The organism is Vibrio sp. KUL70, from assembly GCF_059725515.1.
Genome location: NZ_AP045835.1, coordinates 691380 through 749050, shown reverse-complemented (window position 1 = coordinate 749050; position 57671 = coordinate 691380). Strand labels below are relative to the sequence as shown.

At 45.1% G+C, this 57671-nt stretch carries 49 protein-coding genes (2 of these 49 cut by a window edge); 26 read left to right on the top strand and 23 right to left on the bottom strand.

Annotation, left to right across the window (positions count from 1 at the left end):
* Positions 1 to 357: the start of an arginine deiminase-related protein gene (locus AC6I7V_RS17405; protein ID WP_255232252.1), read on the bottom strand. The gene continues 618 nt to the left of window position 1, outside the view; 357 of the gene's 975 nt are visible here — the first part of the coding sequence; it begins with the start codon at positions 355 to 357; its stop codon lies beyond the left edge, outside the window.
* A 433-nt stretch (positions 358 to 790) separates the two neighbouring features.
* On the opposite strand from AC6I7V_RS17405, the gene AC6I7V_RS17400 reads away from it, so the two are divergent.
* Entirely contained in the window at positions 791 to 2641 is a 1851-nt protein-coding gene (locus AC6I7V_RS17400; RefSeq protein ID WP_255232253.1) for an ABC transporter ATP-binding protein, read from the top strand.
* A 206-nt stretch (positions 2642 to 2847) separates the two neighbouring features.
* On the opposite strand, the gene AC6I7V_RS17395 is transcribed toward AC6I7V_RS17400, so the two are convergent.
* Together AC6I7V_RS17395 and dmeF are read right to left on the bottom strand one after the other, a co-directional pair.
* Positions 2848 to 3264: a MarR family winged helix-turn-helix transcriptional regulator gene (locus tag AC6I7V_RS17395; RefSeq protein WP_498011719.1), complete on the bottom strand. Its 417-nt coding sequence runs from the start codon at positions 3262 to 3264 to the stop codon at positions 2848 to 2850.
* A 9-nt stretch (positions 3265 to 3273) separates the two neighbouring features.
* The gene (gene dmeF / locus AC6I7V_RS17390; RefSeq protein ID WP_498011718.1) at positions 3274 to 4188 is read right to left on the bottom strand and encodes a CDF family Co(II)/Ni(II) efflux transporter DmeF; all 915 of its coding nucleotides are present in this window, start codon (positions 4186 to 4188) and stop codon (positions 3274 to 3276) included.
* 221 nt (positions 4189 to 4409) lie between these two features.
* Here dmeF and AC6I7V_RS17385 point away from each other — a divergent pair, with 221 nt between their 5' ends.
* Positions 4410 to 5117: a DUF445 domain-containing protein gene (locus AC6I7V_RS17385; protein ID WP_498011717.1), complete on the top strand. Its 708-nt coding sequence runs from the start codon at positions 4410 to 4412 to the stop codon at positions 5115 to 5117.
* An 84-nt stretch (positions 5118 to 5201) separates the two neighbouring features.
* On the opposite strand, the gene AC6I7V_RS17380 is transcribed toward AC6I7V_RS17385, so the two are convergent.
* Positions 5202 to 5690: an Lrp/AsnC family transcriptional regulator gene (locus AC6I7V_RS17380; RefSeq protein ID WP_255232257.1), complete on the bottom strand. Its 489-nt coding sequence runs from the start codon at positions 5688 to 5690 to the stop codon at positions 5202 to 5204.
* A 282-nt stretch (positions 5691 to 5972) separates the two neighbouring features.
* On the opposite strand from AC6I7V_RS17380, the gene AC6I7V_RS17375 reads away from it, so the two are divergent.
* Positions 5973 to 6143 carry a hypothetical protein gene (locus AC6I7V_RS17375; protein WP_255232258.1) on the top strand — a complete coding sequence of 57 codons (171 nt, stop codon included), beginning with the start codon at positions 5973 to 5975 and terminating at the stop codon, positions 6141 to 6143.
* A gap of 97 nt (positions 6144 to 6240) precedes the next feature.
* Here AC6I7V_RS17375 and AC6I7V_RS17370 read toward each other — a convergent pair whose 3' ends face one another.
* The 5 genes from AC6I7V_RS17370 to AC6I7V_RS17350 all read right to left on the bottom strand — a co-directional run bounded on the left by AC6I7V_RS17370 (position 6241) and on the right by AC6I7V_RS17350 (position 13447).
* Entirely contained in the window at positions 6241 to 6483 is a 243-nt protein-coding gene (locus AC6I7V_RS17370) for a hypothetical protein (protein WP_498011716.1), read from the bottom strand.
* Between the two features lie 451 nt (positions 6484 to 6934).
* A complete protein-coding gene (gene putP / locus AC6I7V_RS17365) occupies positions 6935 to 8425 on the bottom strand; it encodes a sodium/proline symporter PutP (RefSeq protein ID WP_498012362.1) in 1491 nt (496 codons plus the stop codon).
* 145 nt (positions 8426 to 8570) lie between these two features.
* The gene (locus tag AC6I7V_RS17360; protein WP_255232259.1) at positions 8571 to 9275 is read right to left on the bottom strand and encodes a 1-pyrroline-5-carboxylate dehydrogenase; all 705 of its coding nucleotides are present in this window, start codon (positions 9273 to 9275) and stop codon (positions 8571 to 8573) included.
* Positions 9276 to 9286: 11 nt separating this feature from the next.
* Positions 9287 to 12436, bottom strand: a complete 3150-nt coding sequence (gene putA / locus AC6I7V_RS17355) for a bifunctional proline dehydrogenase/L-glutamate gamma-semialdehyde dehydrogenase PutA (protein WP_498011715.1) — start codon at positions 12434 to 12436, stop codon at positions 9287 to 9289.
* Positions 12437 to 12622: 186 nt separating this feature from the next.
* A complete protein-coding gene (locus AC6I7V_RS17350) occupies positions 12623 to 13447 on the bottom strand; it encodes an AraC family transcriptional regulator (protein ID WP_255232261.1) in 825 nt (274 codons plus the stop codon).
* 625 nt (positions 13448 to 14072) lie between these two features.
* On the opposite strand from AC6I7V_RS17350, the gene AC6I7V_RS17345 reads away from it, so the two are divergent.
* Positions 14073 to 14807, top strand: coding sequence for a PAS domain-containing protein (locus tag AC6I7V_RS17345; protein WP_261883309.1), 735 nt, complete (start codon positions 14073 to 14075; stop codon positions 14805 to 14807).
* Between the two features lie 125 nt (positions 14808 to 14932).
* On the opposite strand, the gene pdxH is transcribed toward AC6I7V_RS17345, so the two are convergent.
* Positions 14933 to 15568, bottom strand: coding sequence for a pyridoxamine 5'-phosphate oxidase (gene pdxH, locus AC6I7V_RS17340; RefSeq protein ID WP_498011714.1), 636 nt, complete (start codon positions 15566 to 15568; stop codon positions 14933 to 14935).
* Positions 15569 to 15735: 167 nt separating this feature from the next.
* On the opposite strand from pdxH, the gene AC6I7V_RS17335 reads away from it, so the two are divergent.
* The 6 genes from AC6I7V_RS17335 (at position 15736) to AC6I7V_RS17310 (ending at position 25171) form a co-directional block, all read left to right on the top strand.
* Positions 15736 to 17553, top strand: coding sequence for a sensor histidine kinase (locus AC6I7V_RS17335; RefSeq protein ID WP_261883308.1), 1818 nt, complete (start codon positions 15736 to 15738; stop codon positions 17551 to 17553).
* 47 nt (positions 17554 to 17600) lie between these two features.
* Positions 17601 to 18890: a sigma-54-dependent transcriptional regulator gene (locus tag AC6I7V_RS17330; protein WP_255232813.1), complete on the top strand. Its 1290-nt coding sequence runs from the start codon at positions 17601 to 17603 to the stop codon at positions 18888 to 18890.
* Between the two features lie 111 nt (positions 18891 to 19001).
* A complete protein-coding gene (locus AC6I7V_RS17325; RefSeq protein WP_498011713.1) occupies positions 19002 to 20393 on the top strand; it encodes an HlyD family type I secretion periplasmic adaptor subunit in 1392 nt (463 codons plus the stop codon).
* A 60-nt stretch (positions 20394 to 20453) separates the two neighbouring features.
* The gene (locus AC6I7V_RS17320; protein ID WP_498011712.1) at positions 20454 to 21125 is read left to right on the top strand and encodes a transglutaminase-like cysteine peptidase; all 672 of its coding nucleotides are present in this window, start codon (positions 20454 to 20456) and stop codon (positions 21123 to 21125) included.
* A gap of 5 nt (positions 21126 to 21130) precedes the next feature.
* A complete protein-coding gene (locus AC6I7V_RS17315) occupies positions 21131 to 23041 on the top strand; it encodes a bifunctional diguanylate cyclase/phosphodiesterase (RefSeq protein ID WP_498011711.1) in 1911 nt (636 codons plus the stop codon).
* 15 nt (positions 23042 to 23056) lie between these two features.
* Positions 23057 to 25171, top strand: coding sequence for a type I secretion system permease/ATPase (locus AC6I7V_RS17310; RefSeq protein WP_498011710.1), 2115 nt, complete (start codon positions 23057 to 23059; stop codon positions 25169 to 25171).
* A 100-nt stretch (positions 25172 to 25271) separates the two neighbouring features.
* Here AC6I7V_RS17310 and AC6I7V_RS17305 read toward each other — a convergent pair whose 3' ends face one another.
* From AC6I7V_RS17305 to AC6I7V_RS17290, 4 genes are all read right to left on the bottom strand, one after another.
* Positions 25272 to 26948 carry a flagellar assembly protein A gene (locus AC6I7V_RS17305; protein WP_498011709.1) on the bottom strand — a complete coding sequence of 559 codons (1677 nt, stop codon included), beginning with the start codon at positions 26946 to 26948 and terminating at the stop codon, positions 25272 to 25274.
* 401 nt (positions 26949 to 27349) lie between these two features.
* Positions 27350 to 29398 (bottom strand): tRNA(Met) cytidine acetyltransferase TmcA, encoded by a 2049-nt coding sequence (locus tag AC6I7V_RS17300; RefSeq protein ID WP_498011708.1) that lies wholly within the window; start codon positions 29396 to 29398, stop codon positions 27350 to 27352.
* An 87-nt stretch (positions 29399 to 29485) separates the two neighbouring features.
* Positions 29486 to 30460, bottom strand: a complete 975-nt coding sequence (locus AC6I7V_RS17295; protein ID WP_498011707.1) for a ParB/RepB/Spo0J family partition protein — start codon at positions 30458 to 30460, stop codon at positions 29486 to 29488.
* A gap of 5 nt (positions 30461 to 30465) precedes the next feature.
* On the bottom strand, positions 30466 to 31683 hold the full coding sequence (locus tag AC6I7V_RS17290; protein WP_498011706.1) for a ParA family protein: 1218 nt from the start codon (positions 31681 to 31683) through the stop codon (positions 30466 to 30468).
* Positions 31684 to 32932: 1249 nt separating this feature from the next.
* Here AC6I7V_RS17290 and AC6I7V_RS17285 point away from each other — a divergent pair.
* A complete protein-coding gene (locus AC6I7V_RS17285; protein WP_255232272.1) occupies positions 32933 to 34906 on the top strand; it encodes a replication initiator protein RctB domain-containing protein in 1974 nt (657 codons plus the stop codon).
* 382 nt (positions 34907 to 35288) lie between these two features.
* Here AC6I7V_RS17285 and AC6I7V_RS17280 read toward each other — a convergent pair whose 3' ends face one another.
* From AC6I7V_RS17280 to AC6I7V_RS17265, 4 genes are all read right to left on the bottom strand, one after another.
* Positions 35289 to 35765, bottom strand: coding sequence for a transcriptional regulator (locus tag AC6I7V_RS17280; RefSeq protein ID WP_498011705.1), 477 nt, complete (start codon positions 35763 to 35765; stop codon positions 35289 to 35291).
* On the bottom strand, positions 35762 to 36694 hold the full coding sequence (locus AC6I7V_RS17275; RefSeq protein ID WP_498011704.1) for an ATP-binding cassette domain-containing protein: 933 nt from the start codon (positions 36692 to 36694) through the stop codon (positions 35762 to 35764). The genes AC6I7V_RS17280 and AC6I7V_RS17275 overlap by 4 nt, the downstream gene beginning before the upstream one ends.
* Before the next feature lie 9 nt (positions 36695 to 36703).
* Positions 36704 to 37528 (bottom strand): ABC transporter ATP-binding protein, encoded by an 825-nt coding sequence (locus AC6I7V_RS17270; protein ID WP_255232274.1) that lies wholly within the window; start codon positions 37526 to 37528, stop codon positions 36704 to 36706.
* Positions 37529 to 37671: 143 nt separating this feature from the next.
* Positions 37672 to 38865, bottom strand: a complete 1194-nt coding sequence (locus AC6I7V_RS17265; protein ID WP_255229689.1) for an ISL3 family transposase — start codon at positions 38863 to 38865, stop codon at positions 37672 to 37674.
* 327 nt (positions 38866 to 39192) lie between these two features.
* On the opposite strand from AC6I7V_RS17265, the gene AC6I7V_RS17260 reads away from it, so the two are divergent.
* Positions 39193 to 39390, top strand: a complete 198-nt coding sequence (locus AC6I7V_RS17260; protein WP_261883300.1) for a PA3496 family putative envelope integrity protein — start codon at positions 39193 to 39195, stop codon at positions 39388 to 39390.
* A gap of 204 nt (positions 39391 to 39594) precedes the next feature.
* A complete protein-coding gene (gene ybiA, locus AC6I7V_RS17255) occupies positions 39595 to 40143 on the top strand; it encodes a riboflavin biosynthesis intermediates N-glycosidase (RefSeq protein ID WP_498011703.1) in 549 nt (182 codons plus the stop codon).
* Positions 40144 to 40212: 69 nt separating this feature from the next.
* Here the strand turns inward: ybiA and AC6I7V_RS17250 are convergent, their stop codons facing one another.
* The gene (locus AC6I7V_RS17250; protein ID WP_255232277.1) at positions 40213 to 40971 is read right to left on the bottom strand and encodes a substrate-binding periplasmic protein; all 759 of its coding nucleotides are present in this window, start codon (positions 40969 to 40971) and stop codon (positions 40213 to 40215) included.
* A gap of 86 nt (positions 40972 to 41057) precedes the next feature.
* Between AC6I7V_RS17250 and AC6I7V_RS17245 the strand changes: the two genes are divergently transcribed.
* From AC6I7V_RS17245 to maiA, 5 genes are all read left to right on the top strand, one after another.
* Positions 41058 to 43451: a response regulator gene (locus AC6I7V_RS17245; protein WP_498011702.1), complete on the top strand. Its 2394-nt coding sequence runs from the start codon at positions 41058 to 41060 to the stop codon at positions 43449 to 43451.
* Between the two features lie 337 nt (positions 43452 to 43788).
* Positions 43789 to 44862 (top strand): 4-hydroxyphenylpyruvate dioxygenase, encoded by a 1074-nt coding sequence (gene hppD / locus AC6I7V_RS17240; RefSeq protein WP_498011701.1) that lies wholly within the window; start codon positions 43789 to 43791, stop codon positions 44860 to 44862.
* On the top strand, positions 44855 to 45985 hold the full coding sequence (locus AC6I7V_RS17235; protein ID WP_255232280.1) for a homogentisate 1,2-dioxygenase: 1131 nt from the start codon (positions 44855 to 44857) through the stop codon (positions 45983 to 45985). The genes hppD and AC6I7V_RS17235 overlap by 8 nt, the downstream gene beginning before the upstream one ends.
* Before the next feature lie 9 nt (positions 45986 to 45994).
* Positions 45995 to 47032, top strand: coding sequence for a fumarylacetoacetate hydrolase family protein (locus AC6I7V_RS17230; protein ID WP_498011700.1), 1038 nt, complete (start codon positions 45995 to 45997; stop codon positions 47030 to 47032).
* Positions 47033 to 47046: 14 nt separating this feature from the next.
* Positions 47047 to 47715 (top strand): maleylacetoacetate isomerase, encoded by a 669-nt coding sequence (maiA, locus tag AC6I7V_RS17225; protein ID WP_498011699.1) that lies wholly within the window; start codon positions 47047 to 47049, stop codon positions 47713 to 47715.
* A 51-nt stretch (positions 47716 to 47766) separates the two neighbouring features.
* Here maiA and AC6I7V_RS17220 read toward each other — a convergent pair whose 3' ends face one another.
* Positions 47767 to 49743, bottom strand: coding sequence for an acetoacetate--CoA ligase (locus tag AC6I7V_RS17220; protein ID WP_498011698.1), 1977 nt, complete (start codon positions 49741 to 49743; stop codon positions 47767 to 47769).
* Between the two features lie 282 nt (positions 49744 to 50025).
* On the opposite strand from AC6I7V_RS17220, the gene phhA reads away from it, so the two are divergent.
* The 4 genes from phhA to AC6I7V_RS17200 all read left to right on the top strand — a co-directional run bounded on the left by phhA (position 50026) and on the right by AC6I7V_RS17200 (position 52374).
* The gene (gene phhA / locus AC6I7V_RS17215) at positions 50026 to 50820 is read left to right on the top strand and encodes a phenylalanine 4-monooxygenase (RefSeq protein ID WP_255232297.1); all 795 of its coding nucleotides are present in this window, start codon (positions 50026 to 50028) and stop codon (positions 50818 to 50820) included.
* The gene (locus tag AC6I7V_RS17210) at positions 50810 to 51148 is read left to right on the top strand and encodes a 4a-hydroxytetrahydrobiopterin dehydratase (RefSeq protein ID WP_498011697.1); all 339 of its coding nucleotides are present in this window, start codon (positions 50810 to 50812) and stop codon (positions 51146 to 51148) included. Before phhA ends, AC6I7V_RS17210 begins: the two co-directional genes overlap by 11 nt.
* Positions 51149 to 51350: 202 nt before the next feature.
* Positions 51351 to 51560, top strand: coding sequence for a DUF3283 family protein (locus tag AC6I7V_RS17205; RefSeq protein ID WP_255232282.1), 210 nt, complete (start codon positions 51351 to 51353; stop codon positions 51558 to 51560).
* A 97-nt stretch (positions 51561 to 51657) separates the two neighbouring features.
* The gene (locus AC6I7V_RS17200; RefSeq protein WP_032553717.1) at positions 51658 to 52374 is read left to right on the top strand and encodes a YebC/PmpR family DNA-binding transcriptional regulator; all 717 of its coding nucleotides are present in this window, start codon (positions 51658 to 51660) and stop codon (positions 52372 to 52374) included.
* Between the two features lie 169 nt (positions 52375 to 52543).
* Here the strand turns inward: AC6I7V_RS17200 and AC6I7V_RS17195 are convergent, their stop codons facing one another.
* Positions 52544 to 52801, bottom strand: coding sequence for a DUF2798 domain-containing protein (locus tag AC6I7V_RS17195; RefSeq protein WP_498011696.1), 258 nt, complete (start codon positions 52799 to 52801; stop codon positions 52544 to 52546).
* A gap of 82 nt (positions 52802 to 52883) precedes the next feature.
* On the opposite strand from AC6I7V_RS17195, the gene AC6I7V_RS17190 reads away from it, so the two are divergent.
* Both AC6I7V_RS17190 and AC6I7V_RS17185 read left to right on the top strand, forming a co-directional pair.
* Positions 52884 to 53786, top strand: a complete 903-nt coding sequence (locus AC6I7V_RS17190) for a LysR family transcriptional regulator (RefSeq protein ID WP_261883290.1) — start codon at positions 52884 to 52886, stop codon at positions 53784 to 53786.
* Positions 53787 to 53799: 13 nt separating this feature from the next.
* Positions 53800 to 54675, top strand: a complete 876-nt coding sequence (locus AC6I7V_RS17185; protein WP_498011695.1) for an NAD(P)-dependent oxidoreductase — start codon at positions 53800 to 53802, stop codon at positions 54673 to 54675.
* Positions 54676 to 54904: 229 nt separating this feature from the next.
* On the opposite strand, the gene AC6I7V_RS17180 is transcribed toward AC6I7V_RS17185, so the two are convergent.
* Positions 54905 to 55444: a hypothetical protein gene (locus tag AC6I7V_RS17180; protein ID WP_498011694.1), complete on the bottom strand. Its 540-nt coding sequence runs from the start codon at positions 55442 to 55444 to the stop codon at positions 54905 to 54907.
* Positions 55445 to 55557: 113 nt separating this feature from the next.
* The gene (locus tag AC6I7V_RS17175; RefSeq protein ID WP_498011693.1) at positions 55558 to 56361 is read right to left on the bottom strand and encodes a hypothetical protein; all 804 of its coding nucleotides are present in this window, start codon (positions 56359 to 56361) and stop codon (positions 55558 to 55560) included.
* Between the two features lie 525 nt (positions 56362 to 56886).
* Here AC6I7V_RS17175 and AC6I7V_RS17170 point away from each other — a divergent pair.
* Together AC6I7V_RS17170 and AC6I7V_RS17165 are read left to right on the top strand one after the other, a co-directional pair.
* Complete coding sequence (locus tag AC6I7V_RS17170; protein ID WP_498011692.1) at positions 56887 to 57570, top strand: hypothetical protein; 684 nt, start codon at positions 56887 to 56889, stop codon at positions 57568 to 57570.
* A gap of 28 nt (positions 57571 to 57598) precedes the next feature.
* Positions 57599 to 57671, top strand: partial view of an ABC transporter ATP-binding protein gene (locus AC6I7V_RS17165; RefSeq protein WP_498011691.1) — the 5' portion only. The gene runs 626 nt beyond the window's last position; 73 of the gene's 699 nt are visible here — the first part of the coding sequence; it begins with the start codon at positions 57599 to 57601; the stop codon falls past the right edge of the window.

Here is a 57671-nt window from a genome sequence, read left to right as displayed (position 1 = left end):
AGGCTTCACTTCATGTTGACGATTTTCACACGCCATTGGGAAAGTATATAAGCTGCCATCGCTAACAGTACTAAACCAGTTATTTGGGAAAACCGCATCCGGTGTTTCAACACCAAGTTCAGGATAATCAAACTCGACTACTTGTACGCCTTCTTTGCGAAGTACCTTCACCATTTCCTTAAACTCAGTCATGGTTTGCGATTTTACTTCTTCTTGAGTCAAGTTAACGCGCTGCTGAAATTCATTGTCACGCGCGGTCTCTTCGTTAAAACGAAACTCTTTAGGTGGCACCATCACTACACAGTTTGCATTTTGTACATTGGTTGTCTGCAGTGATTTTTCATGTAGGTTTAACATCTCAACTGTCCCTATCTGGAATTTACCCGCCAATTGTAAACAGGTTGTTACGAGAAAAATCACTGAATTATTGATAATTTCATTACCTAACCTCAATAATTCCTGCGAAATAGCCGATCTTCCCTAGTTTTTACTGCGCAACTCTCAACACAAACATCTGTCCATTTACCGTACTATATTCATACATCAATATTACGCTAAGTGTCAGTTTTGGTTACAATTTAACCCAATTAGCGTTAGGATAACCCTGTTGCATAACACGTTGATCCCGCGGCAGTCAGTCAACGTCTCTTATCACATCAACCCTAACTCATTAAAAAATAACTGTGATTTCGCTTTGTGCGTTGCCATAGACTTGTTTTACTCGTGACCTAAAATCACCACAATAATTACAACTTTGCACACAGATGCTGAGGTTGACTAAGGGAAACCTATGTATAAGAAATTTGAAGGCTTTACCCAAGCCTTTCCAAAAGACGAACCCATACAGCCCCCAAGTGGCATATTGGCTTTTTGTCGACATTACACACGTGGCTTTGAAAAGCCGTTACTGCTTCTTGGCTTAATGAGCATGACTATTGCAATCATCGAGGTTGCGTTATTTGGTTATATGGGTCAGCTCGTGGATTGGTTATCGACCAGTGACAAAGAGACCTTCCTTGCTGATAACCAATCAACCTTGATTGGTTTAGGGGTTCTGTTGTTGGTCATCATGCCAGTCATGATCGCGGTATATTCTCTCTTGCTTCATCAAACTTTGCTGGGCAACTACCCGATGTCGATTCGTTGGCTTGCTCACCGCTACCTTCTTAAGCAGAGCCTCTCTTTCTATCAAGATGACTTTGCTGGACGTGTCGCAACTAAGGTGATGCAAACATCTTTGGCCGTTCGCGAAACCGTGACCAAGATGGTCGATGTATTCGTCTATGTGACGGTCTACTTTACGGCAATGCTGTTCATGTTGGCCGAATCCGATTGGCGCTTAATGGCTCCTATGCTTATCTGGCTATTCGTCTACGTCGGTATTCAGCTGCATTTTGTACCTAAGCTAAAAGATGTCTCTTCTGAACAAGCCGATGCGCGTTCACTGATGACTGGTCGCATTGTCGACAGCTACACCAATATCTCCACAGTTAAACTGTTTTCACACAGCAAGCGTGAAACGGAATATGCAGAAGAGGGAATGGAAGGCTTCCTCGACACGGTTTACCGTCAAATGCGTTTAGTGACAGGCTTTAACGTATGGGTTGAGTTTGCTAACTACCTTCTGGTTTTCAGTATTGCTGGTATCTCTATTTATCTATGGTTAGAAGACGCGATCACCGTTGGTGCAATCGCTATTGCGGTCAGTTTAGCACTGCGTATCAATGGTATGTCTAAGTGGATCATGTGGGAAATCGGTGGTCTATTTGAAAACTTGGGCACCGTCATCGATGGCATAAAAACGCTAGCAAAGCCAATTGCTATTGAAGACAAACCGAATGCAGAACCACTGCAAGTACCACAAGGTGGCATCCACTTTGATAACGTGAGTTTCAACTATGGTGAAAATAAAGGGGTCATTAATAATCTTAATCTCAATATCAAGCCAGGTGAAAAGGTGGGGCTAGTAGGACGCTCCGGTGCGGGTAAATCAACACTGGTCAACTTGCTGCTTCGCTTCCATGACGTTGAAAAAGGTCAAATTTTGATTGATGGGCAAGGGATCACTGACGTCACACAAGACTCGCTGCGCAGCAACATAGGTATGGTGACGCAAGACACCTCACTGCTACACCGCTCTATCAAAGACAACATCCTTTACGGTCGCCCTGAAGCAACCGACGAAGAGTTATATGCAGCCACTAAGCAGGCTCACGCACATGAGTTTATCGAAACCCTCACCGACCCGTTCGGCAACTTAGGTTACGACGCTCAAGTGGGTGAACGAGGTGTGAAACTGTCAGGGGGTCAGCGTCAACGTATCGCAATCTCTCGTGTCCTACTAAAGAATGCACCGCTATTGGTACTGGATGAAGCGACATCTGCACTCGACTCTGAGGTTGAAGCTGCAATCCAAGAGAGCTTGATTGAACTGATGGAAGGTAAAACGGTAATTGCAATAGCGCACCGCTTGTCGACTATCGCAGCAATGGATCGCTTGATCGTACTCGACCAAGGCAACATCGTTGAAGAAGGCACACATCAAGAGCTCATCGCACAAGATGGCATCTATGCTCAACTGTGGAATCATCAAACGGGTGGCTTCATCGGAGATGATTTGGAACTGACGCCCAATGCCTAATTTGTATGCAGTTTTAAATATGCGGGACGATTCACACTAATTTGTTAGATAGTCGTAAATTGAACGTGGCAGAATGTTATGTCGTAATTATATAATATGACTAACAGACAAAGACGCTTCGCTTGCGCGTTCTGGAATAAGGCTAGACTTCGGGGGGAGGCTAGCCTTTTTTATCGGCTAGCTTTTACTAACTGGATTTTTATTGACTAAAACTTGCGATTCATTTTCTCTAAGCATACCGTCAGAATCTGAGTCTCTTTGGAAGAGATGCCACTGGTTAAGTCATTCACAAGGTCGAGGTGCAACTGGTTGTGCTGGGTATGAATCGCTTGCCCTGCTGGCGTTAAGTCAACCACGATGGCGCGTCTGTCTGTAGGATGCTCGCAGCGCTTCACTAACTCCGCTTTGACCAACTTTTCAATCTGAACCGTCAGCGTTCCTGTCGTGATTCCAAGTTTTTCAGAGAGCTCTTTCATACGCAGAGCACCATGAACACCCAGTACTTCGATAGTGTGTACCTGAGCTAATGAATAGCCCGTCTCTTTCACAACCGATTGCTCCCAAGAAGACATCTTGTCGTAAAATTCGGTAATAAGCTGGCTTAGGTGTTCAAGGTTTTGCATGACAAATGACTAATTTAATTCCAGAGTAAGATGATTAATCTTATCAAACTTCTCCAGTCGTTGCCTAAAGTCATTCACACTCAAATCACCATCAGATTGCAGCGCAATCGCTGCCGAATAGTGATGACCACTGATTCTCCATATATGCAGATCGATCACCTCAGCATCTGGGGCAAGCTCCTCAATAATCTGCCGGCGATAGTTTAAGTCAATGCTCTCATCAAGCAGGATCGGACTCGTCTGTTTAAGTAGGTTCATTGTCCACTTTAAGATGACGGCAGCACCGACCATACCCATAACTGCATCTAACCAATTCCAGCCGTAGAATTTGCCAAATAACAACGCGACGATCGCCAACAATGAGGTGAGCGCATCGGCCAACACATGCATGTAAGCCGCTCTTAAGTTGTGATCATGATGATGGTGGCTGTGGTCATGGTCGTGATGGTCGTGATGGTCGTGATGGTCGTGATGGTCGTGATGATGATCGCCCAATAGGAACATGCTCGCCACATTCACAGCCAAACCAATGCAAGCCACGACTATCGCTTCATTGAACTGAATAGACTGAGGATTCAGCAGGCGGTGCACCGATTCGGTAAACATCAACAAGGCAACAATACCCAACGCAATGGCACTAGTATAACCACCTAATACGCTCACTTTTCCCGTACCAAATGAAAATCGGTCACTGTTTTCATGCTTCTTCGCATAACGATAAGCAAACAGCGTGATACAAAATGCGGCAGCGTGAGTCCCCATATGCCAACCATCGGCCAACAGTGCCATGGAGCCATATACTGTCCCTGCCCCAATCTCCACCACCATAGTGACTACGGTTAATAACAAGACATAAAAAGTCCTTCTTTCACCCGCTTGGTTACGCGCAGAAAAGTGGTGTGAATGCTTAACTTGAGGATTCATTATTATTCCATTTTAATTTGACTATCAAAATACTTGCCTATCAATGTAGTTTGACTATCAAACAAAGTCAACGATCAAGATATAATCCACAGTAAGATATAATCCATAGCAAGCTAAATTCCAGGATTAACCTAAATCGATGAACAAGCTCGCCGCTTTCTATTTGTTTCTTGCCTAATTTTTTTTAAAATGCGCGCAAGACTTAATTCTAGAGAAAAACTATGAACAAGAGTGTTATCACTAACGCGGTGGCTTTAGCTCTGCTGGCTGCGGGTTACTTCACCGCTAGCCAATACTTACTTTACGCTGGCCTATTCGCATTTTCTGGCGCGATTACCAACTGGCTTGCCATTCACATGCTGTTTGAAAAAGTACCGGGATTGTATGGCTCTGGTGTGATTCCAGCTCGTTTTGAACAGTTTAAAGCGGCAATCAAGCAGTTGATGATGGAGCAGTTCTTTACCGAAAGTAACATAGACCGCTTCTTAAGCAGTGAAATGGCAAGCGGCCAATCACTGAACTTAGAACCAGTGATCAAGAAGATTGACCTTAACCCTGCGTTCGATTCCTTAGTCGAAGTGATCGCCAACTCTCAATTTGGTGGAATGCTCGCCATGCTTGGCGGCACAGAAGCACTTCAACCGCTGAAAGAGCCATTTGTCGAGAAGATGCAGGCTTCCATCATTGAGATTGGCCAAAGTGACACTGTGAAAAATGCCCTCAAAGACCAGTTTGAGTCTCCGGCAATGATGGACGAAATCAAAGAGAACATCGAAGCGATCATCGATCAGCGCTTGAGCGAACTGACACCTAAACTAGTAAAAGAGATGGTGCAGAAAATGATCAAAGAGCACCTTGGCTGGCTTGTCGTATGGGGTGGTGTTTTTGGTGGCGTCATCGGCGTTATCTCGGCAGCTATTACTCTCTAAACAATAAAACGTCTGCTTTAAAACGTAAAATGGAAGCCATATAGCTTCCATTTTTTACATTTCAAAATCAGGACGAACAAAGAACTAGCTCAAGGTAGAGAGTAACTCAGGGTTCACGCCAAAGCCCTTTTTATGCTCTTCGATAACCACTTCACTTCTCGTCTGTATGACGCCCGGTAGCGTACCAAGCTTCGTCGACATAAACGACTGATACGCCTTCATATCTTTAACTCGTACTTTGATCATGGTGTCGAAATCCCCAGAGAGCGAATAGCACTCTTCAATTTCAGGCATCATCTCTACGGCCTGTGCAAACTTATCGAAAATCGAAAAGCTGGTTTGGTCCAAACGGATATGAATGAACACCTGCACATCAAGTCCAAGTTTCTCTGAACATAACTCGGCATGATAACCAGTAATGTAGCCCTCTTTCTCGAGACGCTTTAAACGATCCGAACATGGAGAAGTGGTGAGGTTTACCTGCTTAGCCAGTTCAACAACTGGCAGTCGACCCTTCATGTGCAAGATTCGTAGTATCTCTTTGTCAATACGATCCAATTGGTGTTGAGGCATAACATCTCTATAAACAGTCTCAATATAGGGTGAGTATATTCCATGCTTGACCAAAACCTGCAGAGCACGGCTCACAGAATTTAAAAACAGCTCCGCAACACTGCATTCACAGCAAAGATGTAAAGATAATCGAATATACTAGTGAATTATAAATTCAAATTCAGACCGTTAATATAGCGTTATAAAATTGACCTATTTAACAAATAAGTTGAGCTATAGAGAAAAGTATCTTTGGGAGGCAATGTGAATAATAGATTGCACTAAGAGAAAGGATGGCTCTATATGGAAACACAAGAAATCGAATACAAACCTTACGGCATTGGCTTATGGGTCCGCGCGACCGTATCTAAAGAGGTCGCGCAAGCACTCGCATACGAATATTCTAGCTATGGCTGGGAAGTAAAGTTAGACGGCTTTCTCGTTGCACCACAGAGCCTCAAGCAAGCCACTTAAACACATCAACCTCCCTCGTGGAGGTTTTTATCACTAAGATCAACACTCTATCCGTCTTTAGCGAGATGTAATCCAGTCAAAGAGTTGCAGTAAAAGACTAAGCTAACCCGACTTGCGGAGCGACACTTTCGCTCTCTTTCTTAGGAAACTCTTCTGCTCGGCTGTTGCACGTTCTGCAAAAGTGTTGAACTTCCATATCATAGTACTGAGTGCCACTGAACAGTTTTGAGGTAAGCAATAACATGCGACCCGATAAGGTTTCCGGTGCGATCTCACAACGCTTCATGATCGACTTGTGGTGAGTGGTTTTCTTACATGTTTTGCAATATAGATCTGGCATACCTTTATCCTATCCGGCTTGTCCTCATTACTGACAATTGACACATCATGTCCAATTCAGTTCAAACATTCACCGTATGATTTACAAAAATGAGCGCCAAGTTCAAAAAAACACCATAACGGTAAACGGTTTTTTGAAGCAAGGCGGGCTTAGTCTTGACTCAATCCGATGAAAAACTCCATCACAAAGCAGCGATAATTTACAATGTAAACTTGCTCAGAAAGTCATCGCAAAGACAATTCTAATTCTTCATTCTGTTAGTTTGAGGCATCGACCAAGCATTTGGCCTCAAAGCTATGGAGAAATACACTGCGCCAAAAGGTGAGAAGCTAGGCACATGCTTACAAACTTGCCGCTTAGTCAACAAGATTGCGGTGTGACAAAAATGTTCAGACATAAAAAAAGAGCCACCGAAGTGACTCTTTGTTTCAATAGATTGGCGTATGAAAAATTAGTCTAGCTCAACTAATTGCTTTTCAAATTTCTCGTGTTGCTTCTTAACAGACTCTTCTGGTTCACCAGTAATTAGGCTCACAACGACGATAGAGGTTACTGAGAAGATGATGCCCGGTACGATTTCGTACACATCGAACCAACCACCTGTGAGCTGCTTCCACATTACGATAGTCACACCACCCACAACGATACCCGCTAGAGCGCCGTTACGGTTCATACGAGACCAGTACAGGCTAAGCACGATAGCTGGACCAAATGCAGCACCAAAGCCTGCCCATGCGTAAGAGACAAGACCAAGTACAGAGCTGTCTGGTGTCATCGCTAGGAACAGTGCGATAAGTGAGATAATCACAACCGCAAAACGACCGACACGTACGATATCTTCAGATGTCGCGTCTTTCTTCAGTATTTGCTTGTACAAATCTTCTGCCATTGCAGACGAAGATACAAGAAGCTGTGAATCCGCAGTACTCATAATTGCCGCTAGGATAGCTGCTAGTAGAATACCTGCGATAACAGGGTGGAACATTGCGTTCACAAGAAGCATGAAGATCTTCTCGCCATCATCCAATTTAGGTGCGCCAGAGTTGGTGACGTACACTAGACCAACTAGACCAACTAACATCGCACCAGCCATAGACAGTGCAGTCCATACCACTGCGATACGACGCGCTGTACCTAAGTCTTTGTTAGTACGTGTTGCTTTGAAACGCGCTAGGATGTGTGGCTGACCGAAGTAACCTAGGCCCCATGCAGCAAGAGAGATGATTGCAATCGCTGAAAGAGGCTCACCTTTCGCATCATTCCATAGCGTTAGCAGCTCTGGGTTGATGTTGTGTAGGTCGCTAGACAGTTGACCAAGACCACCGTTCATCGCTGCGATAGGCACGATAAGTAGCGCTGCAGACATCAATAGGCCCTGAACAAGGTCAGTCCAAGATACCGCAAGGAAGCCCCCAAATAGCGTGTAAGATACAACACATACAGTGCCGATGATCACCGCAGTTGTGTAGTCTAAACCAAATACGGTTTCAAACAGCTTACCGCCCGCTACCAAGCCTGAGCTCGTGTAGAAAAGGAAGAAAAGAAGAATGAAGAAAGCAGAAATTGTTTGGATCAGCTTAGACGTATCATTGAAACGACGAGATAGGAACTCAGGCAGAGTCAATGCATCTGTTGTAATGCTGTAAGTACGTAGACGCTTAGCACTGATTAACCAGTTAGCCCAAGTACCCACTAGTAGGCCACCAGCCAACCAGAAAGCTTCGAAACCTGCTGCATACGCGTAGCCAGGCAAACCTAATAGTAGCCAACCACTCATATCCGACGCACCAGCAGACAGTGCTGCAGGCCAAGGGCCTAGTGCACGACCACCAAGAAAGTAGTCAGTTGAGTTAGATGTACGTTTGTAAGCAATAACCCCGATTGCTAGCATCATAATTAGATACGCAATGAACGTTGACGTTATTGCAAAACTGTTTTCTATCATTTGATAGTCCTCATTTAGAAAAATCCTTCCATGCCTAGCCAATAAAACTTAGCCAACACAATGTTGGCCAAGTTTAGTCAGATAGGGTTCCTGATATCACGGCGCAACCAAAGCTGCCTCCACTTATCAGTAATATTGAAGGTTAGTGGGCTTCACTCCCAAGCTCGAGCAAGGTCGCATTACCACCCACGGCTGTTATATTTATGGTTCGTGTACGCTCTGTAATAAAGCGCAACGATAGGTGTGGATCGTGAGCAACATGCATTGCTGTTAGATCCGTTTCAGACACTAAACCGACGATTGCGCCGTCTCGCTTAGCAAGTTGTAAATTAATCGCTTGTTCAGTTTGTGGATTGCCCACATACGCCACACTTCGAACATCACAAGAAAGCAGCTGTTGAGACGCATCGAATGATGTCGTTTGAACAAGGTTTGATGGCAGATTTGCTTGTTTTGCCGCATCCGCAATCAGAGTATTGAACTGAGTGTCGTCACTACACACAATCACGCTGTTACCCGCAATCAGCGCAGCCGTCAGCATTGCCGTTGCGGTTTGCAGTTTTGGTAGTGAATCTTGAGCATCATCGACGATAACCAAAGCCACACCACGACCCGCAGCGTATAACTCATTAGTTTCGCCCGTAGGCCCAACGAGCAAATGCTCTTCTGCTAACAGAGAAGAAGCCTGCTCGATGTGATAACCCGCAACCACCGCAAGTGGCGCTGATTGACTCTCGATCTCAGATTTTAATGCCAGAATTTGAGCACTCTTGTGATCAAAATCGGTTAGGTTCCACTGTTCCCACGCTTGAAATGCATCGGAAAAACCTGTCACTTGATGAACCATGATATCGCTCCTTATGCCTGCGCTTGAGAAAAGTGAACATCGGTAAAGCGGTATAGGTAGTGTGGTCCACCCGCTTTCGGCCCTGTTCCTGATAAACCTTGACCCCCGAATGGTTGAACACCTACCACCGCACCCACTTGGTCGCGGTTGATGTAGCAGTTACCCACGCGAACGTGTTTTTCAATCCAACGGTAAGTGGTTTCGTTACGGCTATGAATGCCCATAGTCAGCCCGAAGCCTGTTTGGTTTATCTGTTCAACCACCTGCGCCAACTCGCTCGCCTTGTAACGAACAATGTGCAGCACAGGGCCAAACTGCTCTTCAGTTAGGCAGCTAATATCGTTGATCTCAAAAGCGCTTGGTGGCACGAAATCACCATGATCGCACGCATCACTTAGAGTTAACTGAGCAACACGCTTCTGCGTTTTGGTCATGTTCTCAAGGTGAGCCATTAGTTTCTGTTTCGCATTGCTGTCGATAACAGGGCCAACGTCAGTCTTGTGCAGGTGTGGGATACCGACACTCAACTCGTTCATCGCACCTTGGATAAGAGCAATAACGCGATCAGCAATGTCTTGCTGGATGTAAAGCACACGCAGTGCAGAACAACGCTGACCTGCAGACGCGAACGCTGAACGAATAACGTCACGCACTACCTGCTCTGGAAGCGCCGTACTGTCGACGATCATCGCGTTCTGACCACCCGTTTCCGCGATAAACGGCACAGGTTTCGCTGTACGACTTGCCAATGACACGTTGATACGCTGAGCGGTTGGTGTAGAGCCTGTAAACGCCACACCTGCAATCGCATCGTGGCTAGTGAGTGCGCTACCGATTTCTGCACCGCGCCCCGGTAGAAGCTGAATTGTGCCTGCCGGGAAGCCAGCTTGTTGCATCAACTCAACTGCGCGAGCAGCGATTAAGCTGGTTTGCTCTGCCGGTTTTGCAACCACAGTGTTACCGGCAACCAATGCCGCTGTGATTTGACCAAGGAAGATCGCCAGTGGGAAGTTCCAAGGGCTGATACATACAAACACACCACGACCTTGGCGAGATGCCAAACGAACTTGGCCATCAAAGCCTTTCAGTTCAAATTCTTGTAGGTTGTCGGCCTGTTTCGCGTAGTAACGACAGAAATCGACCGCTTCACGCACTTCATCAATGCTATCGTGAATTGTCTTACCCGCTTCTTGATGACAGATTGCTACTAGCTCAGCAAGGTTCTCTTCCATCAAGTCAGCTAACTTCTCAAGCGCCGCTGCTTTAACTTCAACAGAAGTCGCATTCCAACCGGCAAACGCCGCATCTGCGCCGCTGATCGCTTCGGAAACATGATCAAGGTTTGCGAAAGCCACCTGACCAACATTGATACGACGATCGTAAGGTGCTGTTACTTGCTCAACATTCTGATCAGCCTTGATCATGCTTTCAGCAAGAGCTTCACCGTTGATGATCGGGCCAGCCGTCCACTGTTTATCCAAGAAGCCTTTTACTTGCTCTTCAAAACTGTGCGCTTCACTTTCGATATCAATGTTGACGCCGTAAGAGTTTTTACGCTCTGGGAACACAGATGGTGGCAGTGGAATCTTAGTATTGTTCAGCGTATCGAACGCTAGAAGCATATCCACTGGGTGTTGCGTTAATTCTGCCACAGGGCAGCGTGCATCCACCAAGCGGTGTACAAACGAGCTGTTCGCTCCATTTTCTAGCAGACGACGAACTAGGTATGGAAGTAGATCCTTGTGGCTACCCACTGGCGCGTAGATACGCACTGACTGCTGGTAAGCCTCCATCGCGTGGTTGTATAGAGAATCACCCATACCGTGCAGGCGTTGGAATTCAAAATCTTTGTGGTCTGCCATTACAGCAATAGCAGACACAGTGTGCGCGTTGTGGCTCGCAAACTGCGGGAAGATGTTGCCACGAACACTTGGGCTCAGTAGGTAACGTGCACAGGCTAGGTAAGCAACATCGGTTGCTTCTTTGCGTGTGTAAACTGGGTAGTTATCAAAGCCAGCTTGTTGCGACCATTTGATTTCGCTATCCCAGTACGCGCCTTTTACCAAACGCAGTGGGATCAGATCACCCTGCTCTTTTGCTAAGCGGTTCAGCCATACCAATACCGGCAGGGCACGCTTAGAGTACGCTTGAATAACCAGACCAAATTTACCCCAGCCTTTCACAAGTTCACTGCGGTAAAGCTTCTCAAACAGTTTTAGAGAAAGCTCTAGACGATCCGCCTCTTCTGCATCAATGGTAATTGCAACATCAAGCTCGATTGCGCGGCGCAGTAACTGCTCTAGCGTGTCGCAAAGCTCAGTCAGTACACGCTCTTCATTCGCTACTTCGTAACGTGGGTGCAGCGCAGAAAGCTTGATAGAGACTGATGGCGCAGGGCTAGATTTTGATGAAACATTCGATTTTGGAGAAACATAAGTGTCTCGACCTACAGCTTCAATCGCCATTAGGTAATCTTTGAAGTACTTGTTTGCGTCTGCAGTCGTCAGTGCCGCTTCACCTAACATGTCGTATGAATAGGTAAAGCCTTTGTCACGCATAGGTTTGCCGTTCTTCTGTGCCTCAGCAATGCTGCGACCCAGTACAAACTGATGACCCATTACTTTCATCGCTTGGTGCATCGCTTTACGAATCACCGGCTCAGAAAGTTTGTTGACTAGACGGTTTACCGCCTGAGTTGGGCTCTGCTCATTTGATGAAAGACCCACAACCTTACCCGTTAGCATTAGACCCCAAGTGGATGCATTTACAAACACAGAGTCAGAGTTCTTCAGGTGAGATTTCCAGTCAGCAACGCTGAGCTTGTCACGAATCAATGCATCAGCAGTTGCAGCATCAGGGATACGCATCAGAGCTTCAGCAAGACACATCAACAAAATACCTTCTTGCGTATCTAGGCTGTATTCAAGCAGCAGTGCATCGATCATTTGAATCGACGTTTTGTCTGCTCGAATCGTTTCGATAAGCGAGGTTGTCTTGTCCGTAATTTGTTGCTTTTCAGACTCAGAAGGCGTAGCTAGCGGCAGAAGTTGCTCTAGCCATTGGGTTTCATCCACCATATATAATGGTGAGATAAGCGACCATAGCTCACTAAGCGGTTGCTCGTTGAACTCTGGTTTTAACACATCAGTAGCTGTAAACATGCGTTTTCCTTAATCTCACACCCGAACAAAAAGACGTCCGAGATTTCTACAATGGCTGCAGTGTATTGAGAGTATATAAGGAATACTTGTCAAAAACTCCGAGTTTTTTGCTAAAAACTCGCTTTATTAACAAAACAAAAACATCATCACATATGAAACTTTAAACGAATGTGCCGTTCTGTTTCACTATTTAACACTTATTTGCTTTTTGTATTGAGATGGTGACATCCCCTGAAGACGGGAAAAAGTGTGAGTAAAGGCGGACTGGCCGGAGAAACCTGCTAGCTCAGCAACCTGACCAAGGCTAAGGTTTCCTTGTTCAATTAAGCGGCGCGCACGGTCGATTCGCTTGCCTAGTACATACTGATGTGGCGTGATGCCCATCTGCTCTTTAAACAGCACATGGAACTGACTTTCGCCTAAAAATACACTGCCTGCCAGTTGCGCAACGGAGATCTTGTTAGCCAAATGCTGTTCGATGTAGCGATCCAACGCTTCAAGATCAAAGCGTGATTCTTTTATCGATGTTTCAAATTCAGAGATATGACGTTGCAGCAATGCGATCACCGTGTCGTTACAGGCTCGGCTTAACAAGAGATCGTCAGGACTTGCTTGCATCTCCTGCACCAGCATCTGGATCAGCTTCTGAATCTGTCCATCCAACTGAAAGTAAACGTTAGATGACGCAAGCTGATTGATCTTCTCTAACATCAATGGGTCGTCATTACTTGGCATAGGCATATTCAATACCAAAATATCAGACTGACCCACCACGCCACCGAAAGCATGATCAGAACAAGCCGTTACCACACAGCCTTGTCCTGGCCCAACTAAGTTGCCCTTACCACTGACTTCGAACTCAGCTTGACCTTTAAGCCCAATCACCACTTGCGAATACTGGTGCTCGTGACAATCCATATGAGATGGCAGAGTCACGATCTCAGCAGGGCGAGGAGCGACTAAGCCTAGCGGTGAAAGATCGAGATTGGGCATGATAGGTAGTTTTGGCATGTCAAAGCAGTTTTGATAATTACGGATCGGGAATAATACTCTGATTTTAGCTCAAGATGAATTTGTAAATGATCATGAGAGTCATTTAGCACAAGGGATCGTCGTTAGATTAGTGTTGCGATCATCGTGATCATGCCTCCGGAAAGATGATCAAGAGCACATAAACTACGGAGAATGTAAAACCAACTTTACTAAGCACCAAAATGATGATGCCAGAACAATCCATTGGTTATTTCAATCCTCGTACCGATTGACTTTCTTGAGTGATTGAGGGAAATCCCCCCTTTTGTAAACGTGGAGCAAAGAGTAGATTTGTCGGCAGAGTAGTAAGTCACTCTGGGTATCTCACTGATACCTCAGATTAATTTTCATGGCCCTCGTGAGTTAATCTGAAATCTTCTACACGTCGACAAGAAAATCTTGTCTTTAGCCAGCCCGTCTTCAGGCTGGCTTTTTTTTGTCCTATGTGCAGTGGTGGATCAATTCGTCATATCCAAATGCTCGCAGATATCCTTTACCTTGATCATTCTTCCCTTGCTCACCGTTTAAGCAACGTTCATTAATTGCAATACAGCGTTATAAGAAACTGATATTATTAACTTAGTTCCGAAACTGAGATGATATTTTGTCGAAAACACTTAACTCCATACAACGCTCTCTGTTTGAACAGTTGCCGGGCTGCTGGGGGTGCAAAGATACGGACTCTGTCTTTGTTTATGCTAACCAAGCCTACAATCGACTGATTGGTTTGCCCGACAATCAAAGCAGCGCAGGTTTGACCGATTTTGATATGCCAAGCCAAACAACGGAATGTGCGCAAGACTTCAGAGCGCAAGATAAGTACGTGATGGAAACACGTAAGACTTTAAAAATTCTAGATATTCACCCTTATCCAGATGGCCGTTGGCACGCTCACATCTTTACCAAAACGCCTTGGTTCGATGATGATGGTAAGGTGCAGGGAACAATATTCTATGGCCAAGAGCTCACCGATACTGCCATTTTGGAGGTAGGTCACTGGGTGTGCCAAGCAACCAGTGCCAAAACATGTGATGGTTCGATTGCGGGTTCAGAGCCTCGTCAGTCAAAACTCAATAAGAAACTCACAGCACGCGAATCTGAAGTACTATTTTTGCTGCTGTTTGGCAAAAAGCCTCAGTACATTGCACAGACCCTGACGATTTCGATCAAAACCGTCGAGGGGCACGTGGCACGGCTTAAACAAAAATTCGATGCCAAAAGTAAGAGCCAACTGATTGAATTTGCACTGGACTCAGGTCTTGGTTCAGTGATCCCAGAAAGCCTGCTCAATCGGCAGATTTCTGTGGTGCTACACAGTGAAGTAACGACGACCCGTTAATATCAATCGTCATAAATAGCTGCTCACCCTAACTCGACAAGAGCGACAAAAAAACACCGCGCCAACCCTTTAAGAGTACCGCGCGGTGTTTAAATATTTAGTCTTGGTAAACTCGGAACGCCTGACTACGGCGCAAGTCGATCGATATCCCAACGGTTATCTTGGCGAGAGAACAAGAAACGGTCATGCAGACGATGTTCACCGCCTTGCCAAAACTCAATGCTGTCCACTCGAACACGGAAGCCTCCCCAGAAGCTCGGTACTGGAATCTCACCTTTTGCAAATTTCTGTTTAAGCTCTAAATACTTGCCTTCCAAGATACCACGCGCAGAAATGCGGCTGCTCTGCTTACTTGCGATTGCCGCCAGTTGGCTCTCTTTTGGACGAGAAGAGAAGTACTTCATGTTCTCCACTGCGCTTAGCTTCTCTGCAGTACCAGTAATGTGTACTTGGCGCTCTAGTGGGTGCCACGGGAAGTGCAAGCTGATCTTGCTATTGTGCTCTAGCTGCTGCGCTTTACGGCTACCAAGGTTTGTGTAGAAAACGAAACCTCGTTGATCAACATTCTTAAGCAACACAATGCGCTGAAAAGGTTGGCCGTCCTTATCGACTGTTGCCACTGTCATCGCAGTTGGGTCGGTAAGTTTGGCTTCAATAGCCTGCTCAAGCCAAAGATTAAATTGGTCAATCGGATCAGCCGCTAAGTCTTTGCGTCTCAATCCACCCTGAGCATATTCACGGCGAATATCTTTCAGTTCCATTTCGTTGCTCCTTTTCATTTTTTTGTGATTCTGCGCTTTCGCATAACGAAATACAAGCCTGTGGTAGCCGATTGTACTATCTCTTGGATTCGGTGTTACCAAGATCTCGGTACTTAGATTGCCATGTTGTTAATCTATATACACTTTCAACCAGATCTGAGTTCACTTTGGCCTTCAAAATATCCCGTTTTTTCACCCCTTTTGTTATCGCTTCACTGTCATTGGGTGCAGCGGGGTTTGCCGCCACCCATTTATTGGCAGAGCAATTCCAGCAACGTCTGGTTGGTGAACAGCTGCAAGAAGCCGCCAACAAAGCCAGTCTTCAACTCGATTCTGAGATCGCAAAATTCAAGCAAGTGCCCGCGATCCTAAGTCATGACCCTCGAATCCTTGGGTATTTTTCAAGACAAACGTCAGCTCAACAACTCAACCTGTTATTGGAAGAGTGGGCTAACCAGAGCTTAGCCGATACCATCTACATTCACGACGATAGCGGTACCGTAGTCGCATCGAGCAACTACCAGGATCCAAAAACCTTTGTCGGTGAGAACTTTGCGTTTCGCCCCTATTTCAGCCAGGCGATCAACGGTTTGAACTCCCAATACGTTGGACTTGGCGCGAGATCGAATGTGCGCGGCTACTTTCTCTCCTCTCCCTTGTACATAAAACAAGAGATTGTGGGCGTGTTAACAGTCAAAGTGAGCCTAGAAAACATCGAGGAGATTCTTACCAGTGACGGATTCGACATTGTCGTACTCGACAACAACCAAGTGGTGTTCTTATCAAGCCAGCCGCATTGGCTCTATCACTCCCTGCAACCACTTACCCCGATTCAGCAACAGCAAATTGCCGAGCAGCGTCAGTATGGATTAGACAAAATCACGTTGATTGATGACTTCCTCGATTTACCACAAGCCAATATTGCTTTGCCAAATGAAAAACTCAGTCGGATGGGCACATTTAACATCTACCCGGCAGCAGCCAGTAGTCAGCAATATCAAGTCATCGCACTGAAGGAACGCGACACAGAGATGAAAAAAGTCATGCAGATCGACGCGATATTCTTAGTGATATATAGCTTAGTGCTGCTGATCGCTTGGTCGTGGCGCCAAACCTACAAAGCAAAAGTGGCACTAACAACGCTCAACCATAAGCTCGAAGAGACGGTGAATAAGCGTACCCTTTACTTACAACAATCAAACCAACAGCTACAGCAAACCATACACCAATACCAAGAGTCGCAAAGTAAGCTCAAGCAGACAGAACAAGAACTGACTCAAGCGGCTAAACTTGCGGTCTTAGGCGAACTCTCAGCGAGCATTAACCACGAGATAAATCAACCACTGGCCGCCTTGAGAACTTACAGCGAAAATAGTCTCAAGCTGCTTGAAATGGGGCGTAATGATATGGTGAAAAGTAACTTAGAAAAGATGCTGACGCTTAATCTATCCATCACCGACATCATCGCACGCTTAAAAGTCTTCACCCGTAAGGTTACCAAGCAAGAACATCACACCGCCAACCTTCACCAAGCAGTCAACAATGCCACGGGAATCTTAAGCGCGCTCCTTATCAAGCACGGTATTACACTGAGAATGGCCTCGATCAGTGACGATATCCAGATTGCGATTCATCCGACCGAGTTGGAACAAGTGCTAGTGAATTTAATCCATAACGCCGCCCAAGCACTGCATCAACAACCTAGCCCTCAGATCGGCCTAGATTGGCGGCTAGAACCGGAAACCTGTGTCCTTGATATTTGGGACAATGGCGTCGGACTACCAGAATCAAAGCTATCTCAACTCTTTGATCCCTTCTTCACCACTAAACCAGAAGGGCTCGGCCTCGGTCTATCGATCTCAAAGCGGATTATTGAAGCGTATCACGGCACCATCACTGCGACACCGCGCAAGCCTTGTGGCATGGTATTCTCACTAACAATTCCCTTGCACAACGCATGCAATAAAACCTCAAGCACTGATTAGTCGTGCTGATGACAATAACTCACACAAGGAATGTCGCTTTGACAACCATGCCTGCACTCTATTTTATTGACGACGAACCCGCGATTCGTGATTCGGTAGAACAAGCAATGCTCATTGAAGGTATTGAGATTCGCTGTTTCCCTAACGCTGTAGAAGCACTAAAACAGATCCCACTAACCCAAGCGGGTGTCGTCATCACCGACATACATATGCCGGTGATGGACGGTATTCAATTCACTGAGCAACTTTTAAAACACAACCCTCGTTTTCAAGTGATTGTATTAACGGGGCACGGCGACGTACAAACCGCGGTGACCGCTATGAAGGTAGGAGCATGTGACTTTCTTGAAAAACCATTCGTTGTTGATGCTCTAATGGCTGCAATTCATAAAGCCGCAGATAAGCTCGCTCTGGTTGAAGAGAATAATCTCCTGCGCAAAGAGCTCGCAATGCAAACGCATGTAGGCCCAAAACTCATTGGGCAATCTCCATCGATGGTGACGCTAAGACGTGAGTTGATCACACTCGACATCAACAAAGATCCGATCATCATTCTCAAAGGCGAGATAGGAACGGGGAAACGCATAACCGCACAATACACTCACGATTTACACAGCCATCAAAGAGGCGAGCTCTACCCTATCGCCGCGTTCAACCTACCAAAGTCAGACCAAGAAACATTTTGCGAATTTCTCAAACAGCTGTGTGTCAAACATCGCGGAGGAACTCTCTATATCCATGAAACAGAAGTATTAATGTCTCAGCAATGGGAGTGGTTTAAGCAAGTAAAATCAACGCTGCTTCATGAAAATGAGTGCAATTCAAATGCAACTTGTATCATTATCGCATCCACCGCTGTACCCGCTACAATAAAGGGAGAGTTTCGTCAGTTTGAGCTGCTACCACTGACAGAAAGACCGGAGGATATCGGTTCACTGTTTAAACATTTCGCGCGAGGTGCAGCAAGTCGATATCAATTACCGCCGCCTATCATCACCAAACAGGATGTTGAGCGGTTAATTGCCAAGCCTTGGCCTGAGAATTTGCGTCAACTGCGTCAAGAAGCGGAGCTTAGAGTACTCACTCAAGCAAAGCCGCCAGAGGAGCTAGATCAAGATAACTGCAGCCCAAACGAAGAGACAGCTAATACGACGATCAAACAGCTCTCACTCAGCGAACGAACCGATAACTTTGAACAGATTATCTTAATAGAAGCCCTACATCGCCACCAGGGTATGCTTAAAGAGGTTCAACAAGAGTTACAAGTTTCTCGGAAAACGCTGTATGACAAATTACGTAAACACCAACTAGATAAAACGGATTTCAAAAACCGATAAGTAATGAAACATATATAAATACAACGCTTTATGGGAACAAGATCTTAACATTTCTTAAAACTAAGAATACACTCAATAGGCTTGCACTAAATTTCGCAGACAAGGATTGTTATGAGCCAAAAAAGTTACAACAAGCTGAACGATACTGAACTTGAGTATGTCGATGATAAAACAGCCGCACTGTTACTCAATACACCAACCAGCGCGCGCATCATGCTGTGGGTTATCGTTCTGTTCTTTGTTGCGGCGATTGGATGGGCTTCTTGGGCAGAAGTCGACAAAGTCACGGTCGGCCAAGGCAAAGTAATCCCCTCTTCTCAAATTCAAGTCGTACAAAACCTTGAAGGTGGCTTGGTTAAAGAGATCCTTGTCAAAGAAGGCCAACAGGTACAAAAAGGACAGCAACTGCTTCTTATCGATGATACCCGTTTTCGTTCCGACTTTCGTGAACGAGAGCAACAAGTGGCTAACCTCACAGCAAATGTGCTAATGCTTTCGGCGTCTCTCACCAGTGTAGTCATCGATGAAGACTTCTCTGTCGACAACTGGAAAAAGAGCGTCACACTCAACTACGGTAAGCTGGCGTTCCCACCACAGTTTATTGAAAGACAACCTGACTTAATCCAACGCCAAAGAGCCGAGTACCGCCAAGACCTCAATAACTTGCGTAACCAACTCTCCGTTTTTGAGCAACAAGTCGAGCAAAAGCAGCAAGACTTAGTCGAGGTTAGAGCTCGTGTCGCTAACCTACGCCAAAGCTACAACTTTGCACGCAAAGAGTTGGATATCACCAAACCGCTTGCTGATGAGGGTGTGGTACCGCGTATCGAACTTCTTAAACTGCAACGACAAGTAAATGATACCCGTCGAGAGCTAACCTCTAGCGAGCTTAAAATCCCTGTGCTGCGCTCAGCTATTAAAGAGTCGATGCTCAGCCGCGTCGACGCAGCACTTAAATTCCGTTCAGAGCAGCAAGAGAAGCTTAACCAAGCGCAAGATAAACTCTCTGCCCTCACCGAGTCCGCCGTTGGTTTGGAAGACCGAGTCAATCGGACAGTGGTTATCTCCCCGGTGACAGGCACCGTTAAGACTTTAGGTATTAATACTGTTGGCGGTGTTATTCAACCAGGTATGGATATAGTAGAGATTGTCCCGACCGAAGATTCACTGCTTGTAGAAGCTAAGATTGCACCGCAAGACATCGCTTTTTTACGCCCAGAGCTGCCAGCCATCGTTAAGTTCAGTGCGTATGACTTCACTAAATATGGCGGTCTTGAAGGCGTGCTAGAACACATCAGTGCAGATACGACTCAGGATGAAGAGGGCAACAGTTTTTACATCGTACGTGTGCGTACTGAGAAATACAGCTTTGGACACAACGAAGAGCTGCCGATTATTCCTGGCATGACAGCATCGGTTGACATCATTACAGGTAAACGCACTGTTCTAGATTACATGTTGAAGCCAATACTTAGCGCTCAAAACAATGCATTAAAAGAGTAAGGGTTTGATGTTTTTCCCTCTCTACGCAGATGACTGCCAATGTAAAAAGGCTGTTCACTAATGAAAATTCGTTTCGCAATTGCGTTGTTCGCATTGAGTGTGTCCTGTGCATCATTTGCGTTAAACACCACTGAGCAGCGCTGGGTGAGTGCGGTATCGGAAACCTATGGGCAAAGGGCCGCTATGCGAGTCAAGACATGGCGGTCTAATATTGCTCAGTTCGCCACACAAAGTGAGACACAAAAACTGGAATCGGTAAATCGATTCTTCAACCAGCTCTACTTTGTCGACGATATCGTGCTTTGGGGTCAAAAAGATTACTGGGCTACGCCACTCGAATTTCTAGGAAGTAATGCAGGCGACTGTGAGGACTTCACCATCGCTAAATACTTCTCGCTATTGGAGCTCGGTGTTCCCGACAAAAAGTTAAGACTGGTCTACGTAAAAGCGTTGGAGCTGAATCAGTTTCACATGGTACTTGCCTACTACTCCACGCCCAGCGCAGAACCCGTCATTTTGGATAACTTGAATCCAGAAATTAAACGAGCGTCAACTCGTCGAGACTTGCTGCCGATATACAGCTTTAACGGTAAAAACCTATGGCTAATGAAGTCTTCAGCAGGAAACGGTCAACTTGCAGGTAAATCATCCAGATTGAGCTTGTGGAACGATCTTCGTTCACGCAAGCGCTCTCTAAAATTAAACAAACCCATTATCAATTACGATGAGTAGGTACAATGACTTTATATAAACAGCTTGTAGTCGGGATGGTAGCGGTCTTTATATTACTGATGACGTCAGTATTTATGATCGAATTTAATACCACTCGAGGTCACCTAGAAGCGCAACAGCGTTCAGAGGTAAGTAATACCATCAATACCGTTGGTTTAGCACTAGCTCCTTATCTTGAGGACAAAGACCCAATCGCGGTTGAGTCGGTCATCAATGCATTGTTTGATGGCAGCTCCTATTCTGTTGTGAGACTTATCTTCCTCGATAGTGGTGACGACATCCTGCGTTCATATCCAGTAAAACCAAGCAATGTACCTAGCTGGTTTACTTCGCTCAATCTGTTTGAACCGATTCATGACCGTCGCGTTATTACCAGTGGCTGGATGCAGTTGGCAGAAGTGGAAATTGTCAGCCACCCAGGTCCTGCCTATGCTCAACTTTGGCAATCTTTTACCCGCTTGGCGACTGTCTTTGCTCTTATTTTTGTCATTGGTTTATTGGCTATTTCATGGATCGTAAAACGATCGCTGAAACCGTTGGATTTGATCATCGCCAAAATGAACCAGATAGCGCAAAACCAGTTTGGCGAACCACTTGAACGGCCACAAACAAAAGATCTGATCTTAGTCGTAGACGGTATCAACCATATGTCGACTCAAGTTGAACAAGCTTTTAAAAATCAAGCTCAAGAAGCTCAGCGCCTGCGTGAACGTGCCTACATTGACCCAGTATCACAACTGGGTAACCGTGCGTACTACATGTCTCAACTTAATCAATGGTTGGCGGAATCTAGCGTTGGTGGCTTGGCTGTTTTGCAAGCCCAATTCATTGCTGACGAGTACGATGATAAGGGTTATCAAGAGGGCGATGCGTTGGTCCACGATCTCGCCGAGCACTTACAATCTTCTATTTCGTCACCAGATCTTACTATTGCTCGAATTTCAAAAGATGAGTTTGGCTTTATCTTGCCGAACATTGATGAAAGCGAACTTAAACTCATCGCAGACAGTATCGTTAACTGTGTCCAAGGGCTAGGTTCCGATCCAACAGGAACCGCCCGCGCGAACATCTCACTCGGCGTCACTCATAGTAGCCAAAACAAAACCAGTACAGAGATCATGTCGCTGGTGGACAACGCACTCTCTGTCGCAAAAGCGAACCGTGAAATGGCTTACGGCTACATCACTGCCGATGATCATGGCGCTGTGATGGGCAAACAGCAGTGGCGCACACTGGTTGAAGAAGCAATCATTAATGATCTCTTCACTTTCCGCCTGCAAGCGGCGAATAACAGTTTCGGCAAGACCTTCCACCAAGAGGTGTTCTCTGCAATTGAAAAAGATGGAGTTCGATACAGCGCGGCTCAATACCTATTCGCGCTTGAACAGCTCGGCGCAAGCCACGAGCTCGATCAGTACGTAATCGAGAAAATGATTGAGAAGATACATGCTAAAGAGATTACAACCCCTGTGGCGATCAACATCTCCGCAAGCAGTATCTCTGAGCCAAGCTTCATCCGTTGGGTCGGTGAGACACTAAGCAAGAACGCAACTATCTGTCACATGCTTCATTTTGAAATCCCTGAGAACTGCTTCGTCAACGAGCCGCACTACACAGCCCTACTGTGTACCGCGATACGTAATACCAACGCAGTATTTGGTGTCGACAATTACGGTCGCAACTTCCAGTCTCTGGAGTACATCAATGAGTTCAGGCCTGGTTACGTTAAGTTGGATTATCTCTACACTCACAATTTGGATGACGAGAAACAGAAATTCACCTTAACGTCGATCTCTAGAACGGCGCATAACTTAGGGATCACCACCATCGCCTCACGTATCGAGACTCAAACGCAGCTTGATACATTGTCAGATAACTACGTTGAAGTTTTCCAAGGCTTCATCGTCGATAAGTAGTAAGGTGGTTATTTAATGCAAGATCCATTACTAAATTCGCTGATATACGTCAGCCGATACTACGGTCTAGCAAACTCTCCAGAGGCGCTCATCAATGGGCTGCCTCTTGCGGATGGTAAACTTACCCCTTTTTTATTTCCTCGCTCAGCAGAGCGTGCAGGTTTAGTCGCCAAAGAGAATCGCTCCAACCTTGAGAGTATTCCAGAGTTGATTCTACCTGCGGTACTGCTGCTTAAGCAGGGGGAAGCGTGTGTTCTAAACCGAATTGACTTTCAGAAACAAGAAGCCGAGATCATCACCGCGGAAAGTGGCATGGTGCCGATTCTCATTCCGTTGGAAGAGCTAAAAGAACAGTTTATTGGACGCTACTTCTTAGTAAAGAAACAGTTCCGTTACGACGAACGCTCACCTGAGATTCTAAAGACACGTCACGGTCATTGGTTTTGGGGCACGATCTGGGAGTCGAAGAAAATCTACCGTGATGTGTTGATCGCCTCGATTCTGATCAACCTGTTCGCGATTGCGGCACCTATGTTCACACGCTTGGTTTACGACAAAGTGGTTCCGAACCTCGCCTTTGAGACGCTCTGGGTATTGGCGAGTGGTATCTTTGTCGTCTTCACTTTCGACCTACTGCTCAAATTAATGCGCAGCTACTTCATCGACATTGCCGGTAAAAAATCTGACATTCTTATCTCTTCAAAACTGTTTAGCAAGGTTCTGGGGATTCGTATGGAAGCGAAACCGGCTTCAGTTGGCGCTTTCGCAAAGAACTTACAAGAGTTTGAATCGATTCGAGAGTTTTTCACTTCCGCGACAATTGGCTCTTTGATAGATCTTCCTTTTGCAATTCTGTTCCTGACTCTGATTTGGCTAATGGCTGGAGATCTGGTGTATGTACCGATTGTCGGTGTCGTGATTCTGGTTGTCTATGCCATCATCATTCAAGGGCCTTTACGCCGCACTATCGAAGAAGGCTCACGTCTTGCTTCACAAAAGTATGCAAACCTTATCGAAAGCTTAGCAGGTCTAGAAACGGTTAAACTCTTCAGTGCGCAAAGTCAGTTTCAATTCCGTTGGGAAGAAGCCGTTGCTCACATGGCGAACTGGAATATCAAGAGTCGAAGAATTACTGACAGTATTCAGAATACAGCCGGGTTCGTTCAACAAAGTACGAACGTAGGTATGATCATCTTTGGTGTGTACTTGATTGCCGAAGGCGATCTCACCATGGGTGGTTTGATTGCCGCGACGATGCTGAGTGGCCGTGCGATTAGTCCGTTAGTCCAGCTTTCGATTCTTTCCACTCGTTACAACCAAGCCAAGTCATCGATGACGTTGATCGAACAAGTCATGGCTATGCCTGACGAACAGGAAGAAGGTAAACGCTATATCCATCGCCCAATTATTCAAGGCCATATTGCTCTAGATAAAGTGACCTTCCACTACCCTGATTCTCCAATCGCATCTGTACGCGACCTGAGTTTAACCATTTCGCCGGGAGAGAAAGTTGCCATCATAGGTCGAATTGGTTCAGGTAAGACAACACTAGAGCGTCTGATTATGGGGCTGTACAAGCCTACAGAGGGCCACGTGCGCATCGATAATACCGATATCGACCAGTTACACCACGTCGACATACGTCGCAATATAGGGTGCGTTCCCCAAGACAGCAACCTCTTCTATGGCTCTATTCGTGACAATATCACGCTAGGTCGACCACTAGTGGATGATCGTGATGTGATGGACGCAGCCAACCGAGCAGGTGTCACTAACTTTACTCAGCAAGATCCTGCTGGCTTAGAACGTCAGGTGGGTGAAGGTGGCGGATTGCTATCAGGGGGCCAACGTCAAGCGGTGGCTATCGCTCGTGCTTTCTTGGGCCGTCCTCCCGTGCTGCTCATGGATGAACCAACCAGTGCGATGGATAACCGTTCTGAAATGCACATCAAACACCAACTCAATCAGTTGCTACCGAGTGAGACACTTATCCTGATTACTCACAAAACGTCAATGTTAGACGTGGTAGACCGTGTGATAGTAATGGAAAAAGGCTGCATCATCGCTGATGGACCAAAAGCCAAAGTTCTGTCTGACCTGAAACAAGGGAAAGTGAGAGCAGTTAGCTAAGACCAAACAAGGTTAACTTTTCAACCTAAATGTAAAAAGGAGCCATTGGCTCCTTTTTTTATTGTTATTGTTCTTTGATTAGAGGAAATGAATGACGCAACTACAACTGCTCGCCAATATCTTCTTTTTCCATCTTGAACGAACATTGAATCTCGTATTGGTTGAACGAGAACACACTGCCACCATGAGTACGCTTAGTCGTTACAGTTTCGTCTCCATATTGAATCGTCACACGGGTGTAGACTTTTTCGTGCGCCTCGACAGTACACTCTTCAAGTAGCGTATCAAATTCAGCTTCAAGACTATCAATCTGCTGTTTGGTAGATTCGAGCGATTGGCTGTTGCGCTCTTTCATCGATTCAATACGCTGCGCCTCTTCGTCCGTCCGCTCCGCTTTAGGTCGCTTTTTGAATTCCAACTCCTGACGAATCACATCCATTGTTTTCTCTTGAGCCGCTTTATAAACGTCTCTCAACTCCCCTATCTTCTGCTTATAGCTGTCATAGCGAGCAAAACAATGAACCTTGGTTGCAGTATCGCCCTCAACGCCAAGGAAGACACACTCGACCTTGCCACCGACTTTGGCTTCTCCGCCACTCAATGTGCCGTGCTTCTTCACTCCATCAACGATAATCAAGTCACGACCGCAGCGTATTTCATTACTCATGCTGTGTACTGTTAGCCTAATATCGGTACCAGCTTGCAGCTCTGAGTACTGGGCGTAGCTCGCTTCAATGGCTCCTTTGGTTAACACTTTACAGCTTTTGCACTCACCCTCCTTAACCGTGTGACCAATGATACCTTTGGCGACTTTAATATCACCTTGCGCTTGCACTTCAGCGGATTCAATAAATCCCCCTACCGTGACACTCCCTGTCGCCTTCACTACCATTCCAGGATCGATATTGCCTGAGACAAAAACATTCCCTTTAAACTTAATGTGCCCTGTCGCAACACTAACGTTATTTAGACATAGCGCCTCATCCACTTCAATGGTGCGCTCTTTGATGAGTGGCAACCCTGAACAGCTGGCGACCAGAAGATTTGGATCGTCTGAGGAGATTGTGGTTCCTTTACCGGGTTTAAGCAGGCTATCTTTACCAGGAAGCGGAGGAAGGAGTTTTCCTAAAACAGTAAAACCAGCAGTCCCTTTGGTTGCTGGCGTTCGCCTCATCACAGGATCATTTTCTCCAACTGTAATGGTTGCGCCCAAGTCTCGCATATCAATTTTTCCAGACTCTTTACTACGTGGCTTAAGGACTTGATGTGTAATGTCAGGGACGAGTGCTTCGAATTTGGCGTCTTTCCCTTTAATGGGTTGTTTGCCTTGAGCAACAGCCTGGGTAAACTTCTCTCCCGGTTTAAGTTTATTGCTCATCACTAGCACCTTTTTCAGCGCTAGCTTATTTATGCCTTTAGTCACATGAGCCTGAGCAAGTGCATGTACAATCTCAGCACCTCTTAGCCCTCTTCCGGCATAAGCACCAGTGACGGTAATACTGGCGAGCATCTCATCGTCAGACAACTCGACAACCATGCTTGCATTGCGTACTTCAGCAACAGCCACGCCTTCGTATGCTTCGCCTTTGCCCTCTTTTGCTGAATTGACAAAGCGAATGACTTCATCTTCTAAACAATAAAATTGACTCGCATCCAATTTATTCAATGATGCCGGAAACTCTTTTTGGTCAAAATTGCTGTCGACGACAAAACCAGATTGCAAACGAGCAATCACCTCTTTTCCATCATCAGACAATGTAACTATGTTGTCCCACATGCGACTGCCACTTCCTTAGCAAAACAGTATGATTTCAGTTTATAGAAGATACTATTTTGTGAACATATTCCTTATTCAATAACAAGGGATAAGTCACTTTACTGGGCATTTTCTCAGTAATGAGCTACTAAACATCAAGTAGCAACTTGTTGACTTAAAGCATTAAATTGTCCCGGACGAGATCGTCAAAACCCAATTATGTGCTGGCATACAGGATATTCTCCCTATTGTTCAACACATCCAATTTCAGTGTCGCTAGTACAATTTTCGAAAATTTCAAATGGCTAACAGAAGATAAGAGAACAATGAGTACACTTAGAGGAAGTGACTTTACAGTGTAAATTGAGTTGCCATTCACTTTACACTGTAAATCGGTAATTGAGGTGGTTTAAGTTGAGGCGCTATTTACACTGTAAACTGGAGAGCAGCAATCCAAGATCGCGACGAACGGCTGACTCAGTTTGCTTGCGACCGGCAAGATTGGCTAACTCACTGCACTCTGTCCAAGTTCTTTTCTGAACAACTTTCCAAAGCAGCAAATCACTCGTTCGGTCTAACTGCACTTTATCCAAGCTATAGATCAAATTCTCTAGCATGAAACCAATGCTATCAAAGCTGTTCCCACCATCTACGTAATAACCAAGCAAAGGATTAATATCCGCAACAACATTGGGGTGCGGTTGAGAGGATATCAGCGAGCGTACAATCGCTAGCTCAAGTGATCTGTATGTCGTGGATAGCAGATAGCGAAGGCTGGAATTAAAATAAAGATTTCCTTCTTCAACCCAATGACGACTTTGTTCGTTCAAAGCACGGCACATGAGTAATGAATGACAGCCACTTGATTGATCTCTTTGGTGCCCAAGATGCAAAGGGAAAAAATCATTACTCGTCCAGAAATCGACAAGCTCGCTGGTTGCGCCGAAGCTTGTTGCTATGTAATCGAAGTGACGGTTTGCTTCGACCAAGAGGCCAATCATTCTATGTCCTAATCCGCGCCCTTGGATATCAGGATGAACCGCAATTCTCATCACTCGAAGACTTTTTTGAGTCGCCGCTTTATCAAGACCTAAATGGTTGGCTAGCAGTGTTGGAGCAAGATGACCGCGAGGGCGACGCTTGCCAAGCTGAACATCTTGAATGAGTTCATGTGACAATCCGCCCTCTTCAGCCGTTAGAATGCACCCCAAGCAATCTTGGTCTGAAAACAGCGCATACAGCGACATTTGAGGGTTATCTAGAAGTTGAGTCAAGTCATTGGGCGACGTTTGATAATGAGCACTGACCAACAACCCAAAACAGTGAGCTAGAATTTTAGGATTGCTGAGTAACGTTTGTTTATCAAACTGATGCCAAGACAACCTATCAAGTTCAACATCCTTTGGTAGAGCCTCAATGTCAGAATCCAACAAGAACGTATCAAATAACCAACTTTCTAAAGGATCGTTCTCATTCCAACGTATTGGTTGTTCAAGTTTAAACGAGCGCCAATTAGGGCGATGCTCAGACAACCATTTTTCAAACTTGATACCAAAGCCGCGTCCACTGCCCTCATATCCGTGAACCGTGGTTGAGAAAACCATCCGATGATAGCTTTCAACCATACGCTTCAACATGGGTAACGGAATTGCTGCAGCTTCATCGACAAACAACAGGTCGCAAGCAGGCTGCGTTCTGAGTAATTCATCTGGAGCAACAAAGACAATTTTGCTTTGTTCATGAACGAGCGTATGTCGATTCTCCATTGAAGAGTTAGGAAGCAGTTTCTGCGCATGGTCAAACAAAGGCTGTATCGCTTTGACGTTAGGTGCAGTGACTAAAATCGTTACAGATTTTTTAGCCTGAATAATATTGGCCGATGCGATACCTAACGCGGAGCTTTTACCACGGCCACGGTCAGCGGTTAAAACAAGTGGGCGCTTGCGATGACCAAACATCACTTTTTCAATCGCTTCTATAGCGAGCTTTTGTTGCTCATACTTATCAAAACCATTTGGTGTGACAATCATTTCAGGTAGCGCTGGCATTTCAGAATCTTGTGACAGCGCACTTTGCGATAAACAGATCAGCTTATCCAACTGACGTGTCAGCCAAACTTGCGATAAAGTAGTTTCGTGGTTTGCTGGTGGGATGACAAATAACACCCCTCCCCCAACTAACGCACCTAACGCTGCGGTAAAACTATTGGCATCAAATCCAGAGCTAAAATCACAAATGAGTACTTGGCACTCTTGCCCCAATAATTGTTGGCCTTTATTAAAGGCGATATTTTTCGCGTTAGGTACACTCAGTCCACCCAAAACAAAAGCGATGGGACAGTCAAAATGAAACAGATAAGATTCAAGCTGTTGAGATTGCCATGCTTGATCGCCTTCAAGTAGAACACCATAGCGGTGGTTATTATTTAGGGCTACTGTGGAAAGTTGAGTTAAGAAAGGGAGAGTCGTCATAAATTGCGTCCAAATTCATCTAAACACAGTTTATCACAGGTAAAGAAAAAGCCGCATCAAGCGGCTTTTAATCGGTAAGTGAGGAGCTTAGTTCAGCTTAGATTGAACAAAAGAGAGAATTTCTTCCATAGTCGCATCATCAATCTTTTTAAGATTCAATGCGAGGTTCGAACCTTTACGGCTGTAAGAAGCACGACCTTTAACAAGCTCAACCTTTGGCGTCGCCTTTTTGTTTGGTACAGGAGCAAGTTCAGAAATCCAGTTTTCTAGTGTTTCTGTCACGTCTTTGGTTAGACGAGTAACACCTTGAGCCTCGCTACGCTGCCAAACAAAACCATCTGTCGCATCGCATTTGGCTAGTAAGTTTTTTTTCTGCTCTTCATTAAGAGCGCCAAATTGCTTGTGCAGTTTAACGATTGTTGGACGACCTAAATCGCTCACATTTGGGTATGCTTGTAACAGCTCCAACGGAAGTGATGCAGCCTTTAAAGCACCGCTCACCAGTGCTTCACTACACTGGAACATTTTCGCTAACGCTTTTTGATCTTCAGCTTCGCCTTTATCTAACTTCGCTTGCATCTCTTTACCTTTCTCATAAAGAGACAACGGTTTGTGTGCATTAGCCACATCAGAAAGGAACTTAGCATGTTCGCCGTTGATGTTATCGGCAACATAGATAAGAAACTCTTTGTTCGCAAGAATACAAGACATACGGCGACGGCTGCCGTCTAAAACCTCAATCTTGCCATCTTTGTTCTTACGACCAACGGCTGGATATTGTTGGCCACGCTCTTTCAGAGTAGTTAAAACGTCAGAAAGTGCATGTTCATTTAGGAAAGACTGCTCACGAGCGTTCTCTTCAAATACAACGGTCTGGGTTTCGACTTGCTCAGCAGGAATACGTACTAGCTCAAACGAAACCATCTGTTCGCCGGCAACTGCCAACTCGATAACTTGGGCCTGCTCTTTTGCTGCCGTTTGTGCTTCTTGAGGAGTCGCTACTCGGCGCTTATTCGCCTTACCAAATAGCTTCGCATTTAGATCAGATGTTTTAATTGCCATGTTGATTATCCCTGATTAAGTGAAGGCCAATTGCTATGTAATACTCGCTCTAGTTCAAGCGCACTCTTTTGAACAGCATCTTGAGCGACAGCAAGTGTCTTCTTACCACCTTCAAAATCACTGGTCGTCAAGTCAAAAACCGTGCTGTAAGTATCTGCACAAGTTTCGAATGCACGGCTACGAGGAATGGTTGCCATCATAACTTGGTCATTCAATAAGTAGTTCATCTCTGTTAATACAGAGACCTGCTTCTTATTGTCGTCTTCAAACATTGTTGGCATCAACCGAATGAACTCGAGCCCCTTCCAGTCGTCCGGGAACATTTCGTAAACGGTTGGCAGATGTTGGAAAAAGTTAACCGTTGATGCCCAGTCAAGACGTTTTGCAGCACATGGAATCAATAGTGCGTTAGATGCGTACATAGCATTCCATACTAGAGGGTCAACGTGAGGACCAGTATCAATCATGATCACATCGAAGTCGTCTGCGATTTTGTCAATCAACTTATCTTTTAATAGACGAACAATATCTAAAGACTGATCTTGAGACAGACTTTGCCAAGCTTCGGCATTGAACATTGCGTCTTCTGGGAATGCAGACACAGTCTTCAAATTTGGATATTGCGTAGGAAGTAAAACGTTCTTATGTAGGAACTCTGAGTCAACTTCTTGCCCTTCAGGAACGTTATCCAACATGATATCAACCGCTGAATAGATGCTGTCATGCTCTGTCCCACTAATTTGTGGGTTCAAAAACAGACGTAAAGAACCCTGTGGGTCAAGGTCGATCAGACAGATGCGGTAACGTTTGTCTAAATTAAGAGATAGACACGCCGCCAAATGCACTGCAGTCATTGATTTACCGGTGCCGCCCTTCTGGTTCTGAACGTTGATGATCCAAGGTTTATTATCTGCGTGTTTCTTACGTTCGTGGAACTTAGCAACACCCGCAGCATCCATTAGCATGTGTGCTTCGGTAAGAGAAATTGAGTAGTGGTTGGCGTTATTTTTTGTAAACTGATGACCTTCAGATTCAAGCTTTGTGATCGCTTCATCCAACTTACGACGAGTCAGACCAGAGCGTGTCTCCATCATCGCCTTAGACATTGGAGGAAAATGTTCATCACTTCGCTCCTCTAAGATGATCTCAATTCGGTCAGCCTGAACTTGTTGAGTCTGTTCGGCTAGCTGATAGAGCTTATCAATCGTTTGTTCTCTTTTCATTGCCAATTTCCGTTATGGTTAACTTAGTTAAGATTGTACAGCAAATAACAATAAATCCAACAAAAACATGAACATTCATTTATGAGTAAAATCACATAAAATTTATGGAATATACTGTTTTCTATGTTAGGAAATCAGATTAGATAGAAAAAATCCAGAATCAGATAGCTAAGGATTAGGTGTACATTTAAATTGTTACATTGTCACTAATTTACAATGTAAATGATAAATAGGTCGTTTTTCCTCGGAACGATTGAAATTCAAGCACAAACTACGGTGAATGTGATTTCTACTAAAGCGGTTTATAAGTAGTAAAAAATACAAGTACATTTGATTCGATCGACCATAGACAATTACGAATCAAAAACAAACTAAGACCAGGATGGCGGTATCTACACTTTAGAAACGTTTAAGAATCGGAACGATGATCAAGGTCCGTTCTTTTTCATGCTTTCGTAAAATTCCAGATTATGAAGCATGATCAAGGGGGATTAACCAAACATTGGATCACCATGAGTTGAATTTGCACAAGATCCATTTACGGAAAAATGATCAAGTGTATATAGCTCCGGAAGCATGAATTTTTAACGCTAAATTACGGAGGAATGTAGATAGACTGGGCTTTGAGCTCAAATGTCATGTTTCTACTCGATAAATCAATCGACACATAATTGAAATTAAAATCCCTTTGACTATCCTGATCATGCTTCCTGTAAGAATATCAAACCAGAATGAGGCCATTTCTTTATGCTTCGCGTGTGGAATACGTTTAAACATTCAACAATTATGTCTGAATCGCCTTGAAATAGACCTTTTCATGATCATCGTTCCAGTGAAGATACTCAAATTATCAACCACATTCGATATACTGCGTTTAAAGTTTGCCCGTCACTTGTGGATAAACTGTAGAGTGCTAATGATCATGCTTTCAGAGCTAGTATGATCATCGTTACATCTCTTTAGTGATCATTGTTCTGGCATTCACTGATCATGCTTTCAATGTTTCTTTGATCATGTTTTCAGGCTCTATATGATCATGCTTTCAAGCGGAAATTATTTTTACTCTTTAAATTCAATCGTTTACAGATTAATTTGTAGCTAGATCATTAGATCACTTAATCAATTAAGATCAGATTAATCAAAAAGATCAGTTATTTAAAAGATAATAAATTCTCTTTATTTATGATCATTTTTTCTTTATTCTTCAGGAACTATAGTGAAATTACGGCCAGTGTGATACGGATCAAAAATGAAACCAGATGAAAAATTACTGATTAAGGCGAGAAGCCACAAAGATGGTCATTTATTTGAGGTATCAGAAAGCGCAGTAGAATGGATAGATCAATACCAACATTTTAAAGGGGTGACCAAGAGTATTGTTGAACTCCTTAATCTTATATCCCTACGTGGCTTTAGCAGTAAAGATGGGTATGTATCCACAACGGAAATCATTGATGCGACAGATGGTCAAGTTACTCGTGCTGCTCTTCAGCAACGACTAAGAGCAGCCGTCAACATTGGTCTATTCAAGCAGATCCCTGTGCGTTTTGAAGAAGGCTTGGCCGGAAAGACCATGCTTCATCGCTTTGTTAATCCAAACCAATTAATTTCTGTACTGGGCGCTACAAGCTTAGTGACTGAAAGCGTTAAACAGAACGAAAAACAGAAACGTTCTAAAGCGTTGGCTCAAACAAAAGTGAATAAACGATTACTGAATGAACATGGCTTAAATACGCCACCAACCATGAAGGATGAAGCAGATCAGTTTATTGTCTCTCCAACGAATTGGGCCGGTATTATCGATCAAGCGTTAGCGCCACCACGTACTCGTAAAAGCTACCAAAAGTCGATGGTTTCGATCTCTGGAACACGCGCTGTGATCGAAACAAGATCATCAAAGAACATCATGACTGTTGATGATCTCATGACCCTTTTTGCCTTGTTTACACTGACCGTGCAGTACCATGATCACCATCAAGATGACTACCATCTTGATGCGAAATTAACACCAAACAAAACCCCGTTATACATTACCGATATTCTTTCTTTACGTGGTAAGAAGGATAGCGGCCCTGCTCGAGATTCGATTCGCGATAGCATTGATCGTATTGAATTCACTGATTTTCAATTACATGAGCTAACAGGCCGTTGGTTGAGTGAGAATATGCCTGAGGGCTTCAAAAGTGACCGATTCCGCTTTCTAGCGCGCACCATCACGGCATCAGAAGAAGCACCAACAGAAGGCGCTGACGGTGAAATCCGTATTAAACCGAATCTGTACATTCTTGTTTGGGAGCCCTCATTTTACGAAGAGCTGCTTACTCGAGACTATTTCTTCCTGTTTCCACCAGAGATCCTGAAACAGCATACCTTGGTATTCCAGCTCTACTCTTACTTCAGAAGCCGTATGGCACGCCGTCATTCAGATTGCATGTTGCTTAGTGAACTTAACCAAAAACTGGCGAGAAACATCGATTGGCGTCGTTTTTCAATGGACTTGATCCGAGAATTAAGAAAGTTGGGTGAAGTAAGCGATCAAAACGATACTTTCTTAGTCAATTTATGGGGTTACCATCTAACGATCACTTCAATGATCGAAAAAGACAAAACCGTCGACTACCAGGTTGATATTAAATGTAATGTTGAGGAAGTATTGCGTTATTCGCGTGCTCGTACCACCAATGCGGGCAAACGTAATATGGCGCCGACACTGCCAAACCCACTGCGTAACGAAATGGTTTCCAAACAGAAACTGGAAGAACTATCGGAGATAATCGATGGTGAGTTTGAGCCTATCCAGCGGAAAGCGCCGTCTCCACGAGGCAAATTGGGTCGTCGAGTGAAGCTGCGCAAACACTCTGTAGAGATCAATGCTGATGAAATTACCATTACTCTCTCCAAGTATACCTCTCCAGAGGCTCTAGAACGCAGTATAACGGCACTTTCAGCTATGACAGGACATTCACACGCCTCGATTAAAGAAGAGTGCTCAGAGCTCGTAGAGAAGCTTGATTGGTTAAGAGTCGCGGAAGAGGTTGTTCCGTACGAAACGTTAAGTCGCACGATTGAGTTGTACAACGATCGAGATACCAACAAACATTTATCGATCGAACGTTTGATCTCAGGTTTGGCTGTAAGACGCAAAGTGTGTAAACAGATCCATGAAGGGCATTTAGACGAAAACGTCTTTTTGGCACTTGATGAAATGGCTATCGGTCACTAGATTCGTGCTTGGCGAGGATTGAGAGTGTTTGGTCAAGGCTGAGTAAACAATGATGTTATGAATCGTTCAATGAAATTAATTGGGCGTTGATGGTAAATCCACCTAACGCTGACAATTCACTGACATTGGCCACGCAGCTACTGGTTACTATTTATCCCGAATAGACAACCTTTTGTCCTTTCTTATGATTAATAGATTGGCTCATATTTTGTTACATCATACTGAATAGATTTTTCGCGAGTTCCACTGGAGCTCGCTTTTTTTTGCTTAAGAATCAGTAGGTAAATTCCCGATCAACGAAATTGATCTTGTTTGATTATCGAAAGCATGATCAAGAGTGAGATTGAAACGCCTGTCAATTACCTTGATCATCTTTCCGCGATCAGTGAGGGTAGGGGGAATAACCGACGTGATCACGGTTATGAGGGTGGTGAGTCATGAACTTGATATGAGATTCGATCAATTTTTCCGACTCGCTTTGCCATCGTGGATCTTGTTGTTGGTTGGCAAATTCAAGCGCGAGCACGCACAAATGCTGCATACGTTTAGTGCACCAATCACGAAGCTCCGTTTCAGCTGCTGCGTTGATCGACACTGCCTGAAGTTTGCTGTAGGCAAACATCACAAACCGAAAAGCCTTCTCTGACTGGTCGGTAGTGGATTGCTTGTAGTGGGTATAGACCCGCAAACAACCATCAAGCCAACATGCAATGGCCTTGCTCTGCTTATCATCGATCAACGGCCCCCAGATCGCGTCTGGAGGCGTTAAGATCAGACTCTCAAGTTTATGTACTTGATCATGCTTTCGAGAACGATACCAATTTTCAACGCTCTCTAACCATGCGTCTAGTTCATTCATGCAACACTATCCCAATGTTTTACATAGTGATTTTCAGCAACTTGATTCACTTTATGCTGAATAATGCTACTTCGCTCGCGCACGAGGTCCGCATCTACCGAATAGTTTGGTTCATTTTTTACCAGTTCGCCAAATGGAAGATCGGGATCCGGTACGGCTGAGATCATCAGCTTGGTGTATGGATGTTGCGGGTTGGTGAGGATCGATTGAGTTGAGCCCCACTCGACGATCTGCCCTTTGTACATGACGGCGGTCTCTTCAGCGATGTAGTGAGCGGTAGCAAGATCATGAGTAATATAAAGAAAACCGATTCCGAGTTCTTTCTTCATTCGTTGCATGAGATTGAGTACACCCAAACGTATCGACACATCGAGCATTGAGGTTGGCTCGTCAGCCAAGATGACTTGTGCGCCTACACCTAATGCTCTCGCTAGGTTCACACGCTGTCTCTGCCCTCCACTGAGCTCATGCGGATACTTAGCTAAGGTTTCGATAGGAAGCTCAACCAGTTCTAATAACTCCTTGAGGCGGCTCTCAAGGGCTTGTTTAGAGCCGACCTGTTTATGAATCTTAAGTGGGCGAGTCAGATGATGTTCAATAGTATGGGTCGGATTGAGTGAGCCGAATGGGTCTTGAAATACCATCTGTACCTTGCTGCGGTAGTCGAGAACCTCTTTGCGGCTTTTGAGCGTAGAAATGTCCTGACCATTAAATAAAATCTCACCTTCAGTCGCGGGGTAGACCTTGGTCATCAATCTGGCACAGGTACTTTTTCCACAGCCTGATTCGCCCACCAGCGCTAGGGTTTTACCGGCATAGAGATCAAAGCTAACTCCGTGTAGCGCTCTAAAAATCTCTTCTTTACCCAATCCACCACCGACAGTGAACTCTTTAACGACGTTTTTAACTTGGATAATTGGCTGTTGCATCATGCTCTCCTAGCTCGCAATCGCGTGTGACTGTTGGTGAATATTTGGGAATGAACTCCACAGCTTTTGGGTATATTCATGCTGTGGGTGATTGCGGATCTCATGCGCGTCGTTGACCTCGACAATCTGGCCAAAACGCATAATGGCAATGCGGTCACATAACTGACTCATTAGCGCCAAGTCATGGGTGATGAAGAGGATAGAGAAGCCAAACTCTTCACGTAGTTGGTGTATCTGCTGCAAGATTTCTCGCTGCACTACAACGTCAAGCGCTGTAGTCGGTTCATCCATGATGATCAGCTTAGGGTTGAGTGCCAATGCGATGGCGATAACCAGGCGTTGTCTCATTCCGCCACTGAACTGATGGGGATATTCAGGAAGACGACTGCGTGGAATGTTCACCAAGTCTAAGAGCTTTTCGGCTCGGTCTTTAGCTTGCTCGTCGCTCATCCCTTTGTGGTGTCGAAGCACATCGGCGAACTGCTCTTGAATGGTTAGGACTGGATTGAGCGAGTTCATGGCACTTTGGAATACCATGGCAATCTCGCTCCATCGTAGAGTATTAAGCTGTGAGTCTGAGAGTTTTAGAAGATCTTGCCCATCAAACAAGATTTCTCCACCGGAAATAAACGCGGGCGGCTTGTGCAGACGGTTAATGGCAAAGGCGATGGTGCTTTTGCCGCAACCAGACTCACCGGCGAGGCCAAAAATTTCCCCTTTGCTAATATGAAAACTGACGGATTTCACCGCATTGAAGTCACCGTCATCGGTGATGTAGTCCACGCAGAGGTTTTTTACCTCTAGTAGTGGCGCAGATTTTATTTCCTTGGACATAGATATCGCTCGTTATGATATTGATAATAATTATCAATATCATGTTGTGCGTTTAGGAACAGTTTAGATCACAGAAACATTGAAGTGACTCGAAATTAATCTGTCGCTGTTTCAGGAAGTTTCAGGTGAGGAAAATTAGAGGTTCATCGCGGCTTTCCGGGGAAAGCCGCTTTTATCTTCAAGAAGAAGTAGTCAGTATCTCGATAACCATATCCCATTCGCTTGATTAGCTTTATCTTGTTGTTTATCCCTTCAAGCGTGCAGGTATTTAACGGATAACTTGCCGATGCGATAACCCCGTGAAGATATGGTCTGAGTTTTCGTGCGAACTCTTTTAATGGCTTGATCCCACTCTCTTGCACTTGTTCCCACCACGCGTCCCAGAGCCCCTTAGCGTGCCCTTCTGATTCACAATACCAAAGCTCTTTGAGTTGTGCTCCGAGTATATATGTGGTCATTAAGTCCTTATTGATATTCAATATTTCACTAAGATAGCTTTCTTGGCGTGTATTTAAGTTGCCTCTATTTTTCAGCAGTACCCAGCGTGAACGCTTCACCCATTGCCTCGCTTTTTTGTCTTGCTTAAGTTTGTTAGCTTGGTCGACTCTAACTCTATCCATCACCTCGCGACCGAACTTAGCGACAACATGGAATAAGTCGTAAACGATTTTTGCGTTCGGACAGTGCGCTTGAACTTCAAGATCGAAAGCCGTATTCATGTCCATCGCGACGGCTTCGATATTTATCCCATGCTCGCCTAATTGCTCGAAGAACGGTCGTATGTCTTTGCGGCTACGACCTAATCCTATCCAAATGACTTGGTGAGTTTTAGCATCAGCGATGACCGTGGCATATCGATGTCCTTTAAAGATGGCGAACTCGTCCATGACGAGTTGCCTTAGATCTTCCCATTTTATTGACGGTACAACTTGTCTAAGCCGGCGTTTATCTATCTCTTTAATTGTGTGCCAATGAACGCTCGTTAACTGGGAGATATGCTTAATAGGGAGAAGAGGTAATAGTTGTTCTATATAGCTTTTTAGGCGCTTCGTTATGCGAGCATAAGGCTCTAACCAAGATAGAGACTCTGTTTTTATGCCGCAGTCGCGACACTTAATCCTTCGAGTTTGAACGGAAAGTTCAACTGGAACACCGAGTAACATGGCATCCTTTACATGACGCCATTGATACTCATGGATAGCTTCGGCTTCAAGACCACAGAGGCATTTAGCTTCAGAGTTAGGTTTAAGAGTAAGGGTAATAAGTGTTGCTGTCTGGTGAGACTTTACTATTTGAAAGCCTTCCCAGAATGAAGATAGGAAAGTATGATTCGGCATGGAAACGGTAGTTTGTGTATGATTTTTGTTTGGCGACTAAACCATATCACTTACTACCGTTTTTGTTTTAAGTTCCCGCTAATCCGCGATGAACCAAATTAGAGGCTAGAGGGCGAAAAATGAGAGTTAGATCAACCCACACTTTTCATGGGTAATCTTTTAAATGTAATGGCATAAATTTGTCTTGGCAAAGTTTAAATGAGGTATTTATTAATTAGCTTTTTGAAGCGTTGTAACCATCACATTTCGGTACAGAAAATCTTAACAACGTAAATGGCATTTGCTACAGATTAGCTGTCCATTACATGGTGCTTTTCGGAGGAAAACATGTCCATTAATTCAATTAACCATGATGAAATGACGAACATTGCCAACAAGTGGGATGATGATGAAGAAGTATCATCACTAAAACCAGAGAAACAGATGAAATCGGCTGAAGCTCGCCGTCGTATAGAGGCTCTTAGAGAAATCAGAGAAAGCGGTCTGAGCCTCGAAGAAGCGAGAGAACTAGGTTTGATTCATTAATCTTTGATTGTTCCTTTTAGAGCGACTAAGCGTCGCTCTATCTGTATTCCCACTCTATTTACAGAGCGTTGTCCTTTCGGCTAATCAAACTCCATTCACAGACTTACACTTCACTTATACCCTCTATTTGACACCACTCGTACGCGGCACTAATTTTAAAGAAAAAGATAAGCGCTGAGATGCACTGTTGGTAAGGAATAGACGATGGCGAACTGCAAAGAGGTTCTGTTTTACGAGCCTGAAGATCCAAACGGTTACCTTTCAAATTTCGCGGCCTGTCCGATTCGTGTCGGCGATGATGTATGGGCGACCAGCGAGCATTATTACCAAGCAATGAAGTTTAACTGCGAGAAGCTCAGACAGCAGATTTACATGGCCAACTCTCCCGCTGAAGCTTTTGCATTGAGTCGCGATTTTGATGAGCACGTGCGTGAAGATTGGTATGAGATTCGCGTCGATGTAATGCGCTTTATTGTGACGGAGAAATTCAAACAGAATCCCTGTTTTGCTCTATTTCTTATAAACACCGGAGACTCTGTCATTAAGGAGCACTCGCACAAGGACAGCTTCTGGGGCGATGGGGGAGACGGTACAGGCCAAAATCATCTCGGTAAGATCTTGATGAGTGTTCGCAGTCAGCTAAACGATCAGCCTGTCTGCTTAAAGCCTTTACACACTTACGGACAGCGTGACTTCCTTTCAGTACCACTCCTGTTTTCACGCCCTAGAGAGAGTTTTAAAGTGCATCATTAAAAAAGTCCCAAGAAAAAGCCCCAAATTAGACTTGAGGCTGGCTTTGCTTTGGTTGATGTATTTGGCTAATTAAAGGTATTTACTAACGATATCATCAAGTTGCCCATTGTCTCTCATTTCTACCAAGCGCTGATTGATAAATGATTGCAGTTCAGGCTTCATTAGAGGGTCGAAGGCGAGGTGAATTGGGTAATCACTGATCACCGAGCCAAACCTTTGTAGCTGATAGTCATTGATATCGAGGTTTTGCTTGTTAAGGTTGTATTTGATGCGTGACTCCATCTCGACAAATACGGTATCGCCTGGAGTGCGGTTAAGAACACGGAAGGCTGCGGTATAGTCTTTTACTCGAATCTCATTCAGTTTGCCTTGAGCAATATAAGGGTCTAGGTTTGGGTATTCAAAGCCGAGTAAGAGTACCATAGCCTTGCCTTCTAAATCGTCGATGGTCTTGAACTCAAATGGCTTTTTCCCGCTACTCAGGAGTGAGTGCTTTACATTGTAAATCGGAATGTCTGACAGGTTCTCCGCTTGGATATTTCCCCAGCTGGGGCTGCCATAGGTTACCCAGTTATTGTTCTCGCGAGCTTCGAGCTTAGAGATCATGCGATTGAACGGGTAGGTATGATAGTTGATGTCGTAATTACTGTTTTGGAATACGGCTTCAACAATATCGGTGACTATGCCTTCGTGAGCACCCCCTTCCTTTTCTATCTGAAAAGGTTGAGCTTGACTCGCAATGATGTAGTAATGAAGTGGTTCTGATGAAATAGCGTAACCACTTGAAAATAAAGCTGCTATTGCAGTTGAAAGAAGATATTTTTTCATAACCTTCCCTGGTTATTTGTAGGACGACTACTATTATACTAGTTGAGTAATAGTAATTTACTAAACTTAAAAAACGGAATTTATTTATGGTGAAACAAGGAAAGCGCTATATAGGACTATCTCGTCAATTGATCGGGATAATCATCGCTATCAGCACTTTGTTCACTGTTATTGTGACAGGGCTCAGCCTATATGTTGAGTACCAAGATCGCGTTTCTTACATCAGTACCCAAATTGACCACGTAAAAACGGGTCACCTCCCTGGATTAACCTCAAGCCTGTGGGTGGAAGATCGTGACCAACTGCAAGTCCAGGCGGAGAGTGTCTTCCGGCTACCTACCGTCAGTTACCTGCTTATCGAAGATAGCAACCAAGCCGTGATCGAGTTAGGCCAGCCGATTATCGGAAGAGCGTATTCGAAAACTTGGGATATGGTTTATCAGATGGGGGGAAAAGATTATCTTCTCGCAAAACTGACGGTGCAGTCCGATCTCAATTTGATTTTGAATGACTTTGTTGATCGCGTCTTAGTTTTGGCTGTGTTTGAGGCAATCAAGGTGTTCCTACTTTCACTCGTCTGCCTGACGGTCGTTTATCGCCTTGTTGTTCGACGCTTGATGACAATTTCGGCCCAGATAGATGAACAGGACCAGAAAGTTGGACCGAAAAAGCTAGCACCGGTAGACCATGCTTGCTCTGATGAGATCACTACTCTCGAGTACAGTTATAACCAATCAGTAGAACGTATTCGCCAACAGTATGAAGAGTTAAAGCAAGCTAAAGAAGCCGCTGAAGTGGCCAACCAAAACAAAAGTGAATTCTTGGCAAACATGAGCCATGAGATACGTACACCGATGAATGGGATCATAGGCTTGTCATCCTTGTTGGTTGATATGGATATGCCCAAAGAGCAGAAAGAGTATGTGCGTATGCTCAACACATCGTCATTAACACTGTTGGATTTAATCAACGATATTCTAGACTACTCAAAAATTGAGGCGGGGCATCTCGACCTGCAAGCTGAACCCTTCCGGATTGCAAATATTATCGATGATGTAGAATCGACTTTCCGCATCAAAGCTGAACAGAAAGGCTTGAAGTTCCAATTGGTTACTGACCCGCGTATTCCAGCTGTGATCAAAGGTGATGGTACCCAACTTCGTCAGGTTCTGAACAACTTAGTGGGTAATGCTATTAAGTTCACAGAGCAGGGGCATGTCACTCTTTCTCTGTCTCTAGAACCATCGTTGAATGGCGCACCAAACAGAGACAAAGCGCGAATCAAGTTTGAAGTGAAGGATAGCGGCATAGGTATCGCGGAAGACAAGCAGCGCAGCATCTTTGAGAAGTTCCAACAAGCCGATGGCAGCACCACTCGTAACTACGGGGGCACCGGTCTCGGTCTCGCTATTTGTGAGAAAATAGTCACCCTGATGGACTCTAAGCTTGAGCTATACAGTATTGAAGGTAAGGGGAGTTCTTTCTATTTCTCTGCTGACTTTGATGTGTGCAGCGAAGTGACACAAGCACAGGTGGACATGAACAAGGTCTCGGTGCTTCTGGTGGACGACAGTCAACTTAATATGCGTATTACCTCAGCACAATTGAAGGCACTTGGTTGTCAGTCACAGAGCTGCGATGGTGCAGAAAAGGCCGTGGAGCTTGTTGCTAACTCGCTAGAGAAAAATATCCCGTATGATTTGATATTGATCGACAAAGTGATGCCATCAGTCGATGGTTTCCAATTGGCCGAGACTTTAACTCAACGATTTAAAGACCAGTGCCCACTACTCGTGATGATATCCGCTGACCCGCATCTTGAAGACGAACAGAGAGCGAAGCAGGTGGGGTATGTCGCATACATCGCACGCCCATATCAAGACAACCAACTTAAGTGGACAGTGAACCGTGTTCTCTCCAATCGAGACTCTGAGCAAGGTTTTACCTACTTTAACCGCGGTGAAGCCGCCTTTAACACTGTTGTAGCTGATAAAGCTGTCTTAACTGATAACGCTGTTGCAACTGAGTCATCGAAACCCGCAGCTGCGCCGCTGCCTCAGTTTGAAGGTAAAGCACTGGTGGTTGAAGATTCACGGGTGAATCAGCAAGTTGCCAAAATGATGATCAAAAAACTGGGTCTTGAAGTAGACATCGCAGAGAATGGCAAGATCGGCGTGGAGATGTATCAAAAAACTGATTACGAAATCGTGTTTATGGACTGTCAGATGCCTGTACTGGATGGGTTTGAAGCAACCAAAATGATTCGCGCCATAGAGGAAGGGTCTGAGCGGCATGTGCCGATTGTGGCTTTAACTGCCAACGTGGTTCAAAGAGATAAACACCTCTGTTTCGAAGCGGGTATGGATGAGTTTATCGCTAAGCCTGTTAATCAGCATAAGCTACAGACTGCAGCCGAGAAGTTTTTGACAGTATCGAAGAAATCGCCAGACAAGGATGGTGTCGAGCAGCAAATCATCTAACTGTTTATTCATTGTAAGCGGGCCATATAAGACAAGTTGTATGGCCCGTTTTATTTTCGCTTTATTTTATTGTCAGCGCGATACTGGATTTTGCAGATACGTCTCATGTAACAATTCATTCACACTTAGATTGCCGTGTAAACCCCACCTTTGCTCTTCAAGCGCTTGTTCGAGCTAGCTTTCAGCCTTCTCTTTTTTTTGTGTAACATTCTCTTTACATTCTTCGTGCTAGAGGGTGTTTTTGCTGATTTTGTTGAGGATTTTCAATCTCACGAGTTCTGTTCCAAGTTTAAGTTAAGCGCGTTCTGCGTGCTGCAATTTTCACAAGGAGAGAGACATGGTCGATAGCTACAACCCGTTAGGTACGGATGGTTTTGAATTCGTTGAGTACACAGCCGCTAATGATGAAGGGATAGAGCAACTTAAGGCGCTGTTTGTGTCACTGGGTTTTGCCGAGATTGCCAAGCACCGCTCAAAAGAGGCGTGGCTATATCGACAAGGGGACATCAGTTTTATCGTCAATGCGCAGCCTCATAGTCAAGCGGAGGAGTTTGCGAGAGTGCATGGCCCATCAGTCTGTGGCATGGCATTTCGTGTTCATGATGCCAATGTGGCGCTGAAACAAGCACTAGTCAAAGGTGGCGAAGAGTACATTACTAATATTGGCCCGATGGAGCTCAGTATCCCTGCGATATATGGCATCGGCGAGAGCCTGCTGTATTTTGTTGACCGCTATGGAAAGCAGAGTATCTACGACGTCGATTTCCGCTTCTATGATGATGCGGACCAAAGGCTAGCAGATGCCGATGTCGGTTTGTACGAGATAGACCATCTGACCCACAACGTGAAGCAGGGCAACATGGATTTATGGTCAGGTTTTTATGAGCGCATTGGTAACTTCAGAGAGATTCGCTACTTCGACATCGAGGGTAAACTCACTGGCCTTGTTAGCCGAGCTATGACCGCACCGTGTGGCAAAATCCGCATCCCAATCAATGAGTCTTCTGATGATAAGTCTCAGATTGAGGAGTTCATTCGCGAATACAACGGCGAAGGGATTCAACACATTGCACTGACTACTGACGACATCTATCAAACGGTTTCGACCCTGCGTGACCGAGGCATGGATTTTATGCCAACGCCTGACACCTATTATGAGAAAGTGGACCAGCGCGTTAAAGGCCATGGTGAAGATACCAATCGCCTACGTGATTTGCGTATCCTGATCGATGGCGCACCCACCAAAGATGGCATCTTGCTTCAGATCTTCACGCAAACCGTAATTGGGCCGGTGTTCTTCGAGATCATTCAACGCAAAGGTAACGAGGGCTTTGGTGAAGGTAACTTTAAAGCGCTGTTTGAATCGATTGAAGAGGATCAGATCCGACGCGGAGTATTGATCGATGAGTAAATGGATCCCTTTTCCTCATCGTGAGGGCACTTGCTCTAAGCAAGCGCACGCCGACTTTCCTAAGGAGGCGATTTATGAGCGCGAAGCTGGTCGAAGCGGCTTCTTTGGCCCCGCTGCACATTTCCATCATCAACACGCTCCCACGGGTTGGTCGCAATGGGAGGGGGATCTACGTCCTCGCGCGTTTGACTTTACTCGCGTTGAATCCGCTATTCAGGCGTCGCCTTGGCAGGTGCCACATTTGTTGCACAATGCGGACTGCAAGATTCGGGTTTGGAAAGTTGAAAAGAGTATGGAGCACCTAGTCCGTAATGCCGATGGTGATGAGCTGTTATTCATTCATCAAGGCAGCGCGCATCTCTATTGTGACTACGGACACTTAGAAGTGAGGGATGGTGACTACGTCATGATCCCGCGCTCCACCAGCTGGCGCTTAGAGCCAAATGAGCCGATGTTTATCCTGATGATTGAAAACACCGATGCTGCGTATACCTTGCCGGAGAAGGGCATGGTTGGCAATCATGCGGTGTTCGATCCTGCCGTGCTTGAGGTGCCTTCTATCGATGAAGCGTTTCAAGCTCAATACTCAGAAAACGAGACACAAGTTCATGTGAAGCGCCATGACCAGACTAGTGTCATCACCTATCCGTTTAATCCATTAGATGCGATTGGCTGGCATGGTGATCTGGCGGTTGTGAAGGTCAATTGGCGCGATATCCGACCTTTAATGTCACACCGTTATCACTTACCTCCATCTGCCCACACGACTTTTGTGGGGGCTGGATTTGTCGTGTGCACTTTTGTACCACGTCCGATAGAGAGTGACCCCGGTGCGCTGAAAGTGCCGTTTTACCATAACAATGACGATTATGACGAAGTGCTTTTCTATCATGCGGGGGACTTTTTCAGTCGTGACAACATCGAGGCTGGGATGGTGACGTTCCATCCTGCAGGCTTTTCGCATGGCCCACATCCTAAAGCCTTCAAAGCGGGATTAGAGCATAAGAAAACCTTTACCGATGAAGTGGCCGTCATGATTGATACGCGTCATGCTTTGTCGTTCGCTGATGAGCTTGATGCGGTAGAGAACAAACAGTATGTCTACAGTTGGCAAGAGAAGTAGGGAGCAAGGATGAAACTAGCAACAAAGAAAAATGGGACTCGCGACGGACTATTGATGGTCGTGAGTCGAGATCTCTCTCGATGTGTCCCTGCAACAGAGATTTTCCACGCTTTGCATCTCGCGCCGACGATGCAGACAGCCATGGATCATTGGCAACAGGTAGAATTACCACTGTCCGAATTGTATGAAGCACTCAACGATCAGGGCGTCGAACAGAGCGAACCTTTTGAGGCAATGGATTGTGAATCACCACTGCCGCGAGCCTACCAATGGGCGGATGGTAGCGCTTATGTCAACCATGTTGAATTGGTCAGAAAGGCGCGTGGTGCGGAGATGCCAGAGAGCTTTTGGAGCGATCCGTTGATGTATCAGGGTGGTTCCGACTCTTTCATTGGCCCTCGCGATGATATTGAATTTGCCAGTGATAAATGGGGGATAGACTTTGAAGGGGAAGTCGCCGTGATCACTGGTGATGTGCCGATGGGAGCAAATCGCGCGCAGGCAGAAGCGTCGATTCGCTTGTTAATGCTGGTGAACGATGTCTCCTTGCGAGGATTAATCCCAGCCGAACTAGCCCAGGGTTTTGGTTTTTTCCAATCAAAACCTTCATCTGCGTTCTCACCTGTAGCCGTTACCCCTGACGAGTTAGGTCAAGATTGGCATCAGAGCAAGGTGCATCTCCCTTTGATTTCGACCTATAACAATGAGCCGTTTGGTTGCCCCAATGCGGGGGTTGATATGACGTTTGATTTTGCGCAGCTGATTATGCACGCTTCAAAAACGCGTCCATTGTCGGCAGGCACCATCATAGGCTCTGGCACGGTGTCGAATAAACAAGGCACGGACCACGGCACGTCTATCCAAGAGGGCGGGGTTGGTTATTCATGTATCGCAGAGGTGCGCATGATTGAAACCATCCGCGATGGTCAACCTAAAACGCGCTTTATGACCTTTGGTGACTCGATCAAACTGGAGATGTTGAATAGGGAAGGGCAGTCGGTCTTCGGTGCTATTGATCAGCAAGTGATTAAGTATCAAGGCTCGTAAGTAGAGGGTAAGCGATGAGTGAAAGGATCAAGCTTTTCGGATATTGGCGATCATCGGCGGCTTATCGAGTCAGGATCTGTCTCAACCTAAAACAGCTTAGCTACCAGTCACAATCGATTCATCTGTTGCGTGAAGGCGGTGAGCAGCACAGTGCTGAATATCACCGCTTGAATGCCGCCGAGTTAGTGCCGGTGCTGGTGGACGGCGAAATTTGCCTCAACCAATCTTTAGCTATCATTCAATATCTGGATGACGAGTACCCCGCTAATTTGGTGATTCCGACGCAAACGCCGCTGCGCTATCAGGCATTGGCGTTAGCTCAAGACATCGCGATTGATGTTCATCCGCTTAACAATCTGCGCGTTCTGCAGTACTTGGAGCGAGAGCTTGGCTGTGAGCAATCAGCGAAGGTGAAATGGATGCACCACTGGATTGGGCAAGGGTTCTCGGCGCTTGAAGAGAAACTTGCAAAGCATAGAGTTGAGCATGGCTCGTGTCGCTTCAGTGTGACTGATACACCTTCGATTGCTGATATTTGTCTGGTGCCACAAGTGTATAATGCACAAAGGTTTGGAGTAGATATGTCACCTTATTCGCTGATTAATGCGATCGTTGCAGAGTGTAACCAACAGCAGGCCTTTGTTGATGCTCTGCCCGAGAACCAAGAAGACGCGGGCAGTTAATCTGAGGGATAATTAGCAACGAGATTGTAAAAGGGGTAGCCGTATGAGCGGCTATCCCTTTTTCGTAATTATTTGCTTTATCTCTTCTAGTACTTCGGCATTGGCGATCGCGCCTATATTTTCAACTTCACGCCCGTTAACGACCTGTTTGACCGCCAGTTCTACCAGTTTGCCGGAGCGGGTTTTAGGTATGTCACTAATCGCAAATATCTGGCTTGGGACATGCCTTGGTGAGCACGCCGATTTCAGACGACTCTTAATGTCGGTCTTTAAAGACTCGGTTAGCTCTGCTTGCGACTCTAGTTGAACGAACAGCCATATCTGTTCATTGCGGTCGACATCTTTACCGACGGCGATAGAGTCGATGATACCATCCATAGTATTCACTTGCTGGTAGATCTCGGCAGTACCAATTCGTACACCACCGGGGTTGAGTGTGGTGTCGCCTCTCCCATAAAACTGGTAGCCTGCGTGGGCGCTGCGTGCTACTTCGTCTCCGTGATGCCACACATTCTCGAACCTATCCCAATAAGTGTTGTGATAGCGCTCTCCGCTGTCATTCCAGAAACCAAGTGGGAAGTTGGGGAGCGAGTTGCAGCAAACCAGCTCGCCACGCTCATTATTGACCTCGTGACCGGAAGCATTGAACACCTTAATGTCGACTCCAAGCCCTGCCTGTTGGCACTCACCACGATATACATCTGAGATAGGGTTGCCCAACACAAAGCAGCCACAAATATCTGTGCCACCAGAAATCGAAGCGAGATGTAAGTCTGACTTTATCGATTGGTAGACAAAATCGAACTGCTCAGGGTAGAGCACTGAACCGGTAGAGCAGAGCGTTTTCAGCGCGGGCAAAGCGGTGTGCTCTGCAGGGTGAAATGGAACCTTTTCGAGCGCTTCCAAATACTTCGCGGAGGTACCGAAAAGGGTTACGTCGGCTCGTGCAGCCAGATCCCACAATACGCTTGGATTTGGGCACATTGGGCTGCCATCAAATATCACTAAGCAAGCTCCACTCGCCAGTGCAGAAACATGCCAGTTCCACATCATCCAGCCACAGGTGGTGTAATAGAATACGCGATCGTGTGGCTTGATGTCGCAGTGCAGTTGATGCTCTTTCAGGTGGTTGAGCAGTGTGCTGCCGACGCCGTGCACAATGCATTTCGGTTTGCCTGTGGTCCCAGAGGAGTAGAGAACAAACAGCGGCTCATTAAAATCCACTTGAGTAAACTCAATGGTTCTAGCTTGGTAAGAAGAGATAATCGCTTGCCAGTTTTGGTGAGAGGGGGACGCTGTTGCACTGGCTTTGTTGGTGTAGCTTATCTGGCAGACTTGCTCTAACCCGGATATTTGCTGAGAAAGCGCACGGTTTTTCTCAGACATATCGAAGTGCTTGCCATTAAAAGAGTAACCATCGCAAGTAAACATCACCTTAGGTTGAACTTGCCCAAAGCGCTCCAAAACGCTCTCAACACCAAAATCGGGTGAAGTTGATGTCCAAGTTGCTCCTAAACTGGTCGCGGCGAGCATCGCGACCACCACCTCTGGTAAATACGGAGTATACGCAGCGACGGTATCGCCTCTGGTGACACCGCAATCCATCAGCCACTGCTGAACGCGAGAGACATCGTCATACAGTGCCTCCCAAGTGTATTGAGTCTGTTCGCCCTGCTCATTTTCGAACCATATCGCCAGAGTGTCTTGTTGCTGGTGGGCATGCTTAAGCAGATTTTCAGCGTAGTTGAGTTTGGCCTCGGGGAACCACAAGGTATCTCGATTGGGCTGTGACTGCTGCCAACGAGGTTCACCCAAAATGGCGGTATGTTTTCCTTGTGAACCTATCACACCACAAAACTCCCAGGTTTGCTCCCAGAAACGCTCTGGTTGCTCAACAGACCATTGATGCAGTGCGGGGTAACCATCAAGACTTAACCCCTGTTGGTTTAGCTGATCCATATACCTTGTGATGTTCGCTTGAGCAATGCGTTCTGAGCTTGGTTGCCAGATTGGTTCACTCTTATCCATGAGCGCCTCTTCGATAAAAAATTAATAGATTCAGTCTTGTACCGACGATCTCCAAAGTCAAACAATGGCTATCAACACGCTAGCACCCCACTTGTATAGCCCTTAAGTTACCAAGGTGGTGTTAGTCCCCGTGTTATTCGTTTAAAAGTTCAATAAAATCATATAACTAAAATTAATGTAAAATATTTGTTACAGGTTTCATGTTGCTAATCCATCTGTGCAAACTGGCGGTTAAGGGGAGGGCAGATACGCTTAAAGTAGGGAAGCAATTGGAGGGAAGCAGTGACTCATTATCATTCTAAACCTGTCAGCCAAGATGGGTGGGTAGATTGGAACAGCCAAGAAGATGCGATTTGGCATGACTTGGTAAGCAGGCAGCTAAATGTGATCCAAAATCGAGCCTGTGACGCCTATTTGCAGGGGTTACGTTTATTGGATTTGCCTTTAGACCGAGTACCACAACTACCTGAAATCAATCGAGTATTAGCCTCCACTACAGGGTGGCAGGTAGAGCCTGTGCCCGCTTTGATTGATTTCGACCGTTTCTTTGCACTGCTTGGCAGCAAGCGTTTCCCTGTCGCGACCTTTTTAAGAACCCGTGACGAATTCGACTATCTGCAAGAGCCAGACTTTTTCCATGAAATATTCGGTCACTGTGCGATGCTGACCAATGCCAGTTTTGCGTCGTTCACCGAACACTATGGCCGCTTGGGTCAAGCTGCGACGCCAAAGCAGCGTGCTTATCTTGCTCGCTTATACTGGTTTACCGTTGAGTTCGGTTTAGTGAAAGAGCAAGGACAAACCAAAATCTATGGTGGTGGGATCCTGTCATCGCCAGCAGAAACACTGTATGCATTGGAAGAACCAAGCGTCATTCGAGAAACGTTCGATCTTCAGACTGTACTCAGAACGCCTTATCGAATAGACATCATGCAGCCTAAATATTTTGTTATTGATGGTTTAGCGCACTTGTTTCAGTTAAGCCAACAAGACCTCATCGCCCAAGCCGATTTAGCTCGTCAATCTGGGCTGTTACCACCACTTTTTGAACCAAAGGAAGCGACACATGCTGAATGAATTAAAATGCGAAGCCTGTACCAGTGATGCCAAAGCGTTGAATGAATCAGAACAACAGACTCTACTAAAAGAGCTGCATGACTGGGAGATTGTCGTGAGAGCGGGCATTCCGCAGTTGGAGAAAACCTATCGCTTTAAGAATTTTAAGCTGGCGTGGGGATTCAGCAATCAAGTCGCAGAATTGGCTGAAGAAGAGTTTCATCACCCTTCAATATTATTGGAATGGGGCAAAGTGACCGTGACATGGTGGAGTCACTCGATTAAGGGGCTCCATAACAACGATTTTATCTGCGCGGCCAAATGCGATGAGTTCAGACCGGATGTCTAACAACGATATTGTTGACGAGTTGCGTCAAGCATTTAGGGGATTTGTGATTTATTTGTGATGAGAGTGCCATCATCGCTTAAATAGGCAAGCTAGGGGCTCTGTGTGAGCCTCTTTCTTATTGAATTCTTCTTATAATATTGGTTTTACTCGACCCCTATATGCTATATTTCTCGGCCAAGTTTACTACAGACTGAGGCTGAAAATGTCTATCAACCTTTCCCTTCTTCCACCCGATGAGAAAAACAAGATCGAGCTGGATAAGCAAGCTTCATTCCTCGTATGGCAATTGAAGCAGGCAAAATGTGGCCCTGAAGCCATTGTTGAAGAAGCAATGAAGCTTACCGACCCACAAGAGAAAGCTTGGTTTGAACAGTCTGTAGAGAAATACAAACAGGTAATGGGTGTCGCATAATTGCAGACCACGCTTACCCCAGCAATGCCGCAGAATTGAAATGATGCGGTATTTTGCTAGAATTTGCCCCGTTAATTGAATCAGAGAGAAGATCCCGATGGGAAGAAGTTTTGAAGTGCGTAAAGCCTCTATGGCGAAAACAGCAGGCGCAAAAATTAAAGTTTATTCCAAGTACGGTAAAGAAATTTACATGTGTGCGAAGAATGGCGGTTCAGATCCAGATATGAACCTATCGCTTAAGCACCTGATTGCTAAAGCGAAAAAAGACCAAGTACCTGCACACGTTATCGACAAAGCGATCGATAAAGCAAACGGCGGTGGTGGTGAAGACTACGTACCAGCTCGTTACGAAGGTTTCGGCCCTGGCGGCACAAGCGTCATCGTTGACTGTCTAACAGATAACGGTAACCGTACTTTCCAAGACGTTCGCCAATGTTTCGTTAAGACTGGTGCGAAAATCGGTGTTGAAGGTTCTGTTTCTCACATGTTCGCTCACCAAGCGGTATTCCAATTCAAAGGCGAAGATGACGAGATCATCCTAGAAACGCTGATGATGGAAGACGTAGACGTAACTGACGTTGAGCTAGAAGATGGTGTAATCACTGTATTCGCTCCAACAACAGAGTTCTTCAAGACTAAGACTGCACTAACAGCTGCTTTCCCAGATCTAACACTAGACGTTGAAGAGATCACGTTCGTACCTCAAACTCACACGCCTGTAGCGGGTGATGATGCAGTGAAATTCCAGAAGTTCCTAGACCTTCTAGATGACTGTGATGACGTACAACAAGTTTACCACAACGCTGAGCTTTAATTCTGGGTTGTCGTGACAATTCACTGAGCTGTCATTTCTATACTAAAAACCGAGCCATGTGCTCGGTTTTTTTATGTCTCCGATTTTACCTTGATCATTGTTCCGCCGGAACGATGAAAAAATCGGTGCTTTTTGGCTTTAATCATTTCAAAAACCATTCATCGCCTCCCTATTCATCGCATAGCTCTACCTGAGACGATTGTGACTTTCTTGGTTTGCATATCCATTCTGCAAGGTTTTTCACTTTTGGCAGTAGCGTAAGGCTGAATACCAGTGCACATGGCCACGCCAATAAAAAGCTGTTTAACCATACTGGAGGCCAATCGTGGCTGAAGCCCATCTTGGCGCCTGAAATAATGCCTGACATCAGTATTGCCATGACCAATGAAGAGAGTGTTGCAGTGACATAGTGAAGTTTTTTGTTCATCTCTGATCCTGATGATTTTTCTTGTTCGTTGAGTTAAGGTTACTCCTATCCACAAATGAGAAAAATAGGCATAAAAAGAACTATGAATTCCATATATGGAAATATTGATGATCTGTTTTTATTTTGTGCCGTAGTAGAGAAAGGCTCTTTGCTGTCTGCCTCGCGTTCACTACAGCTTCCAGTCTCAACTATGTCCCGCCGTTTATCTGCTTTAGAGGAGCGACTTGGGGTTCGTCTACTAGAGAAGAAAGGGCGAGAGTTGGTTGCGACTGAAGACGGAGAAGCGGCGTTTCAATCCCTTAGTAGTGGTATGGAGTCGCTGCAAGCAGGCTTTTTGGATCTGCTCAAAGGCAAGGATGTGATTCAAGGCAAGATCAAGCTGACCGTCCCACACAATTTCTATGGCAGTTCTCTGAGCAACACCATTGAGAATTTTCTGATCCAGTATCCAAAGGTTCAATTGGATTTAGTCCTGAGTCAGCAACATTTAGTCCCGGAAACGGATCGTGATCTGCTCGTGACCTTTAATGTCTCCAACCTAGAAGGGATGGTTGCGCGTCCCCTGTTTAAAGCTAAGCACGGCTTTTTTACTAGCGAGAAATACCTAGAGCGCACAGGTGCCGTTACCACACCAGAACAGTTGGCGGAGCAAGATTGGGTCAGTGTTGACCATGTGACGGACATTCCGCTTTATAAAGGAGATACCCTTGAGCGCAATATCAGCATTCAACCCAAGTTTGTGGTCAATGATATCCATCGAGTCGCAGAAGCCGTTGAGAATGGCTTAGGCGTCGCTTCACTGCCGTTTCGTCATATCTCACCTAATATGAACCTTATTCAACTCCTACCTGAATACCATCGAGGTGACCGACAGGCGTATTTAGTGTACAAAGAGAGAAAATATCAGCCTAAGGCGTTGACGCTACTGATTGATGCACTGATCGAGAGCATTCGATCTTTTCACCATGAAGCGCCCGCCTCATAAAAAGGAGCAACAAATGAAAGTAAGTTTTATCGGACTGGGTGTCATGGGTTTCCCAATGGCAGGTCACCTAGTTAAAGCCGGTTTCGAAGTAACGGTATTTAACCGTACTCACAGCAAAGCACTCGATTGGGCTGATAAATACCAAGGTAAAGCCGCTGAGAGCGTGGCGGAGTGTGTAGCAGAAGCTGACGTAGTGTTGGTTTGTGTAGGCAACGATGACGACGTTCGCAGTATGACAACCAGCGAAACAGGCGCATTGGCCGCAATGAAGCCAAACGCAATCCTTGTTGACCACACCACGACGTCTGCACTGCTATCGGAAGAGCTTGACGTTGCTGCTAACAAAGCTGGCGTTCGTTTTATGGATGCGCCAGTTTCAGGCGGTCAAGCGGGCGCAGAGAACGGCGTGCTAACCATCATGTGTGGTGGCGAGCAAGCGCTATTCAATGACCTTCAACCTGTATTCGACGCTTATGGTAAGTCATCCGTTCTTATGGGTAAGGTCGGCCAAGGCCAACGCGCGAAAATGGTGAATCAGATCTGCATCGCGGGTGTACTGAACGGCCTGTCTGAAGGCTTGGTATTGGCTGAAAAATCAGGTTTGGATATCCCAACCCTGGTTGATTGCCTTAAAAACGGTGCTGCTGGCTCATGGCAGATGGAGAACCGCGCGGTGACGATGTCGGAAAACAAATTCGACTTTGGCTTTGCGATTGATTGGATGATCAAAGACTTAGGCTTCTGTCTCGATGAAGCTGAGCGCCAAGGCATTCAACTTCCATTGACGGAAAAAACCAACAACGCATATAAGGCATTGTCTGCCCAAGGCGAAGGTCGTATGGATACTTCGGTATTGATGAAAGCAGTGGTTGAAGAGACGAAGAAGTAAAACTCACAAAAGCTTGGTTTAGACAACTAAAAATAGCCGCTAATCAGCGGTTATTTTTGTTTGTGTGAACGTAGGGATGCAGTGAAAGAGTTGGAACTGAAACTCACTATTGGACACAAATGAGCTACAGCTTCCCCTAAATTAGCAATTTATAGATAACTAAAGGATGGAAAGTCGCGTAACGTAGCGTCCAGTATTTATGGTGCAGATCATTTGTTATGAATCAACTCTAACAATTTTTAAAATCAAAAAGGCTTGCAAATTTTTTTATCGCCGGATGGTCAGCAAGTTGCTCATAATCAGTAGACCACCACTCCTCTGCATTCTGCATCAACCAAGCCATATACACATGATGTTTTGTATAAAATTCATCTAGAGGGTACTCTTCAAACCTCTCCTTTAAAACGTGACCAGAAACTTTATTTCTATATATCCTTAAATCGTCTGCAAACTCTTCAAATTTCTCTTTCGAATGATTTTCTTCAGGTATATTTTTAGACAATTCCTCCAAACAAGATACTATGAATTTTTTAACTTCTTCATTTTTCTCAGACTTTGTTTTACTTAGCTGCCATGCGACTTGAGCCTTCATAAACTCGTATAAATGCTGAATTATTTGGGCGTAAGCCCTATAAATATGAACTTGATAAACAGATGAGTCTTTTTTATTAAATAAATCAACCGTCAGCAAGAAGGTCTTGTTCGAAGTTACGAGTAGTTCATACTCGAACGCTATAGCTCTTACTATTTCTTCATTATCACTTGACATACTTTACCTTAATTCTGATTCATAACGCCGCGCTAAGCGGACTAAAATTGCGGGTTGAAATGTGTACCGAATCGAAACACAACCCATTGTTTTAGCTCTGTTTCAGCGCCTTGTTATACAAACTTTTCGACTGCACTATTAATGACAGAAATAATCTCAGGGGATACTTTTTTAACAAAATCGACTTGATTTGAGGTTATATTATCAATATCTCCATGGATAGCAGGTGAACAAATAGAATAGACTTCTGTTGCTACTTTAGCTAACTCAGCAGGTAGTATTTCATTTTCTACTAGCTCGTAAATTACATGCCTAATGGGAAGACCTCTTCTTTTAAGTGGCGTCCCTGATAACGGCGCTAGCTTTCTAAGTCCTGCTTCTATTTGGTAGCGAGTTTCCATAAGAAACATTATATCTGGTTCAATACTGCTTGAAGCTTTTGCTTTATGCTCAAAACCAAAGCTAGCTTCTGTAGCTTTAACAATGCGATTAATTTTCACTTCCATTTCCTGCAATTTTTCATCGCTTGCAGGAGCTGGTTGATTACCAACCCAAAAGCTTGGCTTTACATCGACGTTGTTATTATTTGATATTTCATTTCTTAAAGAACTAATTTCACCTTTTAATTCTTGCTTTACTTCATCAATTTGACCTTTCAATTTAAGCCCTAAGAATTCGAACTGATTAAAAAAAGGTACAAGACATACAGCTATCCAAACCAAAAACACAAGCATATCAGCATTCACAGTCTTACCTGTTGATAGGTCAGGAAAGCGTTGCCAAAAGTAAAATCCAAGGGTTATTACAATCACTCCCCACCAAATAGCTTTAAAGTTGTTGCTAAAAAAGTTCACCAATCGATCCTTGTTTGTATAACATTTTAATATCGCGCCAACACGAATTGATGTATTCAGCATATCTCAATATCTATACCTAACCAACTGAAAACTATAAATATAATCCAGTTTGATTCTAATTTTTAGTTGAAAACCGTGCAACCACATATTGCTTCCGATTCAAGGCACGTTATCAATCAACAATTTTCTTTTAGTTCTCTATTATTCAATGGCTTAAAAATAGTTGAATAACATATTCGTGAGTAAGTATGATTAAAGGTCAGTCTGTTCTGGCTTAAAACATTTAGCTACATTGTTGGAACTCTAGGCATGAGGAAAAGTAAGTCAAGTTGCAGGATTTGAAACTGAGTTCAATTCCTCTCTGGCTCACTTTGGGGCAGAAACAAGTCAGCTCTGATTTAGGCCTCAAGTGGACAATATCAGATTATGTATTGACCTATCTGTTTTATTCTTTCTTTTCGAATTTTCCATTCATTTCCCAACTCAACCATTCACTCCTCATAATTGCCATTCGTCGCATTGATAAAACGGCGTGACAGTTTGTGGTTAACCTTTCATCATCAAAACAGGAAAGGGAATACCAAGATGAAAGCAAGTCACACCCCAGTCAATGCACTGCAATCGATTAAAACGTCTCTCTTTGTATCAACACTTGCCTTTGGGCTAGCAGTAAATGCACCGGCATGGGCAAACCCAACGCCAGAAGCACTCTCTATGTATAACCAAGCTGCTCAAGGTGATGAAGAGATGGTTGAAGCGGCGCATGATGCGTTGAAATCGATCCTCGACAAAGAGGGTGCAACACCGCTGACCTTAGTCTACTTGGGTAGCACTGAAACCCTGCAAGGGCGCGATGCCTTTCTGCCTTGGAATAAGATGAAGTATGTCGAAAAAGGGCTCGCGACCATCGATAAGTCTTTGACTCTCTTAAATAGCATCGAACAGCCTGTGACTGAACAGGCGAGAGTTCAAGGTTTGCCAGAAGCCTACCTGACCCGCGCAATGGCGGCGACCACCTATACCTCTCTCCCAGATATGTTTAACCATTTTGAGCGTGGCTATGACCTCTATTTAGACCTGCTGTCTGAAGATGAATTTGCACACCAAAACTTTGCTGCTACCGCTTGGATTTACCGCTATGCGATTACCGCTTCGATTCGAGCACAAGACTTCGCACAAGCACAGTCTTGGTTGGCTGTAATGGAAGAGAAAGATAGCAGCAATATTGAAACCATGACGGCGAAAGCACTCGTCAGTCAGGCTCAATAATATCCGCTCGAACAAGGGAGATAACAAGATGATAGTGTTCGAAGCGATTAAAAAGCGATACAGAACAGGTGAGCAGATAGTACATGCCCTTAATGGAGTAT

Excerpts from the sequence above, each read along its gene's own strand:
- AC6I7V_RS17310 (WP_498011710.1), top strand. The coding sequence starts at position 23,057 with ATGCAAGATCCATTACTAAATTCGCTGATATACGTCAGCCGATACTAC.
- AC6I7V_RS17360 (WP_255232259.1), bottom strand. The coding sequence starts at position 9,275 with ATGGTTCATCAAGTGACAGGTTTTTCCGATGCATTTCAAGCGTGGGAA.
- AC6I7V_RS17275 (WP_498011704.1), bottom strand. The coding sequence starts at position 36,694 with ATGCAACAGCCAATTATCCAAGTTAAAAACGTCGTTAAAGAGTTCACT.
- AC6I7V_RS17200 (WP_032553717.1), top strand. The coding sequence starts at position 51,658 with ATGGGAAGAAGTTTTGAAGTGCGTAAAGCCTCTATGGCGAAAACAGCA.
- AC6I7V_RS17305 (WP_498011709.1), bottom strand. The coding sequence starts at position 26,948 with ATGTGGGACAACATAGTTACATTGTCTGATGATGGAAAAGAGGTGATT.
- AC6I7V_RS17260 (WP_261883300.1), top strand. The coding sequence starts at position 39,193 with ATGTCCATTAATTCAATTAACCATGATGAAATGACGAACATTGCCAAC.
- AC6I7V_RS17320 (WP_498011712.1), top strand. The coding sequence starts at position 20,454 with ATGAAAATTCGTTTCGCAATTGCGTTGTTCGCATTGAGTGTGTCCTGT.
- AC6I7V_RS17325 (WP_498011713.1), top strand. The coding sequence starts at position 19,002 with ATGAGCCAAAAAAGTTACAACAAGCTGAACGATACTGAACTTGAGTAT.
- AC6I7V_RS17315 (WP_498011711.1), top strand. The coding sequence starts at position 21,131 with ATGACTTTATATAAACAGCTTGTAGTCGGGATGGTAGCGGTCTTTATA.
- AC6I7V_RS17210 (WP_498011697.1), top strand. The coding sequence starts at position 50,810 with ATGCTGAATGAATTAAAATGCGAAGCCTGTACCAGTGATGCCAAAGCG.
- AC6I7V_RS17250 (WP_255232277.1), bottom strand. The coding sequence starts at position 40,971 with ATGAAAAAATATCTTCTTTCAACTGCAATAGCAGCTTTATTTTCAAGT.
- AC6I7V_RS17395 (WP_498011719.1), bottom strand. The coding sequence starts at position 3,264 with ATGCAAAACCTTGAACACCTAAGCCAGCTTATTACCGAATTTTACGAC.
- AC6I7V_RS17300 (WP_498011708.1), bottom strand. The coding sequence starts at position 29,398 with ATGACGACTCTCCCTTTCTTAACTCAACTTTCCACAGTAGCCCTAAAT.
- AC6I7V_RS17190 (WP_261883290.1), top strand. The coding sequence starts at position 52,884 with ATGAATTCCATATATGGAAATATTGATGATCTGTTTTTATTTTGTGCC.
- AC6I7V_RS17220 (WP_498011698.1), bottom strand. The coding sequence starts at position 49,743 with ATGGATAAGAGTGAACCAATCTGGCAACCAAGCTCAGAACGCATTGCT.
- AC6I7V_RS17175 (WP_498011693.1), bottom strand. The coding sequence starts at position 56,361 with ATGCTGAATACATCAATTCGTGTTGGCGCGATATTAAAATGTTATACA.
- AC6I7V_RS17400 (WP_255232253.1), top strand. The coding sequence starts at position 791 with ATGTATAAGAAATTTGAAGGCTTTACCCAAGCCTTTCCAAAAGACGAA.
- AC6I7V_RS17245 (WP_498011702.1), top strand. The coding sequence starts at position 41,058 with ATGGTGAAACAAGGAAAGCGCTATATAGGACTATCTCGTCAATTGATC.
- AC6I7V_RS17285 (WP_255232272.1), top strand. The coding sequence starts at position 32,933 with ATGAAACCAGATGAAAAATTACTGATTAAGGCGAGAAGCCACAAAGAT.
- AC6I7V_RS17280 (WP_498011705.1), bottom strand. The coding sequence starts at position 35,765 with ATGAATGAACTAGACGCATGGTTAGAGAGCGTTGAAAATTGGTATCGT.
- AC6I7V_RS17350 (WP_255232261.1), bottom strand. The coding sequence starts at position 13,447 with ATGCCAAAACTACCTATCATGCCCAATCTCGATCTTTCACCGCTAGGC.
- dmeF (WP_498011718.1), bottom strand. The coding sequence starts at position 4,188 with ATGAATCCTCAAGTTAAGCATTCACACCACTTTTCTGCGCGTAACCAA.
- pdxH (WP_498011714.1), bottom strand. The coding sequence starts at position 15,568 with ATGGAACTGAAAGATATTCGCCGTGAATATGCTCAGGGTGGATTGAGA.
- AC6I7V_RS17295 (WP_498011707.1), bottom strand. The coding sequence starts at position 30,460 with ATGGCAATTAAAACATCTGATCTAAATGCGAAGCTATTTGGTAAGGCG.
- hppD (WP_498011701.1), top strand. The coding sequence starts at position 43,789 with ATGGTCGATAGCTACAACCCGTTAGGTACGGATGGTTTTGAATTCGTT.
- AC6I7V_RS17330 (WP_255232813.1), top strand. The coding sequence starts at position 17,601 with ATGCCTGCACTCTATTTTATTGACGACGAACCCGCGATTCGTGATTCG.
- maiA (WP_498011699.1), top strand. The coding sequence starts at position 47,047 with ATGAGTGAAAGGATCAAGCTTTTCGGATATTGGCGATCATCGGCGGCT.
- AC6I7V_RS17265 (WP_255229689.1), bottom strand. The coding sequence starts at position 38,865 with ATGCCGAATCATACTTTCCTATCTTCATTCTGGGAAGGCTTTCAAATA.
- AC6I7V_RS17380 (WP_255232257.1), bottom strand. The coding sequence starts at position 5,690 with ATGCCTCAACACCAATTGGATCGTATTGACAAAGAGATACTACGAATC.
- AC6I7V_RS17375 (WP_255232258.1), top strand. The coding sequence starts at position 5,973 with ATGGAAACACAAGAAATCGAATACAAACCTTACGGCATTGGCTTATGG.
- AC6I7V_RS17270 (WP_255232274.1), bottom strand. The coding sequence starts at position 37,528 with ATGTCCAAGGAAATAAAATCTGCGCCACTACTAGAGGTAAAAAACCTC.
- AC6I7V_RS17170 (WP_498011692.1), top strand. The coding sequence starts at position 56,887 with ATGAAAGCAAGTCACACCCCAGTCAATGCACTGCAATCGATTAAAACG.
- AC6I7V_RS17185 (WP_498011695.1), top strand. The coding sequence starts at position 53,800 with ATGAAAGTAAGTTTTATCGGACTGGGTGTCATGGGTTTCCCAATGGCA.
- AC6I7V_RS17235 (WP_255232280.1), top strand. The coding sequence starts at position 44,855 with ATGAGTAAATGGATCCCTTTTCCTCATCGTGAGGGCACTTGCTCTAAG.
- AC6I7V_RS17290 (WP_498011706.1), bottom strand. The coding sequence starts at position 31,683 with ATGAAAAGAGAACAAACGATTGATAAGCTCTATCAGCTAGCCGAACAG.
- putA (WP_498011715.1), bottom strand. The coding sequence starts at position 12,436 with ATGTTTACAGCTACTGATGTGTTAAAACCAGAGTTCAACGAGCAACCG.
- AC6I7V_RS17195 (WP_498011696.1), bottom strand. The coding sequence starts at position 52,801 with ATGAACAAAAAACTTCACTATGTCACTGCAACACTCTCTTCATTGGTC.
- AC6I7V_RS17180 (WP_498011694.1), bottom strand. The coding sequence starts at position 55,444 with ATGTCAAGTGATAATGAAGAAATAGTAAGAGCTATAGCGTTCGAGTAT.
- AC6I7V_RS17205 (WP_255232282.1), top strand. The coding sequence starts at position 51,351 with ATGTCTATCAACCTTTCCCTTCTTCCACCCGATGAGAAAAACAAGATC.
- AC6I7V_RS17385 (WP_498011717.1), top strand. The coding sequence starts at position 4,410 with ATGAACAAGAGTGTTATCACTAACGCGGTGGCTTTAGCTCTGCTGGCT.
- AC6I7V_RS17230 (WP_498011700.1), top strand. The coding sequence starts at position 45,995 with ATGAAACTAGCAACAAAGAAAAATGGGACTCGCGACGGACTATTGATG.
- AC6I7V_RS17370 (WP_498011716.1), bottom strand. The coding sequence starts at position 6,483 with ATGCCAGATCTATATTGCAAAACATGTAAGAAAACCACTCACCACAAG.
- ybiA (WP_498011703.1), top strand. The coding sequence starts at position 39,595 with ATGGCGAACTGCAAAGAGGTTCTGTTTTACGAGCCTGAAGATCCAAAC.